The organism is Stutzerimonas sp. FeSN7 (assembly GCF_030263795.1).
Taxonomy (GTDB): Bacteria; Pseudomonadota; Gammaproteobacteria; order Pseudomonadales; family Pseudomonadaceae; genus Stutzerimonas; species Stutzerimonas stutzeri.
In genome coordinates this window covers 1,428,910-1,486,322 of the sequence record NZ_JARPMN010000001.1, presented here as the reverse complement: position 1 = coordinate 1,486,322, position 57,413 = coordinate 1,428,910, and the positions used below count along the sequence as shown (strand labels likewise).

Annotated in this window: 55 protein-coding genes (1 of these 55 running past the window's edge); 15 read left to right on the top strand and 40 right to left on the bottom strand. The window is 63.7% G+C overall.

Annotated elements, in window-relative coordinates; all coding sequences use genetic code 11:
* The 14 genes from P5703_RS06920 to P5703_RS06855 form a co-directional block, all read right to left on the bottom strand.
* On the bottom strand, nt 1-1,383 hold the 5' portion of the coding sequence (locus P5703_RS06920; protein ID WP_048329513.1) for an amino acid permease. Its footprint begins 12 nt before the window's first position; the window shows 1,383 of its 1,395 coding nt (coding positions 1-1,383); it begins with the start codon at nt 1,381-1,383; the stop codon falls past the left edge of the window.
* A gap of 80 nt (nt 1,384-1,463) precedes the next feature.
* Nucleotides 1,464-2,249: a TatD family hydrolase gene (locus P5703_RS06915; RefSeq protein WP_053527987.1), complete on the bottom strand. Its 786-nt coding sequence runs from the start codon at nt 2,247-2,249 to the stop codon at nt 1,464-1,466.
* A gap of 113 nt (nt 2,250-2,362) precedes the next feature.
* Entirely contained in the window at nt 2,363-2,719 is a 357-nt protein-coding gene (locus tag P5703_RS06910; protein ID WP_011913725.1) for a PilZ domain-containing protein, read from the bottom strand.
* Nucleotides 2,720-2,750: 31 nt separating this feature from the next.
* Nucleotides 2,751-3,737 carry a DNA polymerase III subunit delta' gene (locus P5703_RS06905; protein ID WP_011913726.1) on the bottom strand — a complete coding sequence of 329 codons (987 nt, stop codon included), beginning with the start codon at nt 3,735-3,737 and terminating at the stop codon, nt 2,751-2,753.
* Entirely contained in the window at nt 3,730-4,362 is a 633-nt protein-coding gene (gene tmk / locus P5703_RS06900; protein ID WP_011913727.1) for a dTMP kinase, read from the bottom strand. The genes P5703_RS06905 and tmk overlap by 8 nt, the downstream gene beginning before the upstream one ends.
* A complete protein-coding gene (gene mltG, locus P5703_RS06895; protein ID WP_020307171.1) occupies nt 4,359-5,429 on the bottom strand; it encodes an endolytic transglycosylase MltG in 1,071 nt (356 codons plus the stop codon). The genes tmk and mltG overlap by 4 nt, the downstream gene beginning before the upstream one ends.
* Complete coding sequence (gene pabC, locus P5703_RS06890; protein WP_020307169.1) at nt 5,426-6,241, bottom strand: aminodeoxychorismate lyase; 816 nt, start codon at nt 6,239-6,241, stop codon at nt 5,426-5,428. The genes mltG and pabC overlap by 4 nt, the downstream gene beginning before the upstream one ends.
* 2 nt (nt 6,242-6,243) lie before the next feature.
* Nucleotides 6,244-7,488, bottom strand: a complete 1,245-nt coding sequence (gene fabF, locus P5703_RS06885; protein ID WP_011913730.1) for a beta-ketoacyl-ACP synthase II — start codon at nt 7,486-7,488, stop codon at nt 6,244-6,246.
* A 164-nt stretch (nt 7,489-7,652) separates the two neighbouring features.
* Nucleotides 7,653-7,889, bottom strand: a complete 237-nt coding sequence (gene acpP / locus P5703_RS06880) for an acyl carrier protein (protein ID WP_003283670.1) — start codon at nt 7,887-7,889, stop codon at nt 7,653-7,655.
* A gap of 193 nt (nt 7,890-8,082) precedes the next feature.
* Nucleotides 8,083-8,826, bottom strand: a complete 744-nt coding sequence (gene fabG, locus P5703_RS06875; RefSeq protein ID WP_011913731.1) for a 3-oxoacyl-ACP reductase FabG — start codon at nt 8,824-8,826, stop codon at nt 8,083-8,085.
* A gap of 14 nt (nt 8,827-8,840) precedes the next feature.
* Complete coding sequence (gene fabD, locus P5703_RS06870) at nt 8,841-9,779, bottom strand: ACP S-malonyltransferase (protein ID WP_020307168.1); 939 nt, start codon at nt 9,777-9,779, stop codon at nt 8,841-8,843.
* 61 nt (nt 9,780-9,840) lie between these two features.
* Nucleotides 9,841-10,911, bottom strand: coding sequence for a phosphate acyltransferase PlsX (gene plsX / locus P5703_RS06865; protein WP_013983249.1), 1,071 nt, complete (start codon nt 10,909-10,911; stop codon nt 9,841-9,843).
* 3 nt (nt 10,912-10,914) lie between these two features.
* Nucleotides 10,915-11,097, bottom strand: a complete 183-nt coding sequence (rpmF, locus tag P5703_RS06860) for a 50S ribosomal protein L32 (protein WP_003293518.1) — start codon at nt 11,095-11,097, stop codon at nt 10,915-10,917.
* Nucleotides 11,098-11,109: 12 nt separating this feature from the next.
* Nucleotides 11,110-11,637, bottom strand: a complete 528-nt coding sequence (locus P5703_RS06855) for a YceD family protein (RefSeq protein WP_011913734.1) — start codon at nt 11,635-11,637, stop codon at nt 11,110-11,112.
* A 104-nt stretch (nt 11,638-11,741) separates the two neighbouring features.
* Between P5703_RS06855 and P5703_RS06850 the strand changes: the two genes are divergently transcribed.
* Nucleotides 11,742-12,320 (top strand): Maf family protein, encoded by a 579-nt coding sequence (locus P5703_RS06850; protein WP_011913735.1) that lies wholly within the window; start codon nt 11,742-11,744, stop codon nt 12,318-12,320.
* 16 nt (nt 12,321-12,336) lie between these two features.
* Here P5703_RS06850 and sppA read toward each other — a convergent pair whose 3' ends face one another.
* Genes sppA through rluC form a run of 3 tightly spaced genes read right to left on the bottom strand, consistent with a single transcriptional unit; the run spans nt 12,337 to nt 14,942 of the window.
* On the bottom strand, nt 12,337-13,320 hold the full coding sequence (sppA, locus tag P5703_RS06845) for a signal peptide peptidase SppA (protein ID WP_011913736.1): 984 nt from the start codon (nt 13,318-13,320) through the stop codon (nt 12,337-12,339).
* Nucleotides 13,310-13,996: an HAD-IA family hydrolase gene (locus P5703_RS06840; RefSeq protein WP_095460424.1), complete on the bottom strand. Its 687-nt coding sequence runs from the start codon at nt 13,994-13,996 to the stop codon at nt 13,310-13,312. Before P5703_RS06840 ends, sppA begins: the two co-directional genes overlap by 11 nt.
* Nucleotides 13,989-14,942, bottom strand: coding sequence for a 23S rRNA pseudouridine(955/2504/2580) synthase RluC (gene rluC / locus P5703_RS06835; protein WP_013983253.1), 954 nt, complete (start codon nt 14,940-14,942; stop codon nt 13,989-13,991). Before rluC ends, P5703_RS06840 begins: the two co-directional genes overlap by 8 nt.
* Nucleotides 14,943-15,493: 551 nt before the next feature.
* Between rluC and rne the strand changes: the two genes are divergently transcribed.
* Nucleotides 15,494-18,661: a ribonuclease E gene (gene rne / locus P5703_RS06830; protein WP_186348379.1), complete on the top strand. Its 3,168-nt coding sequence runs from the start codon at nt 15,494-15,496 to the stop codon at nt 18,659-18,661.
* 220 nt (nt 18,662-18,881) lie between these two features.
* Here the strand turns inward: rne and murB are convergent, their stop codons facing one another.
* From murB to P5703_RS06790, 8 genes are all read right to left on the bottom strand, one after another.
* On the bottom strand, nt 18,882-19,901 hold the full coding sequence (murB, locus tag P5703_RS06825; protein ID WP_285585930.1) for a UDP-N-acetylmuramate dehydrogenase: 1,020 nt from the start codon (nt 19,899-19,901) through the stop codon (nt 18,882-18,884).
* Entirely contained in the window at nt 19,898-20,365 is a 468-nt protein-coding gene (locus tag P5703_RS06820) for a low molecular weight protein-tyrosine-phosphatase (RefSeq protein ID WP_234493482.1), read from the bottom strand. Before P5703_RS06820 ends, murB begins: the two co-directional genes overlap by 4 nt.
* Before the next feature lies 1 nt (nt 20,366).
* Entirely contained in the window at nt 20,367-21,131 is a 765-nt protein-coding gene (gene kdsB / locus P5703_RS06815; protein ID WP_234493481.1) for a 3-deoxy-manno-octulosonate cytidylyltransferase, read from the bottom strand.
* Nucleotides 21,128-21,313: a Trm112 family protein gene (locus tag P5703_RS06810; protein WP_234493480.1), complete on the bottom strand. Its 186-nt coding sequence runs from the start codon at nt 21,311-21,313 to the stop codon at nt 21,128-21,130. Before P5703_RS06810 ends, kdsB begins: the two co-directional genes overlap by 4 nt.
* A gap of 45 nt (nt 21,314-21,358) precedes the next feature.
* Complete coding sequence (lpxK, locus tag P5703_RS06805) at nt 21,359-22,363, bottom strand: tetraacyldisaccharide 4'-kinase (protein WP_285585928.1); 1,005 nt, start codon at nt 22,361-22,363, stop codon at nt 21,359-21,361.
* On the bottom strand, nt 22,363-22,791 hold the full coding sequence (gene pocB, locus P5703_RS06800; protein ID WP_013983259.1) for a flagellar polar localization protein PocB: 429 nt from the start codon (nt 22,789-22,791) through the stop codon (nt 22,363-22,365). Before pocB ends, lpxK begins: the two co-directional genes overlap by 1 nt.
* The gene (pocA, locus tag P5703_RS06795) at nt 22,788-23,420 is read right to left on the bottom strand and encodes a flagellar polar localization protein PocA (protein WP_013983260.1); all 633 of its coding nucleotides are present in this window, start codon (nt 23,418-23,420) and stop codon (nt 22,788-22,790) included. Before pocA ends, pocB begins: the two co-directional genes overlap by 4 nt.
* Nucleotides 23,421-23,491: 71 nt before the next feature.
* Nucleotides 23,492-25,717 carry a DNA internalization-related competence protein ComEC/Rec2 gene (locus P5703_RS06790; RefSeq protein ID WP_285585927.1) on the bottom strand — a complete coding sequence of 742 codons (2,226 nt, stop codon included), beginning with the start codon at nt 25,715-25,717 and terminating at the stop codon, nt 23,492-23,494.
* Nucleotides 25,718-25,861: 144 nt separating this feature from the next.
* Between P5703_RS06790 and P5703_RS06785 the strand changes: the two genes are divergently transcribed.
* On the top strand, nt 25,862-26,377 hold the full coding sequence (locus tag P5703_RS06785) for a DUF2062 domain-containing protein (RefSeq protein WP_011913748.1): 516 nt from the start codon (nt 25,862-25,864) through the stop codon (nt 26,375-26,377).
* Between the two features lie 12 nt (nt 26,378-26,389).
* Here the strand turns inward: P5703_RS06785 and P5703_RS06780 are convergent, their stop codons facing one another.
* Genes P5703_RS06780 through P5703_RS06770 form a run of 3 tightly spaced genes read right to left on the bottom strand, consistent with a single transcriptional unit; the run spans nt 26,390 to nt 29,587 of the window.
* Nucleotides 26,390-27,634, bottom strand: a complete 1,245-nt coding sequence (locus P5703_RS06780; protein WP_026012454.1) for a lipoprotein-releasing ABC transporter permease subunit — start codon at nt 27,632-27,634, stop codon at nt 26,390-26,392.
* A complete protein-coding gene (gene lolD, locus P5703_RS06775; protein WP_285590105.1) occupies nt 27,634-28,332 on the bottom strand; it encodes a lipoprotein-releasing ABC transporter ATP-binding protein LolD in 699 nt (232 codons plus the stop codon). The genes P5703_RS06780 and lolD overlap by 1 nt, the downstream gene beginning before the upstream one ends.
* 7 nt (nt 28,333-28,339) lie before the next feature.
* Nucleotides 28,340-29,587, bottom strand: a complete 1,248-nt coding sequence (locus P5703_RS06770) for a lipoprotein-releasing ABC transporter permease subunit (protein ID WP_020307157.1) — start codon at nt 29,585-29,587, stop codon at nt 28,340-28,342.
* A 32-nt stretch (nt 29,588-29,619) separates the two neighbouring features.
* On the opposite strand from P5703_RS06770, the gene P5703_RS06765 reads away from it, so the two are divergent.
* The 3 genes from P5703_RS06765 to P5703_RS06755 are packed head-to-tail and all read left to right on the top strand — an operon-like array spanning nt 29,620 to nt 31,286.
* Complete coding sequence (locus P5703_RS06765; protein ID WP_221292211.1) at nt 29,620-30,255, top strand: PilZ domain-containing protein; 636 nt, start codon at nt 29,620-29,622, stop codon at nt 30,253-30,255.
* Between the two features lie 3 nt (nt 30,256-30,258).
* Entirely contained in the window at nt 30,259-30,567 is a 309-nt protein-coding gene (locus P5703_RS06760; RefSeq protein ID WP_279641015.1) for a phosphodiesterase, read from the top strand.
* Nucleotides 30,564-31,286, top strand: a complete 723-nt coding sequence (locus tag P5703_RS06755; protein WP_013983266.1) for a glycerophosphodiester phosphodiesterase — start codon at nt 30,564-30,566, stop codon at nt 31,284-31,286. Before P5703_RS06760 ends, P5703_RS06755 begins: the two co-directional genes overlap by 4 nt.
* A gap of 144 nt (nt 31,287-31,430) precedes the next feature.
* Here P5703_RS06755 and sthA read toward each other — a convergent pair whose 3' ends face one another.
* From sthA to P5703_RS06705, 10 genes are all read right to left on the bottom strand, one after another.
* Nucleotides 31,431-32,825: a Si-specific NAD(P)(+) transhydrogenase gene (gene sthA, locus P5703_RS06750; RefSeq protein WP_011913755.1), complete on the bottom strand. Its 1,395-nt coding sequence runs from the start codon at nt 32,823-32,825 to the stop codon at nt 31,431-31,433.
* A gap of 142 nt (nt 32,826-32,967) precedes the next feature.
* Nucleotides 32,968-33,195: a (Na+)-NQR maturation NqrM gene (nqrM, locus tag P5703_RS06745; protein ID WP_011913756.1), complete on the bottom strand. Its 228-nt coding sequence runs from the start codon at nt 33,193-33,195 to the stop codon at nt 32,968-32,970.
* Nucleotides 33,192-34,115: an FAD:protein FMN transferase gene (locus tag P5703_RS06740; RefSeq protein ID WP_014597112.1), complete on the bottom strand. Its 924-nt coding sequence runs from the start codon at nt 34,113-34,115 to the stop codon at nt 33,192-33,194. The genes nqrM and P5703_RS06740 overlap by 4 nt, the downstream gene beginning before the upstream one ends.
* A gap of 127 nt (nt 34,116-34,242) precedes the next feature.
* Nucleotides 34,243-35,469: an NADH:ubiquinone reductase (Na(+)-transporting) subunit F gene (gene nqrF / locus P5703_RS06735; protein ID WP_169917675.1), complete on the bottom strand. Its 1,227-nt coding sequence runs from the start codon at nt 35,467-35,469 to the stop codon at nt 34,243-34,245.
* 12 nt (nt 35,470-35,481) lie between these two features.
* A complete protein-coding gene (nqrE, locus tag P5703_RS06730) occupies nt 35,482-36,090 on the bottom strand; it encodes an NADH:ubiquinone reductase (Na(+)-transporting) subunit E (protein ID WP_003283709.1) in 609 nt (202 codons plus the stop codon).
* Nucleotides 36,090-36,764 carry an NADH:ubiquinone reductase (Na(+)-transporting) subunit D gene (locus P5703_RS06725; protein ID WP_169917669.1) on the bottom strand — a complete coding sequence of 225 codons (675 nt, stop codon included), beginning with the start codon at nt 36,762-36,764 and terminating at the stop codon, nt 36,090-36,092. The genes nqrE and P5703_RS06725 overlap by 1 nt, the downstream gene beginning before the upstream one ends.
* On the bottom strand, nt 36,761-37,555 hold the full coding sequence (locus tag P5703_RS06720) for a Na(+)-translocating NADH-quinone reductase subunit C (protein WP_011913760.1): 795 nt from the start codon (nt 37,553-37,555) through the stop codon (nt 36,761-36,763). Before P5703_RS06720 ends, P5703_RS06725 begins: the two co-directional genes overlap by 4 nt.
* Nucleotides 37,548-38,759: an NADH:ubiquinone reductase (Na(+)-transporting) subunit B gene (locus tag P5703_RS06715; RefSeq protein WP_019405797.1), complete on the bottom strand. Its 1,212-nt coding sequence runs from the start codon at nt 38,757-38,759 to the stop codon at nt 37,548-37,550. Before P5703_RS06715 ends, P5703_RS06720 begins: the two co-directional genes overlap by 8 nt.
* Before the next feature lie 3 nt (nt 38,760-38,762).
* Nucleotides 38,763-40,100: a Na(+)-translocating NADH-quinone reductase subunit A gene (locus tag P5703_RS06710; protein WP_017245700.1), complete on the bottom strand. Its 1,338-nt coding sequence runs from the start codon at nt 40,098-40,100 to the stop codon at nt 38,763-38,765.
* A gap of 335 nt (nt 40,101-40,435) precedes the next feature.
* Complete coding sequence (locus P5703_RS06705; RefSeq protein ID WP_011913763.1) at nt 40,436-41,887, bottom strand: glyceraldehyde-3-phosphate dehydrogenase; 1,452 nt, start codon at nt 41,885-41,887, stop codon at nt 40,436-40,438.
* A gap of 158 nt (nt 41,888-42,045) precedes the next feature.
* On the opposite strand from P5703_RS06705, the gene mfd reads away from it, so the two are divergent.
* The 8 genes from mfd (at nt 42,046) to pdeM (ending at nt 55,353) form a co-directional block, all read left to right on the top strand.
* Complete coding sequence (mfd, locus tag P5703_RS06700; protein ID WP_285585919.1) at nt 42,046-45,492, top strand: transcription-repair coupling factor; 3,447 nt, start codon at nt 42,046-42,048, stop codon at nt 45,490-45,492.
* On the top strand, nt 45,493-46,011 hold the full coding sequence (locus P5703_RS06695; protein WP_014597117.1) for a peptidoglycan binding protein CsiV: 519 nt from the start codon (nt 45,493-45,495) through the stop codon (nt 46,009-46,011).
* Nucleotides 46,012-46,070: 59 nt separating this feature from the next.
* Entirely contained in the window at nt 46,071-48,392 is a 2,322-nt protein-coding gene (locus P5703_RS06690) for a DEAD/DEAH box helicase (protein WP_014597118.1), read from the top strand.
* A gap of 133 nt (nt 48,393-48,525) precedes the next feature.
* Complete coding sequence (locus P5703_RS06685; RefSeq protein ID WP_279643927.1) at nt 48,526-49,095, top strand: hypothetical protein; 570 nt, start codon at nt 48,526-48,528, stop codon at nt 49,093-49,095.
* 140 nt (nt 49,096-49,235) lie between these two features.
* Complete coding sequence (locus tag P5703_RS06680; RefSeq protein ID WP_234493476.1) at nt 49,236-50,252, top strand: ligase-associated DNA damage response exonuclease; 1,017 nt, start codon at nt 49,236-49,238, stop codon at nt 50,250-50,252.
* 55 nt (nt 50,253-50,307) lie between these two features.
* Nucleotides 50,308-52,014: an ATP-dependent DNA ligase gene (locus P5703_RS06675; RefSeq protein ID WP_061374375.1), complete on the top strand. Its 1,707-nt coding sequence runs from the start codon at nt 50,308-50,310 to the stop codon at nt 52,012-52,014.
* The gene (locus tag P5703_RS06670) at nt 52,011-54,632 is read left to right on the top strand and encodes a ligase-associated DNA damage response DEXH box helicase (RefSeq protein WP_279644896.1); all 2,622 of its coding nucleotides are present in this window, start codon (nt 52,011-52,013) and stop codon (nt 54,630-54,632) included. The genes P5703_RS06675 and P5703_RS06670 overlap by 4 nt, the downstream gene beginning before the upstream one ends.
* A 31-nt stretch (nt 54,633-54,663) precedes the next feature.
* Nucleotides 54,664-55,353, top strand: coding sequence for a ligase-associated DNA damage response endonuclease PdeM (gene pdeM, locus P5703_RS06665; RefSeq protein WP_279641011.1), 690 nt, complete (start codon nt 54,664-54,666; stop codon nt 55,351-55,353).
* Here the strand turns inward: pdeM and P5703_RS06660 are convergent.
* Nucleotides 55,331-55,564, bottom strand: coding sequence for a hypothetical protein (locus P5703_RS06660; RefSeq protein ID WP_011913772.1), 234 nt, complete (start codon nt 55,562-55,564; stop codon nt 55,331-55,333). The two genes, pdeM and P5703_RS06660, sit on opposite strands and share 23 nt — an antisense overlap.
* A gap of 202 nt (nt 55,565-55,766) precedes the next feature.
* Between P5703_RS06660 and P5703_RS06655 the strand changes: the two genes are divergently transcribed.
* On the top strand, nt 55,767-57,101 hold the full coding sequence (locus P5703_RS06655; RefSeq protein ID WP_285585913.1) for an erythromycin esterase family protein: 1,335 nt from the start codon (nt 55,767-55,769) through the stop codon (nt 57,099-57,101).
* 61 nt (nt 57,102-57,162) lie between these two features.
* Here P5703_RS06655 and P5703_RS06650 read toward each other — a convergent pair whose 3' ends face one another.
* Complete coding sequence (locus P5703_RS06650) at nt 57,163-57,324, bottom strand: hypothetical protein (RefSeq protein WP_162470205.1); 162 nt, start codon at nt 57,322-57,324, stop codon at nt 57,163-57,165.
* Nucleotides 57,325-57,413 lie beyond the last annotated feature (89 nt).

Sequence of the window (57,413 nt, the reverse complement as noted above, 5' to 3'; positions counted from 1 at the left end):
AGCACCGACGCGCGCCCGCAACAGGAAACACAGCCAGAGGAAGCCGACCCAGAACGGAATGGCGAACACCGACAGACGAATGCCGGGAATCCACAGCATGATCACCAGGATACCGCTGACGAAGGCCAGGCACAGGTAATTGCTGAGCGGGAACCAGAACGCCTTGAAGCTCGGTACCACACCCTGGCGCTGCATTGCCCGTCGGAATTTCAGGTGGGCCAGGCTGATCATCGCCCAATTGATCACCAGCGCGGCAACCACCAGCGACATCAATAACTCCAGCGCGCCCCGCGGCAGCAGATAGTTCACCAGCACGCAGAGCAGCGTCACCACCGCCGAGACGCCGATGGCGAGCACTGGCACACCACGGGCGTTGATCTTCATCAGACTGCGCGGCGCATCGCCCTGTTCGGCCAGGCCGTAGAGCATGCGGCTGTTGCAATACACGCCACTGTTGTAGACCGACAGCGCGGCGGTGAGCACCACGAAATTGAGCAGATGCGCGGCCGTATCGCTGCCGATCAGCGAGAAGATCTGGACGAAGGGACTGCCGCTGTAGGGATCACCCGCCGCCCCCAACGTCTGCAGCAGCGCATCCCACGGATAGAGCGCCAGCAGCACGGTCAGAGCACCGATATAGAAGATCAGGATGCGGTAGACGACCTGATTGATCGCCTTCGGTATCACCGTCTTCGGATCGGCCGCCTCTGCCGCCGTGATGCCGACCAGCTCCAGACCGCCGAAGGAAAACATGATGATCGCCAGCGCCAGCACCATGCCGCTGAAACCGTTGGGAAAGAACCCGCCGTGGCTCCAGAGATTGCTGATGCTCGCTTGCTCGCCGCCCTGCCCGCTCACCAGCAGGAACAATCCGAGCAGGATCATGCCGATGATGGCGGCAACCTTGATGATGGCGAACCAGAACTCGGTTTCACCAAACGCCTTCACGTTGCTCAGGTTGATCAGATTGATCAGCACGAAGAACGCCGCGGCAGTCGCCCAGGTGGGCACGTCCGGCCACCAGAACTGCACGTACTTACCCACCGCGGTCAGCTCTGCCATGCCCACCAGCACATAAAGTACCCAGTAATTCCAGCCGGACAGAAAGCCTGCGTAGCCTCCCCAGTACTTGTGCGCGAAATGACTGAAGGAACCGGCTACCGGTTCTTCGACGATCATTTCCCCCAGCTGACGCATGATCAGAAAGGCGATGAAGCCGCCGATGGCGTAGCCCAGGATCATGGACGGGCCGGCGCTCTTCAGCACCCCGGCGGAACCCAGGAACAAGCCGGTGCCGATCGCCCCGCCGAGGGCAATCAGCTGGATATGGCGGTTTTTCAGGCCTCGTTGCAACGGCCCGGTGTGCAGCGTCTCAGCGGTCATTACGCCACCTTGCGGATAAAGTACGAAGTGCGCAGCGCGCGGCAGATCAGGCAGGTTGCAAGCACGGAAACCGCGACCTTTCAGCCGCGAACCCGGGCAAGCGGAAAAAGCGACCTGAAGTTGGCGGTGGTCTGCTCCGCCAGCTGTTCGAAGGAAACACCCCGCAGCTGCGCCAGGAACTCGGCCACCTCGCGCACGTACTGCGGCAGATTGGCCTTGCCACGGTGGGGAATCGGTGCGAGATAGGGCGAATCGGTCTCCACCAGCAGGCGATCGGCAGGGACCTGCCGGGCGACGTCACGCAGCGCGTCGGCATTACGGAAGGTGACGATGCCCGAAAGCGAGATGTAGAAACCAAGGTCCAGAGCGGCCCTGGCCATCTCCCAATCCTCAGTGAAGCAATGCAGCACCCCGGCCTGGGGCAAGCTGGCTTCACGCAGCAGCGCCAGGGTGTCTGCGCGTGCCTCGCGGGTGTGCACGATGACCGGCTTGCCGGTCAGTCGGGCGGCCTCCAGATGCAGGCGGAACGACTGCTGCTGGAGTTCGGCCGCCTCGGGCTCGTAGTGGTAGTCCAGCCCTGTCTCGCCGATGGCAACGGCATGCGGATGCTGCAGCTCGCCCAGCAGCCAGTCCAATGCCGGCTGACTGGTCGGCTCCAGATCGAGCGGGTGTACACCGATGGAACAGTCGACATCGGCGTAACGCTCGGTCAGCGATTTGACCGCCGACGCGTTGTCGGCGCTGACCCCGATGCACAGGAAGTGTCCGACCCCTCGCGCTCGGGCAGCATCGAGCGCTGCATCGAGCGACCCGTCATGGGCGGTCAGGTCGAGTCGGTCAAGGTGACAGTGGGAATCTACCAGCATGGAGGGCGCAACTTGCTATCGCGGAAAGGGGGCGATTGTAGAGCAAATGGCGGGGAATCAGAAAAGGTAGGCGGTACAACGACGCCTGACGTACGGCACCGGGACGCCGACCCTCACATGGTATGGGTAGGACGATCGGACTTCAGCGCGCCGGCCAGATAGGTTTCGATCTTGTTGCGCGCGGTGTTGTCACCCTCGTTGAACTGCACGCCGATGCCTGCGGCACGACTGCCCTGGGCGCCCTTGGGGGTGATCCAGACCACCTTGCCAGCCACCGGAATCTTCTCCGGCTCGTCCATCAGGTTCAGCAGCATGAACACTTCGTCGCCGAGCTTGTAGCTCTTGTTGGTCGGAATGAACAACCCACCATTCTTGATGAAGGGCATGAACGCGGCATAGAGCACCGACTTGTCCTTGATGGTCAGGGACAGGATGCCGTTACGCGGACCAAGATTTGCTGGCAGGCTCATGCGGTGTTCCTAACGAAAGTTCCGGTCGATTCTAGCCCGCGCCGGGCAGCGTTGCCCACTGCACCAGCAGCGCTTCGAGAAGCAACACACGGTTGAGGTTGGCTTTGCCCAGCACTTTCTGCCGATGCTCGAGCAACCAGTCCTGCAGGGCGATCACTTTTTGCTGCGAGGATTTCTGCGCGAGATACTGCAGCACCTTCTGCATATCGGCAGCGCCCAGCTCGGCTTCATCGCCGGCCATCTGGTAACGCAGGATCAGATGCGCCCATTCGCAGAACCAGTCGAAGAGCAGGATCAGTGGTAACGCGTTCCAGCCCTCGGCGAGCTGACTGGCCGATTGCTGTTGCTTGAGCAGTTTCTTCACCCCGTCGACCACCTGGGCGCGCAACTCCAGCACCTTCTGCTCGTGCAACTTCAGCGCCGCCAGCGGCGACCCGGCGGCGAGCGTCAGCAACTGTTCGCGAAGCTCCGGGCCAAGCTCGGGTAGGCGCGCGGCGAGCCAGTCGAGGCTTTGCTGGCGGCCTGGCAACGGGCAGGCCTGTTGGACGCAGCGGCTCTTGATCGTCGGCAGCAGACGGCTGGGCTGATGACTGATCAACAGCAGCACCGTGTCACCGGACGGTTCCTCCAGGCTTTTCAGCAAAGCATTGGCCGCATTCAGGTTCATTGCCTCGGCGGGCTCCAGGAGGATCACCTTGCGCCCACCCAGCTGCGCCGTCTGGGTAACGAAACCGACCAGATCGCGGACCTGATCGACCCGGATGGCCTTGTCGACTTCCTCGGGCTCGAGGACGTAGTGATCCGGATGGGTCTGTGCGGCAAGCAGCTGGCAGGCCTTGCATTCGCCGCAGGCGCGGGCCTCGACCGGACGCTGGCAGAGCAGCAGCGCCATCAGCTGCTCAGCCAGCAGCCGTTTGCCGATGCCGGCGGGCCCATGCAGCAGGTAGGCATGCGCATGCTGCGCGCGCCCCGCCAGCTGCCGCCAGAGATCGACCTGCCAGGGAAGCACGTCAGTCATCGAGACGCACCAACAGCTCAGGGATCAGCGCCTCGACATCGCACTGAACCGCATTGAGCGCTTGGCCCGCATCGATCACCCGATAGCGCGAAGGTGCCGCTTCCGCGCGCTGAAGATAGGCGCTGCGCACCGCTTCGAAGAAGCGCATGCCTTCCTGCTCGAAACGATCCAGACGTCCTCGCGCAGCGGCTCGGGCCAACCCCACGTCCACCGGAAGATCGAAGATCAGCGTCAGATCAGGGCGCAGATCGCCCTGCACGAAGGTCTCCAGCTGAGCGATCCGCTCGAGCGACAGCCCGCGACCGCCACCCTGATAGGCATAGGTGGCATCAGTGAAGCGATCGCACAACACCACCGCCCCTCGTGCCAGCGCAGGACGGATGACCTGCGCCAAGTGTTGCGCACGCGCGGCGAACACCAGCAACAGCTCGGTATCCACTGCCATCGGCTCGTCCGCCGGCGTCAGCAACAGTTCACGAATGCGCTCGGCCAGTGGCGTGCCCCCGGGCTCTCGGGTCAGCACCACATCCAGCCCCCGTGCCCGCAGGCGTTCGGCGAGGTACTCGCGATTGGTACTCTTGCCAGCGCCTTCGGGGCCTTCGAGGGTGACGAAGAGTCCTTTCATTGAGCGTTCTCGCTATTGACCGGGGCCTGCCGGGGCGGCGGACTGGAGCGGTAGTCGGCGCGGCGCTTGAGCTGATACTCGCGCACCGCACGGTTATGTTGCTCGAGGGTGTCGCTGAAGACGTGGCTGCCATCGCCCCGGGCGACGAAATACAGGCTGGAGCCGTCGACCGGGTTCAGCGCGGCGCGAATCGCCTCGCGTCCGACCATGGCGATCGGCGTCGGCGGCAGCCCTGCGTTGGTATAGGTGTTGTATGGGGTTGGCGTGCGCAGGTCGGTGCGGGTGATACGTCCCTTGTAGGCTTCACCCATTCCATAGATCACCGTCGGGTCTGTCTGCAGAAGCATGCCACGCGCCAGTCGACGGACGAAGACGCCGGAGATCTCGCCCCGCTCCTCCGGCACTCCCGTTTCCTTCTCGATGATCGAGGCCATGATCAGGGCCTGATAGGCATCCTTGTATGGCAACCCTTGCGCACGTTGCTGCCATTCTTCCTCGAGCACCTGCTCAAGGCGCGTGAAGGCACGGCGCAGCAGGTCCAGGTCGGACGTTCCGCGGGTAAATCGGTAGGTATCGGGAAAGAAGCGCCCTTCCGGATGCAGCTCCGGCGCACCGAGCTTCGCCATGATGTCAGCATCGGACAGGCCATCCAGCGTCTGTTCCAGCTTGGTCTGGTTCTGCAACGCGCTGCGCAGCTGGCGGAAGTTCCATCCTTCAACCAGGGTCAGGCTGTACTGCACGACTTCGCCCCGCTGCCAGAGCCCGATCATGTCCCGCGCGGTCATGCCCGGCGCGAGACGATACTCACCGCTGTGCAAGCTCTGCCCGGACAGGTTCAGGCGCCAGTAGAGGCGCAGCCAGAATGCGTCATCCAGCACGCCCTCCGCTTCCAGCCGTTGAAACACACCGCTGGGCGTATCGCCGGGCCTCACCTCGAGCAGAAGAGCCTCATCGGTGACAGCCAAGGGCTGTTCCAGCGCAGCATGCTGTTTCCAGGCGAACAGCCCGAGCGCAATCGCTGCCAACACGAACAGCGTCAGCAGCAAGGCAAGAAGTTTACGGATCACGAATCACTCAACAGGTCGGCAACAACGGTCTGCAGTTTACGGGTCAGCGGACCGACCGACCAGACGCGCTCGGCCAAACCTGTTACCGGCCAGATGCCGTAGAGGCTATTGCAGACAAAAACCTCATCGGCCTGCAGCAGTTCCGAGTAGCTGATATCGCACTCGTTGACTGGCAGCGCAAGGCCGGCGGCACGCGCCATGATCTCGGCGCGCATTACGCCGGAGACACCACAGCGAGAAAGCGAGGCCGTTCGCAAGTGGCCCTCGGTAATCAGGAACAGGTTGCTGAAGACGCCCTCGATCACGCGCCCGGACATATCCCGCATCAGCCCTTCGGCAAAAGCCGGATCCTGCCACTCGGCACGCGCCAGCACTTGCTCGAGACGATTCAGATGCTTGATCCCCGCAAGCCGCGGTTGCTCGGCCAGCCGTGTGTCACAAGGGAAGAGCCGAATGCCGCATTCGGCATGCTGCGCTGGGTAGGCCGGAAGCGGCGAGCCGAGCAGCAGACGCTGCGGCCGACACGGCTGTGGCAGTGCATAGCCGCGTTGGCCGGTGCCACGGGTGACGATCAGCTTGGCGACGCCCTGGCCGAGCGCCTGGCAGAACTGCAGCAGCTCAGTGCGCAACTCATCGATGTCGAGGGGAATGGCGAGGCGCTGCGCGCCTTCGGCCAGGCGCTGGACATGCCGCTCCAGCAGACGCGCCCGGCCGCCCGTCACGCGGATCGTTTCGAACAACCCGTCGCCATAGGCCAGTCCGCGATCGTGAACGGGCAGTCCATCGGCGGGCTGCCCGTTCAACCAGCTCAACGTCACTCGGCGAACCGGCGGAACACCAGCGAACCGTTGGTTCCGCCGAACCCGAACGAGTTGGAGACGACCACATCGATCGGCCGCGGCTTGGCCTGGTTCGGCACGAAGTCCAGGTCACAGCCCTCGTCCGGCTCCTCCAGGTTGATGGTCGGCGGCGCCACCTGGTCCTGAATGGCCAGTACGCTGAAGATCGCTTCCACGGCACCGGCTGCACCGAGCAGGTGACCGACCATCGATTTGGTCGAGCTCACCGACAGCTCGTAGGCGTGGTCACCGAACACACTGCGAATGGCCGCCGCCTCGGCCTTGTCGCCGGCTGGCGTCGAGGTACCGTGGGCATTGATGTACTGCACCTGTTCGACGTTCAGCTGAGCGTCGTTCAGCGCATTGCGGATGCAACGGGCAGCACCGGCGCCGTCATCGGGCGGCGAGGTCATGTGAAACGCGTCGGCGCTCATGCCGAAGCCGATCAACTCGGCATAGATGCGGGCGCCACGCGCCTTGGCATGCTCGAGCTCCTCGAGCACCAGCGCACCGGCACCATCGGACAGCACAAATCCGTCGCGCCCCTTGTCCCAGGGACGGCTCGCGGCGGCCGGGTCATCGTTGCGAGTGGACAACGCACGCGCCGCGGCGAAGCCACCGATACCGAGCCCGCAGGCAGCCATCTCGGAACCACCGGCAACCATCACGTCGGCTTCACCGTAGGCAATGTTGCGTGCCGCCATGCCGATGCAATGGGTGCCCGTGGTACAGGCGGTGGCGATCGCATAGTTGGGGCCTTGCAAACCCAGGTGAATCGACAGGAAACCGGACACCATATTGATGATGGAGCCAGGCACGAAGAACGGCGAAATGCGCCGCGGTCCTTGCTCGATCAGCGCCTTGCAGCTGTTCTCGATATTGGTCAGGCCGCCGATGCCGGAGCCCATCGCTACGCCGATGCGCTCACGATTGGCGTCAGTGATCTCCAGGCCCGAGTCACGCACGGCCTGGAAGCTGGCAGCGAGGCCGTATTGAATGAAGAGGTCGAGCTTGCGAGCTTCCTTCGCGGGCAGATACTGCTCGACATCGAAACCTTTGATCGACCCGCCAAAACGAGTGGAGTAGGCAGAAAGATCCATGTGCTCGATCAGGCCGATGCCACTGCGACCAGCAAGAATACCCTGCCAGCTGCTTGGCACATCGTTACCCAGAGGCGAAAGCATGCCCATCCCGGTGACTACGACGCGTCTACGCGACACAGCGATTACTCCTATACCTAAACGTACTTGGCTCAGTCCTGCCGCGACAGGAACGGTTCGAGCGCAAGGCAAGCGCCCGCAGCCTCGATAAAATCCCTCTCAAAGAAAAGCCGCACTACCCGATCAAGGCAGTGCGGCTTTCTTGATTCCGAGCGGATTACAACTTACTGCGCGTGCGCGTTGATGTAATCGATGGCTTCCTGAACGGTGGTGATCTTCTCAGCCTGCTCGTCCGGGATCTCGGTCTCGAATTCCTCTTCCAGAGCCATCACCAGCTCAACGGTGTCAAGAGAGTCGGCACCCAGGTCTTCGACGAAGGAAGCGCTGTTGGTTACTTCCTCTTCTTTAACGCCAAGTTGCTCGGCAACGATTTTCTTGACGCGTTCTTCGATGGTGCTCATACCTTGTTTTCACTCCTATGGAAAAATCAGGCAGCTGGTCTGCGCGGTAGTGTATAGAAAGCGTTTTCCGCATTTCAAGTTGGAAGCAGGCAAGCATGGCCTGCCCTTCAACCATCTGTCTATAAACCAGCTGCAGTTTTATAGCTAATTTAAAGACAGCCGTTTGACTGTCCTCCTGCGTTTGGCGTCACACTCAGCTCATGTACATGCCGCCGTTCACCGGCACGGTTGCACCAGTGACATAGGCAGCACCGTCCGATGCAAGAAACGCGACGACCTTGGCAATTTCTTCGGCCTGACCGAGACGTCCCAGGGGAATCTGCCCCAGGAGCGCATCACGCTGGGCTTCCGGCAACTCGCGAGTCATGTCGGTATCGATGAAACCAGGCGCCACGGAGTTCACCGTGATACCACGCGAACCGACCTCACGAGCCAATGCACGGCTGAAACCCTCCAGACCGGCCTTGGCTGCGGCGTAGTTTACCTGCCCGGCGTTACCCATGGCACCAACCACCGAACCGATATTGATGATCCGCCCCCAACGCGCCTTGGTCATGCCACGCAGCACGGCCTTGGAAAGGCGATACAGACTGTTCAGATTGGTATTGATGACGTCATACCATTCATCATCTTTCATACGCAGCATCAGGTTATCGCGTGTGATCCCGGCATTGTTGACCAGGATCGCCGGCTGCCCGAGATGCTGCTGAATGTGCTCCAGGGTGCTGCTGACGGATTCGTCGTTACCGACGTCGAGCACCAGACCGGCACCTTCGATGCCGTTGTTCTTCAGCGTTTCGGCGATACGCTCAGCACCAGACGATGTGGTTGCAGTGCCGATCACGATTGCGCCCTGACGACCCAGCTCAAGGGCAATGGCCTGGCCGATCCCGCGGCTCGCGCCAGTTACCAGCGCCACCTTACCTTGCAGATTCATAGCATTCTCCTTGTTCAAGCCAATGCGTCACGAGTCGCGGCAAAGGCTTCGGGGGTATCGAGATTGTAGGTGTTGACGCCCTTGACGCAGCGCTTGTTGAGACCGGACAGAACCTTGCCGGGGCCGCACTCGACCAGCGAAGTCACTCCGCGGTCACCCAGGGCCACCATGGATTCGACCCAGCGCACCGGGCTGTACAGCTGCGCAAGCAGATCGCGCTTGAGCGTATCCAGATCGGCCACCACGGCCGCGCTGACGTTCTGCACCAGCGGAATCTGCGGCGCCTGCCAGGCGATTGCCTCGACCGACGCAGCGAAGCGCTCGGCCGCGGGGCGCATGAGATCACAATGCGACGGTACGCTGACCGGCAGTGCCATTGCGCGCTTGGCCCCCTTGGCCTTGCACGCCTCGATGGCACGCTCCACGGCCGCAGCACTACCAGCGATCACTACCTGACCCGGCGCGTTGAAGTTGACCGCACTGACCACCTCACCCTGTGCGGCTTCGGCGCATGCGGCCAATACATCGGCGTCTTCGAGGCCAAGGATCGCTGCCATACCGCCCTGGCCGGCCGGCACCGCCTGCTGCATCAGCTGCCCGCGCAGCTCGACCAGCTTGACTGCATCGGCGAACGGCAGGCTACCGGCAGCTACCAGCGCCGAATACTCGCCAAGGCTATGCCCGGCAACGAAGGCAGGTCGCGGACCACCCTCTGCCTGCCACAGGCGCCAGAGCGCGACAGAGGCTGCAAGAATAGCCGGCTGGGTCTTGTCGGTCTGATTGAGCTGCTCTTCCGGCCCCTGCTGAGTCAGCGCCCAGAGGTCATAACCCAGCGCAGCGGACGCTTCGGCGAAGGTGTCGATGATGACGTGCTGCTGAGCACCAAGCTCGGCCAGCATGCCGAGCGATTGCGAACCCTGACCGGGAAAGACGAAAGCGAGTGATGCGGACATGAAACGGCTCTCTTATGGTTCTGTTCGTCTGAAGAACACGCCCATGCAGGCGTACCGAATTTCAGTTGGATGGCCAGCCATCTCGAGCGGTCACATCATCCGTCCCACCGGATGACCCATCGACTCTGAAAAACTGCCCGAGACGGTCTCGTAGCTGCGCGGGAAGATCATGCTCGACATCCTGCGCTGCGCGGCGAATGGCCGCCTTGAATCCATCAGCGCCAGCACTGCCGTGACTCTTGACCACGATTCCCTGCAGCCCTAGAAAACTAGCACCGTTGTACTGCGCCGGATTGAGCTCCGCGCGCAATCGACGCAACAGCGGCAACGCAACAGCACCAACGATACGTGCTGCAATCGAGCGCCTGAACAGCGCCTCGACCTTGGCGACCAGCATGCCAGCCAGACCCTCGCTGGATTTGAGCAAGATGTTACCGACGAAACCATCGCATACCACGACGTCTGCTTCGCCGCGATACAGCCCATCGCCCTCGATGAAACCACGATAGTTGAGGCCAGCCGCCTGCTGCAGCAACGCAGCCGCGAGCTTGACCTGCTGATTGCCCTTGATTTCTTCGGTGCCGACATTCAACAGCGCGACCCGAGGCTGCTGCCTGCCCAGGGATTCCGCCGCCACGGCCCCCATCACCGCGAACTGATAGAGCTGCTCGGCCGGACAGTCGACATTTGCACCGAGGTCCAGCAACAGGCACGGAGCACCCCGCGTCGGAAGTGCGGTCACCATGGCCGGACGGTCGATACCTGGAAGGGTTTTCAGCACTTGGCGCGCCAACGCCATCAACGCGCCGGTATTGCCGGCACTCACGCAGGCTTGCGCACCACCGTCACGCACCTGCTCGAGCGCTACACGCATCGAGGAACGTGGCTTGCCGCGCAAGGCCTGAGCGGGCCGCTCGTCCATCGTGACCATTTCGGGCGCATCGACGATTTTCAGGCGCGCACGATCGACACCGGGATGCTTGGCGACCAGCTGTTCGAGTAGAGAGGATTGGCCGACGAGGACCAGATGCAGCGAGGGGTTTTCAGCCAGGCAGGAAAGGCTGGCCGGAACAATGCAGTGGGGACCGAAGTCCCCACCCATTGCGTCGATCGCGATGACCGGAGCGGACAAGGATTACTCGTCAGCGCCCTTGTCGATCACCTTGCGACCACGGTAGAAACCGTCCGGGGAAACGTGGTGACGCAGGTGAACTTCACCGGTGCTCTTTTCCACGGACAGAGCGTTCGGCTCGAGCGCGTCGTGCGAACGACGCATGTCACGGGCGGAACGGGATTTTTTGTTCTGCTGAACAGCCATTTGGATCAACTCCTAAACGTTTGGGTCACGCTTTAACTGCGCCAGTACGCTGAACGGGTTGGACCGCGTTACCTCGTCCTCACTCGGCTCAGGCTCATCTGGCCCAACCGGCGGCTGGCAAATTTCAGGGTCATGGAGTGGAACAATCGGCAGAGCAAGCAACAGCTCGTCTTCGACCAGCGCCAGCAGATCCAGAGGATCCTCTCCCACTTCCAGCACGTCGTAGCCCTTAGGCAGGTGCAGGCTGCTCGCGCCTTCATTCACAACGGCATAATCGCACTCGCTGTGAATTGGCAGAACAACCGGCTCCAGACAACGCTGGCAGATCATCTTGACCTCAACGTCGAGCTGACTGTGGATAACCACAGTACGCTGCTCGTCGCGCCCGAAGGCAAAACTGGCGCGCACCACACCCTGATCATCTTCGAGAGGATCGGTGAGCCGCTTGAGCTGCGACAACTGCAGCGCACCCTCAAGAGTGGCCGCTCGGTCTGCGAGCTTGCGCGGATCTACGTGCGGAGGTATCGGTCCTTTCAACATAAGCGCGGCATTCTAGGGACGTGCCTGTCACCTGTCAAAGGAATTCCGCCCAGCTTCACGACGCAGCGCATACAATGCCAGCCGCTATATATAAAGGAGGAAACATGCGCCCCCTGCTTCTCGCATCTAGCTCTCGTTATCGCCGGGAACTGCTGTCCCGCCTGCAACTGCCCTTCACCAGCTGCGCACCGGACATCGACGAATCTCCGTTACCAGACGAGACAGCCGAGCAATTGGTGCGCCGACTTGCCGAGCACAAGGCCAGAGCACTGGCCGAGCACTACCCCGGCCATCTCATCATTGGCTCCGATCAGGCTGCGGTATTGGGCAGGGACATTCTCGGCAAACCGCACACATTCGAACGCGCGAAGCTGCAATTACAGGCCGCCAGTGGCAGCAAGGTAACCTTTCTCACCGGACTGGCATTGCTCAACAGCGAAACCGGAACCATCCAGACCGACTGCGTGCCTTTTACCGTGCACTTCCGGACGCTCGACGAGGCACGCATCGAACGCTACCTGAAAGCAGAACAACCCTTCGACTGCGCCGGCAGCTTCAAGGCCGAAGGACTGGGCATCAGCCTTTTCCGCTCGACCGAAGGCGAGGACGTCACCAGCCTGGTGGGACTGCCGCTGATTCGCCTGGTAGACATGCTACTGAACGAAGGCATCGACATTCCCTGACGACGCCCATCCACAGCTAGCGCAGCGCCGGCCCCTGCAGCCCAGCAAGAATCGCCAGACGCTCGGCGACGCTGGTTCCCAGTTTCTTGGTGAAACGATCGAATGGCGACTCCTTCACCGTGAAATCAACGATCTCCGGCTCGCCGACGACCTCGCGTGCGACGTAGGCGGTACTGCCCAGACCGTCGACCAACCCCAACTCCAGTGCCTGCTCGCCGGACCAGATCAACCCTGAGAACAACTCCGGATGCTGCGCGTCCTGGAGACGCTCACCGCGCCCACGCTTGACGCTATCGATGAACTGCTGATGAGTGGTCGCCAGAACACTTCGCCAGAACCGGGTCTCCTCCGGCTTTTCTGGCTGAAACGGGTCCAGAAACGCCTTGTGCTCGCCCGCGGTATACACACGACGCTCAACACCGAGCTTCTCCATGGTATCGACAAAACCGAAGGTGGCCGCGGTCACTCCGATCGAGCCGACCAGACTGGACTTGTCCGCGTAGATCTCATCGGCCGCACTGGCGATGTAATAGGCGCCCGAAGCACCCAGATCGGTGATCACCGCATAGACCTTGATGGCCGGATACTCGCCGCGCAAGCGACGAATCTCGTCATAGATGTAGCCCGACTGAACCGGACTACCGCCAGGGCTGTTGATGCGCAGGATCACACCCTTCGTATTGGCATCCTCGAAGGCCGCACGCAAGGCGCCCACGATGTTATCCGCACTCGCGGATTCCTCATCGGCAATCATTCCGCGCACGTTGATCACCGCGGTATGACTCTCCCGCGCAGCCTTGCCTTTCCCTAGCTGCAGCGCCGGCGAAAACAGCGCCAGCGCTCCGAACAAATAGATGAAAGTCAAAAGCTTGAAGAATATTCCCCAGCGCCGAGCACGCCGCTGCTCCTGAACGCCCGCAAGCAGGGTCTTTTCCAGCAACTTCCAGCTGCTGCGATCGTCCTTGGACTCATCCACCGGAGCTTTCCATTCATCCGACATATGCATTCACCTCAGAACCAGCCATGGAGCGCAGCCAACTGCCGAGCTCCGAAAAACGATCGATCCCCAGGCGCGGCTCGAACTGCTGCAGGACATGCAGCGGCTGCGCACCGTAGCCAACCGCAACGCCGTCCACCCCAGCGCGATGAGCCATCTGCAGATCGAACACCGAATCCCCGATCATCAGCGCCCGCTCCGGGCGGACACCGCAGTACGCGAGGATCTCGTGAATCATCAGAGGATCAGGCTTGCTTGCCGTTTCATCCGCGCAACGCGTGATATCGAACAAGTCTTCCCACCCCTGCCCCGCCAGGACGCGATCGAGCCCACGACGCCCTTTGCCGGTCGCCACCGCGAGCAGATAACCGGCCTCGCGGAACTCCGAGAGTGCTTCGGTGACACCTGGGTACGGCATGGAAGGCTGAGCTTCCAACCCCAGGTAATGTTCACCGTAATGGTGGCGAAACGCCTCGACCCGCGCCGCATCGACCTGTCCCGGGTACAGCACCTCGACGGCCTCAGGTAGCGCCAGCCCGATGATGCCCTTGACCGCCGTGTCGTCGACTTGCGGCAGGCCACAGGACCGAGCTGCAACATGGATCGATTCGACGATACGCCCGATCGAATCGACCAAGGTGCCATCCCAATCGAATATCAGAACCTTGTAGTTACTCACCGAGACGCTCCAGCGTGCGGGCCCACACCTCGTCGACCGGTGCCTCCAGCGACAGCTCCCCGCCATCCGGCAGGGGCACCTTCAGCGCATAGGCATGCAGAAACAGACGTTTGCCACCCAACTCGCGAACCTCGCGAGTGAAGTCCTCGTCACCATACTTGCTGTCCCCGGCGATACTGTGCCCCGCATGGCGTGCATGCACACGAATCTGGTGTGTACGCCCGGTCACCGGCTTGGCCTCGACCAGCGTCGCGAAATCACCGAAACGACGCAGCACACGAAACAGCGTCAGCGCCTCTTTGCCGTCCTCGGTCACTTCGACCATGCGCTCTCCGGAACGCAGGGTATTCTTCAGAAGCGGCGCACTGACCTGCTTCTTCGAGGTATCCCAGCGGCCGCGCACCAGCGCCATGTAACGCTTGTCCACACCGTCGCCACGAAGCGCCTGATGCAAATGGCGCAGCATGCTGCGCTTCTTGGCGACCATCAGCAGGCCGGACGTATCCCGATCGAGGCGATGGACCAGTTCAAGCTCCTTGGCGTCCGGGCGGAGCTGGCGCAACGCCTCGATCACGCCATAGGACAGCCCGCTGCCGCCGTGCACGGCGATGCCGGCCGGCTTGTTCAGCACGATGAGCGCCTTGTCCTCGTAGACGATGGCACTCTCCAGCCGCTCCAGCAGCCCCTGGGCCAGCGGCTCGGGCTCGTCTCGCTCGGCCAGACGCAACGGCGGCACGCGCACGAGATCGCCGGCCTGTAGCTTGTACTCAGGTTTGATCCGCCCCTTGTTCACCCGCACCTCGCCTTTGCGCAGGATGCGGTAGATTAGCGTCTTGGGAACGCCTCTGAGCTGGGTACGAAGGAAGTTGTCGATGCGCTGGCCGGCAAGTTCCGGCGCGACCTCGAGTATTTGCACACCGGAGGTCTGGGAGGGGGTATTGGTCATCGCGGCATCATACCAATTTTCATGGAATTGAAGCACTTAAACATTGCTGTTATAGTCGCGAACGCCGCCAAAAGCGGCCAGGTCACGGGAGGCCAATGATACGCCCGCCCTGACTGGCAAAAATGTTCGAGGACGTGAGGCCGTCCGACGGAGCTTCCCTCAAGTAGCGGTGAAGTTGCGAAACAAGCCTTGAAGACATGATGCGTGCCCCCACTGGGGAATCGCGATAACAACCCGCTCCCCGGATTCTGCGAGCGGCACCCGATTTTCAAAGTATGCGTGTTGGGTGGAGATGCACAGCATCGGATTGCGTAGCAAAGGCTTTCACAGACGCTCCATTCCGTCCGCTACCGATGCCTGATTCCTCCTCCCGAACCATTGCTTCTGTTCCGACAGCAAGCAGGAGACGTCGTCGCGACGCCGGCCCATTTGGCCGCACATCGCTGGACACTGGAGTGCCTTACAACCATTCCTGACTCACCTGACACCGACCGCGAGAGTCGTGTGTGCCGAACGCCGTTTCCGGATGCCACGGAAACCGACGGTACTACATGAAAAGAATGCTAATTAACGCAACTCAGCCCGAAGAGTTGCGTGTCGCACTGGTCGACGGCCAACGCCTGTTTGATCTGGACATCGAATCCGGTGCCCGCGAACAGAAAAAAGCCAACATCTACAAGGGCAAGATCACCCGCGTCGAGCCCAGTCTCGAAGCCGCCTTCGTTGACTTCGGTGCCGAACGGCACGGCTTCCTCCCCCTCAAGGAAATCTCCCGCGAGTACTTCAGCAAATCGCCTGAAGGCCGCGTGAACATCAAAGACGTCCTGCGCGAAGGCCAGGAAGTCATCGTCCAGGTCGAAAAGGAAGAACGTGGCAACAAGGGCGCAGCCCTGACCACCTTCATCAGCCTTGCCGGCCGCTATCTGGTGCTGATGCCGAACAACCCGCGAGCCGGTGGTATCTCCCGCCGCATCGAGGGCGAAGAGCGCAATGAGCTGCGCGAGGCGCTCAATGGCCTGAATATTCCAGCCGACATGGGCCTCATCGTACGCACGGCCGGTCTGGGTCGCTCCAGCGAAGAACTGCAGTGCGATCTCGACTACCTGCTGCAGCTCTGGACCGCGGTGAAAGACGCCTCCCAGGATCGCGCCGCGCCATTCCTGATCTATCAGGAATCCAACGTCATCATTCGCGCCATCCGCGACTACCTGCGCCAGGACATCGGCGAAGTGCTGATCGACAGCGTCGAGGCGCAGGACGAGGCGCTGAGCTTCATCCAGCAGGTGATGCCGCAGTACGCCAGCAAGATCAAGCTGTACGAAGACAGCGTGCCGCTGTTCAACCGCTTCCAGATCGAAAGCCAGATCGAAACGGCCTTCCAGCGTGAAGTGAAACTGCCTTCCGGCGGCTCCATCGTCATCGACCCGACCGAAGCCCTGGTGTCCATCGACATCAACTCGGCGCGCGCCACCAAAGGCGGCGACATCGAAGAGACCGCACTGCAGACCAACCTGGAAGCGGCCGAGGAGATCGCCCGCCAGCTGCGCCTGCGCGACATCGGCGGTTTGATCGTGATCGACTTCATCGACATGACCCCGGCCAAGAACCAGCGCGCCGTCGAAGAAAAGATGCGCGAAGCGTTGGAAGCCGACCGCGCACGCATTCAGGTCGGCCGCATTTCGCGTTTCGGCCTGCTGGAAATGTCCCGCCAGCGCCTGCGCCCTTCCCTGGGCGAAACCAGCGGCATCGTCTGCCCGCGCTGTAACGGCCAGGGCATCATCCGCGACGTCGAATCGCTGTCACTGGCGATCCTGCGCCTGATCGAAGAAGAGGCCCTCAAGGATCGCACCGCCGAAGTCCGCGCCCGCGTGCCCTTCCAGGTCGCGGCGTTCCTGCTCAATGAAAAGCGCAACGCCATCACCAAGATCGAACTGCGCACCCGCGCGCGCATCTTCATCCTGCCGGACGACCACCTGGAAACGCCGCACTTCGAAGTTCAGCGCCTGCGTGACGACAGCCCGGAGATCATCGCCGGCCAGGCCAGCTACGAAATGAGCCAGAGCGAGGCCGAAGAAGTCCAGCCGGTCAGTTCGACTCGCACCCTGGTTCGCCAGGAGGCCGCGGTCAAGACCGCACCGCAGCGTAGCGCACCCGCCACCAGCGCCGCGCCGCCGCCTGCGGAAGCGCCCGTGGCTACGCCCGCGCAGGAACCAAGCCTGTTCAAGGGCCTGATCAAATCGCTGGTTGGTCTGTTCGCGGGCAAGGCCGAAGAGCCCCAGGCCGCGGCGCAAGTGGAGAAGAAGCCGGCTTCCGCCCGTCCGCAGCGCAACGACGAGCGCCGCAGCGGCCGTCAACAGAATCGCCGCCGCGATTCCCGCAATGGGCGTGACGAGGAGCGCAAACCGCGTGAAGAGCGTCAGCCGCGTGAAGAACGGCAACCCCGCGAGGAGCGCCAGGCTCGCGAAGAACGTCAGCCGCGTGAAGAGCGCCAGCCACGCCCGCCGCGCGAGGAGCGCAAGCCCCGCGAGCAGGCAGAGGCCGCTGAAGCCCAGCCACGTCGCGAGCGTGCTCCGCGAGAAGAGCGCAAGCCCCGCGAAGAGCGCAAGCGTGAACTGCGCGCTCCGATCGACGAAGCACCGACAGTAGCGCAGGAGGAGCAGGCCGAGCGCCAGCCCCGCGAGCCACGCGCCCCGCGCGAAGAGCGCAAGCCGCGCGCCGAACAGCAGGCAGCGCCTGCGGATGAACTGCTGCAGCAGGCCCTGGAAATCGGCGAGACCGAAGATGCTCAGGAAGCCAACGAAGGCGCGGAAGGCAACGACAGCGAGCGACCACGTCGTCGCTCCCGTGGTCAGCGTCGTCGCAGCAACCGTCGTGAACGCCAGCGCGATGCCAACGGCAACGAGATCGAAGACGCCGACGAGAGCAATGCCCCGGTGAAGACCGAGGAAATCGCCATCGCCGCTACTGCCGCCGCCCTGGCCGCCAACACCGCCGACACCGAAGCCGCGCCCCAGGCGACGCTGGCCGAAGACACGGTGATCCAGACCAGCAGCGAAGGCGTCGCTACGATCGTCGAACACGCGCCAGTCGCCCAGCCTGCTGCGAGCGAAGGCATCGACGAGCGCAAAGCCAGCGAAGAACCTGCACCAGCCGAGGCGCCGACCGATATTCCGGTACAGCCGGCCGAGGTAGCGCCGCAAGAGGTAGCGCAGGTCGCCCAGCCGGAAGCAGCGCCCCAGCCCGCCCCGGAGCCGATTGTCGAGAAGCCCGAAGCGGCACCGGCTGCCACCCCGACGCTGACGCCGAGCGGCCGCGCACCGAACGATCCGCGCGAGGTTCGTCGCCGTCAACGCGAAGCCGAGCGCCTGGCCAAGGAGGCAGCTGAAGCCGAAGCCAAGGCCGCAGCGGAGCAACCGCTGGCGAGCCCTGAGATCGTCGCCAGCGAGCCGGTCGTGGACACCCAGCCGGAGCAGCCCGTCGCTCAGCAGGCAGCAGACGCTCAGCCCGAGCAGACGATAGAGCCTGTGCCTGCCCAGCAGCAGCCCGCAGTGGAGCAACAGTCGACCGAACTGGTTGCCGAGCAAGTGCCTGCCGACGATGCAAGCGAGCACAAGCCGGTAGCGCCGGCATTCGACGAGGCGCCTCAGCCTGCTGCCGAGGAATCGGAGCAGCCTGCTCAAGGCACCGAGCCGGACAACCGTGAGAAGCCGCAAGGCTAAACGGCACGGGTGTTGAAAAAGGGATGCTTCGGCATCCCTTTTTTGTTTTCGTCCAATCCTGAGGATGCGTTGCATCTAGCTCTAGCGCAGAGGAGCCCCGGCGAACGTAGCGGCAGATACAAGAACGCCCGTTGCATTGCATCGGGCGTCAGGTACCGCTATCTCATTGGGACCGGCGAACGTTGCCCATCCAGGCCGGTTCCAGGCCATCGACCACCGATCAGAGCACGTTCGGCTCGATTTCCAGGCAGACATCGAAGCGTTCGAGCACGTCGGCCTGGATCCGTCGCGCCAGCTCCAGCAGCTGCTCGCCGGTAGCCTGTCCATGGTTCACCAGCACCAGCGCCTGCAGCCGATGAACGCCGGCGTCGCCATCGCGAAACCCCTTCCAGCCAGCTCTTTCGATCAGCCAGCCGGCAGCGAGCTTTACCAAGCCAGCGTCCTGCGGATAGGCGACCAGATCGGGATAAGCCGCGCGAAGTGCGTGCGCCGTCTCGGCGCTCACCAGCGGATTCTTGAAGAAACTCCCGGCATTGCCCAGCTCCCGCGGGTCCGGCAGCTTTTCACTGCGAATGGCGCAGACCGCACGGCTGACATCCACAGCCGTGGGCTCGACGACCCCCTGCTCCGCCAGCCGTTGGCGGATCGGGCCGTATTCGAGATGCAACGGGGCCTGGCGGCGCAGAGCGAAACGCACCCGCAGGATCAGATAGCGCCCCGGCATCTGCTTGAAAACGCTGTCGCGATAGGCGAATGCGCAGTCGGCCAGCGCGAAGTCCCGAAGCGCCCCGGTTTCGATATCCAGCGCCGTGAGACCGGAGAAGACATCCTTGATCTCGACCCCATAGGCACCGATGTTCTGAATCGGTGAAGCGCCAACGGTCCCGGGGATCAGGCTCAGGTTTTCCAGCCCCATCAGGCCCTGCTCCAGACTCCAGAGCACGAAGGGATGCCAGGGCTCCCCGGCCTCCACCTCGACGATCACCTGAGCGGCCGACTCGTCGATGATCCGCTTGCCTCGAATGGCCATGTGCAGCACCAGGGCCGGCACATCGCGAGTCAGTAGCAGGTTGCTTCCGCCACCGAGCGGCAGAAGCGGCACCCCAAGCTGGCGCGCACGGGCAATCGCCTCATACACATCGGCATCACTGTGCGCCTCGGCGAAATATTGGGCACGCTGGTCTACGGCAAAGGTGTTGAATGGCTTGAGGGAGCGGTTTGCTTCTATGGTGAGGCTCATAGTCGCCCCTTTATCTCGGCGAGCAGCGCATCACTGGCCTCTTCGATGAGATTCAGCACGTTGTCGAAGCCGTCTGCTTCGCCATAGTAAGGGTCGGGCACTACATCGCAGCCAAGCCCGTAGCGACGCAGCAGCAGGTCGACTTCCGCCTTGGCGCCGTGCTTCGGGCGCAGAGCCTGCAGCCGTGCCAGATTGTCGTGATCCATTGCCAGGATGAGATCGAAACGCTGGAAGTCCGCAATGGAAACCTGCCGGGCGCGCAAGGCGTCGAGCGTGTAACCACGCCGTCTCGCCGCCTCGCATGCCCGCTGGTCTGGCGCCTTGCCGACATGCCAGTCGCCGGTTCCGGCCGAATCGATCTCGACTCGCGCGCCAAGGCCGGCCCGCTCGATCCGCTGGCGAAACACACCCTCGGCCGTGGGCGAACGGCAGATATTGCCCATGCAGACGAACAGCACCTTCATGTCAGCCACCCAGCAAACGGCGAACCCGATCCAGGTCCTCAGCCGTGTCGACCCCGGCGGGGGGAGCTTCGACGGCATCGGCGACATGGATGTGCCGCCCATGCCAGAGCGCACGCAGCTGCTCCAGACACTCCGTATCCTCCAGCCAGCACGGGCCCCAGGACACGAAGTCGGCCAGGAAGCCAGCACGGTAGGCATAAATGCCGATGTGCCGCCGGTAAGGGACTTCGGCCGGTAGCTGGCTGCGGTCCACGGCAAAGCTGTCACGCGCCCAGGGCAGCGGCGCTCGGCTGAAGGTCAGCGCCAGGCCGTTGATATCCGAGAGCACCTTGACCACGTTGGGATTGAACAGCGCCTGAGCATCCGCCAAAGGCTCGGCCAGCGTAGCGATGGCGGCCTCCGGATGCCCTGCAAGGTTGGCGGCGACCTGGTCGATCACCGCTGGCGGAATCATTGGCTCGTCGCCCTGCACGTTGACCACGATGGCATCGCCAGGCAGCCCGAGCTGCTCGGCCACCTCGGCCAAACGATCGGTGCCGGAATTATGCTCGGCGCGGGTCAGCACGACCTCTGCGCCAAACGCTGTGCAGGCATCGACGATGCGCTGATCATCGGTGGCAATCACTACACGCTGGGCCGCGCTCTTGCTCGCCTGCTCCCAGACGTGCTGAATCATCGGCTTGCCGGCGATGTCCTGCAACGGCTTGCCAGGCAGCCGGGTCGATGCGTAGCGGGCCGGAATCACGACAGTGTAGGCAGTGCTCATTTGTCCAGACGCTCGTGCACATCCAGGGTGCGAGCTTCGCTCTCGAGCATCACCGGGATGCCGTCCCGCACGGGAAAGGCCAAGCCATCGGCCTTGCAGATCAGTTCCGACTTGTCCTCGGCGAGCTTCAACGGCCCCTTGCATAGTGGGCAGGCCAGAATGTCGAGCAGTTTGGTATCCATGCGCAGTCCTTGGAAGCGATCGACCGCGGCGGCAGGTCGAGCGGCTTAAGAGAGTTCGGGCAGCAATCGCGCCAGCTGATCGTCGAACCAGGTTACGAACGCCGTGGAGGGCACGGCCTGCACCTGCAGATACGACCAACCCGGGGGTGCGAACGCCCGGCATTTCACCGCGTCCTTCTCCGTCATCACCAGTGGCAGCTCGGGGCTGAACTTCAGCTGCTCCGGGCTGTAATCGGCGTGATCGGCGAAGGCGTGCGGAATCGGTCGCCAGTGTAGCGTCTCGAGCGTGTCGAAGAAACGCTGCGGGTTGCCGATACCCGCCACCGCATGCAACTGCTGGCCGGCCGGGTAGTGATCCAGCGGCCAACGTCGACCGGTACTCAGCTCGACCAGGCCAACCGGCTGAAGGCTGAACGCATACCCTTCGACGGTATCGGCGGCGGCGCCGTTGAACAGTACGGCATCCACCTCGCCAAGCCGCTCAGGCGGCTCACGCAGGGGGCCAGCCGGCAGGCAGCGGCCGTTGCCAAGCCCACGCGCGGCATCGATCAGCACCAGTTCGAGATCGCGCGCCAGACGGTAGTGCTGCAGGCCGTCGTCGGAGAGGATCAGATCGAGCGGCTCCTGCTCGAGCAGAGCACGAACGGCGCGCGCGCGATCAGGATCGATCATCAACGGAACCCCCGTACGCTGAACGATCAGCAGAGGCTCATCGCCGCAGTGCTGTGCCGGGTGCTCGGCGCGAACCCGCCACGGCAGCGTCGGGGGCTCGGCAGCATAGCCACGGCTGACGACCCCGACACGCAGCCCGCGACGTTGACAGTGCTCGATCAACCAGAGGATCAGCGGCGTCTTGCCCGTACCACCGACGGTGATGTTGCCGACGACGACAACCGGAACAGGAGCACGATAGGAGGTATTCGGATCTTCGAGGAAACGCCGGCGCCTGGCTTCGACCACTCGCCGGTACAGCAGCTCCAGGGGCGCCAGCAGACACAAAGCCGGATGCCCCTGATACCAGGAACGTTGCAGGCGCTCGGCGACGGACATCAGGGCGACGCCTGCGCCTCGACCGTGGTGATCCGCAGCTGGGCGAAGCCGAGCTTGCCTGCGGCATCCATCGCCGTGATGACCGCCTGGTGCGGCGTCTTGCCGTCGGCGCTGATGACCATCGGCAACCGGTTATCGCCACCGGACTCCTTGCTCAGCGCGGCCATCAGCGAATTCAGATCGCTCTTGAGCAGCGCCTTGCCATTGAGCGAATAATTGCCAGCCACATCGATCAGCACTTCCAGCTGGCGAACCTCGGCATCCTGAGGCGGTGTGCCGCTGGCCGCTTCTGGCAGGTCGACCTTGAGCTGCGTTTCACGGGTGAAGGTGGTGGTGACCACGAAGAACAGGAGCAGGATGAACACCACGTCGATCAGCGGTGCGAGTCCGATCTCCACGTTCTCCCGGGGTTTGCGACGGAATTTCACGCCTTCTCCTCACCGAGATCGACATCGCGGTCGCCCTGCACCACTTCCACCAGCTTGATCGCCTCCTGCTCCATGCCGACGACGAGTTCGTCGACGCGACGCTGCAGGAAACGATGGAAGAACAGCGCGGGGATACCGACCATCAAGCCCGCAGCGGTGGTGATCAGCGCCTTGGCGATGCCTCCTGCGAGAAGCGGTGCGTTGGCCATGCCCGAGCCCATGAAGGCGCTGAAGATCTCGATCATGCCCAGCACGGTCCCCAGCAGACCGAGCAAGGGTGCAATGCCGGCGATGGTGCCCAGGGCGTTGAGATAGCGCTCCAGATCGTGAACGACGCGGGCGGCGGCCTCCTCAATGCACTCCTTCATGATCTCGCGACCACGCTTGGAATTGCTCAGGCCGGCGGCGAGGATCTCACCCAGCGGGGAGTCGGCGCGCAGCTCCTTGAGTTTCTGGTTGCTGAGCTTCTTGTCCTTGATCCACTTCCAGACCTGACCCAGCAGGTGCGGAGGTGTGACGCGGCTCGGACGCAGCGTCCATAGGCGCTCGGCGATGATGCCGGCGGCTGCGATGGAACACAGGATGATTGGCAGCATTATCCAGCCGCCTGCTTTGACCAGCTCCCACACGAGATGAATCCCCCTCGAAAAAGTGGCGCCACTCTAGCATAGGGTCACCGGGTCGCCGACGGCCGCCGTTCTCATTTTTCCCGCCAGAATCGTCGCTGCGAACGTTGTAGCAGAGGAGGCGAAAAGCTTCCCAGCTCTATGCGGATTGCGCCATGCAAGGCGGTGTCGTAGGCCTGGATATCGAGGGTCTCGAGCCGCTCGATCACGCTTGGGTGTGGGTGGCCGAAGGCATTGTGCAGGCTGCGCGAGATCAGCGCGGCATGGGAAGCGACGCCGCGCAGAAACGGTTCTGACGACGAGCTGCGGCTGCCATGGTGGGGCAGCAACAGCCAGTGCGATGGGGTGCGCTGTTCGCTGGCCAGCCATGCCCGCTCCGCGGCCTGGTCGATGTCGCCGGTGAGCAGGATCCGCTCACCATTGGCCTCGATTTGCAGCACGCAGGACTGCTGATTGCTGTCGCGTGCCATCTGCCATTGCCACAGACTGAAGCGCACATCGTTCCACTGCCAGCTGCTACCGCTTTCGCAACGTTCGGCGCCCAGATCAGGCGCAAGGCGCGACGGCTCGCCACTGACCACCCGATCAACCCTCAGCAACCGCTGAACCGCGTCCGCACCGCCCGAATGATCATTATCGGCATGACTCAGCAACAGCAGGTCCAACCGAGTCACGCCAAGGGTCCGGAGCGAAGGGACCACCACCCGCTCGCCCGTATCGAAGTCGCCCTGCTTCGGCCCGGCATCGTAGAGCAGTGCATGCTCGCGGGTGCGTACAAGCACCGCCAGGCCCTGCCCCACATCCAATACCCAGACCTGCGCCCGGCCGTCTGGCACCTCGACACGAGGCGGGAACGCCAGCGGCAACAGCAGCAGCAAACCCAGCGAACGCAGCGGAATACCCGCGGGCAGCAACAGCAACAGGACGCCCAGCCCGATTATCGCCAGCGCCCAGACGGGCAGGCCGACCGCAATCCAGGCGGGTTGCCAATTGGCTATCGCCGCCAGGACGTCGAACAGCAATGCCAGCGAATAGCCCACCACCGACAGCAGCGCTTCGCCAACCCCGGCCAGGGGCAGCAGGAGCGTACCGAGCAACGCAAAGGGCACGGTCAGACTCACCCAGGGTACGGCAAGCAGATTGGCCAGCGGCCCGCTCGCACTTACCGGCAGTCCGAGCGCCAGCAACAGCGGAAGCAGACCAAGGGTGGCCGCCCACTGCGCCCGAGGCAGGGCCATCCACCAGCGCCATGAGCCGAGCCGCCCCGAGAACGCCAATGCCAGAACCGCCACCGCTCCAAACGACAGCCAGAACCCGGGCTGCAATGTCACCAGAGGATCGATCAGCAGGACGCCATCGAGCGCCAGCAGCAGCGGCAACCAGACACCCAGATGGCGAAAGCGCAATCGCCAGACAAGCACCACCGTCACCATCAGGCAGGCACGACGCACCGGTACCTCGAAACCGGCCAGCCAGCCATAGGCCAGCGCACCGCTTAACGCCAGCCCGCACGCACAGGGTAACCAGGGCAACCGCCGCGGCCACGCACCCAGGCGAGCCAGCAATGCGACCAGACCATAGAGCAGCCCCGCCAGCATGCCGATGTGCTGTCCGGAGATGACCATCAGGTGGACGGTGCCGGTGTCCTGCAAAACCTGCCAGTCGCCGCGGCTCAAACCGGAATCGTCACCCACCACCAGTGCCGCGATGGCGCCCTGCCGATCGGATGCCGGAATGGCCATGAGCCGCGCCCGAAGCTGATCGCGCCATCCGTCGCTTGACGTCGACGCCGTCAGGCGCTCGCCTGCCTTTATCGTGCCCGTGGCGCCGATGCGTCGCGCCAGCAACCAGGCTTCGTAATCGAAGGCGTGGGGATTGACCATGCCATGCGGTCGCTTCAGTCGCGCCGCCAGGCGCCAACGCTCGCCGGCTTGCAGCAGCGGACCGTCATACCAGGACAGCCGCACCTTCGATGGCAACCCGGCATGGCGCGATTGGATGTCGTCGAGCTCGAAGCGCACCACATTGCCGATACGGCTGGGCAACCCCACTACCCGTCCCTCGATCCAGAACGTACGACCGTCCATGGACGCCGGTAAGCGGTCGTCGATGGCGCTCTGGCTCTGGTAGCAGGCCCAGCTCAAGCCCAGCAGAAACAAGCCCGGCGCCACCCAGCGGTGACGCAGCAGGAGCAGCAGTCCGACAGCCGCCAGCGCCGCACAGAACCACTGCGCGGGCAAGGCAGGAAGGAAGCGTGGCAGGACCAGACCCGCGCCGAGCGCAAGCATCCATGTGCGCATTTTCAGTCTCCAGAAATCCTTTCCGGACCGTTATCGAAGCGGGGCAATCTGTCGCAGGCGTAGACGTAATGTCACAAAACTACTGTCAGCGTCGCACCGCGATTCAAGGCATAATCGCCCGGCTGCTGCCTTCAGAGAACCTTCATGCCGCGTCGTTTTTTCAAACGCTACATGCCGCACCCCGATCGCATCAAGACTAACAAGTCCCTGCGTTTTCTCGGCGCGCTGATTCACGATCCCAATCTCTGGCATCTCAATCGACATTCGGTATCCCGCGCGATGGCGATCGGCTTGTTCTGGGCCATGATCCCGATGCCGATGCAGATGCTCGCAGCGGCCGTCTGCGCCCTGCCCTCCAGAGCCAATCTGCCGATCGCAGTGGGGCTGGTCTGGCTGACCAACCCGCTGACCATGCCGCCGGTCTTCTATTGCAACTACAAGATCGGCACCTGGCTGCTGGACACTCCGGCCTCCAGCATGCCGGCAGAACTGAGCCTGGCCTGGGTACGCTACATGCTGCAGCACAACTGGCAGCCACTGTACCTGGGCTCCCTGGTCAGCGGGCTGGTGCTGGCGGTGCTCGGTTATGTATTCACCCAGGCCTACTGGCGCTGGTGGGTTGGCCGCAGCTGGCGGCGGAGGCAGAACGGCCGTCGTTGACGGCCGAGCCGGTCATTCGTAGCGCAGGGCCTCGGCAGGCTGAGTCTGCGCGGCGCGCCAGGCCGGGTAGATCGTGGCGAGAAAGCTCAGGGTAAGCGCCGCCAGCGATACCAGCACCACGTCATCCAGACGCAGTTCCGAAGGCAGCGTACTGATGAAATAGACGTCGGAGCTGAAGATGTGCTGTCCGGAGAGCCGTTCCAGCCAGGTCACCAGGTCGCTGACGTTCAGCGCGCCGAGCACACCCAGGATCACGCCGATCACGGTGCCGCTGAAGCCGATGATGCTGCCCTGGACCATGAAGATCGCCATGATCTGCCGCGGCGTCGCCCCCAGCGTCCGCAGAATGGCGATGTCGGCACGCTTGTCGGCGACCACCATGATCAGGGTGGCGATGATATTGAACGCCGCTACCGCGACGATCAGCATCAGGAGCAGGCCGATCATGGTCTTTTCCATCTTCATCGCGCTGAACAGGCTGCCCTGGGTGTAGGACCAGTCCTCCACGCGGTAGCCTTTGCCCAGCGTGGCCTGTACCTGTGCGGCCACCTCCGGCGCACGGTAGAGGTCGTCAAGCTTGAGTCGCACGCCCTGAACCTGTTGCGGCATCCAGCGATGGATCTGCGCGGCGTCGGCGCGATGGATCATCCCCAGACTGCCGTCCAGATCGGCGCCCACCTTGAACACCCCGACCACGTTCAGCCGCTGCATACGCGGCGTGACGCCACCGGGAGACGAACTGACCTCAGGGACGATCAACGTCAGCTTGTCGCCCAGCTTCAGCCCGAACCGGCGCGCGGTCATCAGACCGATGATCACACCGTACTCGCCGGGCTTGAGCGCATCCAGGCTGCCGCCGACCAGACGCTCACCAACGATGGACACCTGCGCCTCCGCCTGCGGATCGATGCCGCTGATCTGGATCGGTTGCATGCTGCCCTTGAACGACAGCATGCCTTCGAGCTGCGTCACCGGCGCCATGCCGACGATCTGCGGGTGTGCCGACAGGCGCGCGGCAACCGCCTGCCAGTCATCCAGCGGCTGCTCACCGATGACCGTCGCGTGGGGCACCATCCCGAGAATCCGCGCGCTCATTTCACGCTGGAAGCCGTTCATCACCGACAGGACCATGATCATCGCCAGCACACCCAGCGCCAGGCCGATCAACGAGGTCAGCGAGATGAACGAAATGAAATGATTGCGCCGCTTGGCACGGGTGTAGCGGCTGCCGATGAAAACGCTGATGGGCCTGAACATCATTCCGCCACCAGGCGCCCGTCTTCCAGCCGCAGCACCTGGTCCATCTGGGCGGCAAGCTGGCGGTCGTGGGTAACCACGAGAAAAGCGGTATGCAGCGAGGTGCTGAGTTCGAGCATCAGATCCTGAATGCCTTGCGCGGTGTGATGGTCCAGGTTGCCGGTTGGCTCATCGAGCAATACCAGTGCCGGCTCGTTGACCAATGCCCGAGCGATGGCCACGCGCTGCCGCTCACCACCGGACAGCTCTGCAGGCTTGTGCTCCAGGCGATGGCCGAGGCCGACCCGCTGCAGCAGAGCCGACGCTCGCTGCCGCGCTGCCGGGATCGGCGTGCGCCCGATCAGCAGCGGCATGCAAACGTTCTCCAGCGCGGTGAACTCGGCAAGCAGGTGATGGAACTGATAGACGAAGCCCAATGCGCGGTTGCGCAGCAGCCCACGATCCTTCTCGTTCAGCGCCGACAACTCCTCGCCGGCCAGCCAGACGCTGCCCTCGCTCGGCGTATCGAGCCCACCGAGCAGGTTCAGCAGCGTGCTCTTGCCCGAGCCGGAGCTGCCGACGATGGCCACGCGCTGCCCGGGGAACAGTTCAAGTTGCAGCCCGGACAGGACCTCCACCGATTCGGGGCCCTGCTCGTAGCGCTTGCCCAGGTTGCGGCAACTCAGCACCGCCTGCTTTTGCGAAGACAGCTCGTTCATAACCCGCTCACTCATAACGTAGCGCCTCTGCCGGCTGGGTGCGCGCGGCACGCCAGGCCGGATACAGGGTCGCGAGGAAACTCAGGATCAGCGCGGCGACGCAGACCTGGATCACATCGGCCGCCATCAGCTGGGACGGCAGATAGTCAATGAAATACACGTCGGCACTCAGAAACTTGTGCCCGATCAGCCGCTCCAGCGCGGCGATCCAGCTGCTGACATTGACGGCAGCGAACATGCCGAGCAGTGCGCCGACCAAGGTGCCGACCACGCCGATCACCGTACCCTGGACCATGAAGATCGCCATGATCTGCTTCGGCGTAGCGCCCAGCGTGCGCAGGATGGCGATGTCGCCGCGCTTGTCGGTCACCACCATCACCAGCGTGGAGATAATGTTGAAGGCCGCGACCGCGACGATCAGCAGCAGCAGCAGACCGATCATGGCCTTCTCCATGCGGATCGCCTGGTAGAGGTTGCCGTGGGTGCGGGTCCAGTCGCGGGAATAGAAATCGTCGCCGAGCTGACCGGCCAATTCCCAGGCGATACGCGGCGCCTGGAACAGATCGGCGAAGCGCAGGCGCAGCCCCTGCACCTGATCCGGCTGCCAGCGTTGCAAGCGAGCCATGTCGGCAATGTTGGCCAGGGCGACGTAACCGTCGATCTCGCCGGCACCGACATGGAAGATGCCGGTGACCGTGAACCGCTTCATGCGCGGAAACATGCCCGCGGGGGTCACGGTCACTTCCGGGGCGACGAAGGTGATCTTGTCGCCGACCGCAACGCCGAGCTTGGCTGCTGCCTTGTCGCCAATGACGATGCCGAACTCGCCGGGCTTGAGATCATCCAGCGCGCCTTCGCGGAAGAACTGGTCGATGATCGACACCTGTCGCTCCGCTTGGGGCTCGACCGCATTGATCAGGATCTTGGTCACCTGGCCCTGATGGGTGAGCAGCCCCTGGCTCTGAATGAAGGGCGCGGAGGCCAGCACCTGGGCATGCTGTTCGAGGCGTGCGCCCAGTGCCTGCCAATCGTTGATCGGCGTCGGGCTTTCGATGGTCGCGTGAGGCACCATGCCCAGCACGCGAGTGCGCATCTCATGGTCGAAGCCATTCATCACCGACAGCACGACGATCATCACCAGCACGCCAAGTGCGAGCCCGATCATGGATGTCAGGGAAATGAAGGAGACGAAGAGACTGCGACGTCTGGCGCGTGTATAGCGCGCCCCGATGTACACGGACAGCGGTCTGAACATAGATCGACGGGTTCGCTGGCGGGGAAAACAACATGCAGCTGACGCCACCGCGGGGCCTGATACACTCTGGCCATCAACGCTACCCGGGTATCGCCATGCCGACACAAGACACTGAAGAACGCCGCGAATACTACCGTATCGAGGATCGCGTGGCACTGGAAATCATCCCGGCGAGCCAGGACCACCCCGCCGAAAGCGAGCCGCTGCCTGCGCTGTTCAACCTGCTCGGGGAGCTTCATCAGCTGGATTTCGAAGCACAGCACTTGTTACGCCAGATTGCCGAGAGCAACCGCACGCTGGCCAATTACCTCAAGGTACAGAACAAGCGAATCGAGCTGCTGGGGCAGGCATTGGCGCAGGACCTGCTGAAGGATCAGAGCGCACCGCAGCCGGTGGTGCTTTCCGAAGGTGGCATCAGCTTCGTCAGCGAACAGCCATTGGCGGAAGGCGAGGTCGTCACGCTGAAGCTGGTCCTGCTGCCGCAAGGGCTCGGCCTACTGTTGCCGGCACGGGTGATCTACAGCACTGCGATGCAGGACGGCCGCTACGACATCGGCACCGAGTTCGAAGCGTTGACTGATGCACAGCGACAATTGCTTGCTCGGCATATCCTGCAGAAACAGGCGCTGGAGAGGCGCCTGGCCCTGGAAAGCCTGCAAGGAGATTGACCAATGCGCCGCCTGGCGACTCTGCTGTTCACACTGACATTCAGCCCGTCGCTGTTCGCCGAAGAAATTCGCATACCCGTCGGCCAGCAAGGCCAGCCCGAGATGGCGATGCCTGCGCGTGGCGACTCCAAGATCGAGGTCCTGGACCGTTTCGGGCTCGCCGACGAGGAGCACCCGGCCGTTGGCCAGCCGCCGATCACCCGCTGGGATTATCGGGAATTCTCCGTATATTTCGAACGCGACCGAGTCATCAACAGCGTCCGTCACCACCAGCGCGCTCAACCACCCGTGAAGGAAGATCAACAACCGTGACACTCATCTACGGCCACCGCGGCGCCAAGGGCGAAGCTCCGGAGAACACCCTGGCGAGCTTCGAGCAATGCCTGCAGCATGGCGTACGCCGCTGCGAGCTGGACCTGCACCTATCCCGCGATGGCGAGTTGATGGTCATCCATGATCCGACGCTCAAGCGCACCACCGGTCGCCGAGGCAAGGTTGCCCAGCACGATGCCGCAGAACTGGTGAAGTACGACGCCCGCCAGGGCGGCACGGGTTGGAAGACGCCCTGCCCCATTCCACGGCTGAGCGAGCTGTTCGAGAAGTGCGATTTCGAGCACTGGCAGCTCGAAGTCAAGAGTGCTTCGCGGGTTCGCGCCGCACGCACGGTAATGGCGATCAAAGAGCTGGCCGAGCGTTATCAGCTCAAGGAGCGAATCACGGTCACCTCCAGTTCACGGGAGGTCCTGCGGGCTCTGAATCGACTGGCACCGGAAATCTCACGAGGACTGGTCGCAGAATACAACTGGCTCGACCCGCTCAAGGTGGCCCGTCAGCATGGTTGTGATCTGTTGGCACTGAAGTGGACGCTGTGCACCCCGGAACGCCTGGAGAAGGCAAGAAAGCAGGGCTTGCATGTTTCGGTCTGGACGGTGAACGAACCGGCGCTGATGCGGCGCCTGGCGGACTTCGGCGTGGACAGCTTAATCACCGACTATCCGGGCCTGGCGGTGAGCACATTGGCGCAGGCCTGACCGTTAAACCTGCGCCTGCGGCGACTCGGCAGCACAGGCGCTGCCGGATCGTCTCACCTGATCAGAAGCTCTCCCGGTTCGGCCAGTGCCAATCCCGGGAGTCCCAGCCCTCTCCAGCCGGCTCAGGCCGCCGGCCGGAGCCGCTCAAAAAAGCCGGTTGAGCCCGTCGAACGCCGCCACCCGATAGGCTTCAGCCATGGTCGGGTAGTTGAAGGTGGTGTTGACGAAGTACTTGATGCTGTTGGCAGGGCCCTTCTGATTCATGATCGCCTGACCGATGTGGACGATCTCCGACGCCTGGTAACCGAAGCAGTGCACACCCAGCACTTCAAGGGTTTCGCGATGGAACAGGATCTTCAGCATCCCTACCGGCTCGAAGGAAATCTGCGCCCGCGCCATGCTCTTGAAGAATGCCTTGCCCACTTCGTAGGGAATCTTCGCCTGGGTCAGCTCACGCTCGTTCTTGCCGATCGAGCTGATCTCCGGAATGGTGTAGATGCCCGTCGGCACGTCATCGACGAAACGCCATGAATCGTTCTCGACAATGCTGCCCGCGGCCGAGCGACCCTGGTCGTAGGCGGCGCTTGCCAGCGATGGCCAGCCGATCACGTCACCGGCCGCATAGATGTTGCCGATCTCGGTGCGGTAGTGCTCGTCGACCTGCACCTGGCCGCGGCTGTTGGCCTTCAGACCGATGTTCTCCAGGCCGAGCTTGTCGGTATTGCCGGTACGCCCGTTGCTCCAGAGGAAGGCGTCTGCCTTGATCTTCTTGCCAGACTTGAGGTGCAGGATCACGCCGTTCTCCAGCCCCTCGACCCGCTCGTACTCTTCGTTGTGGCGAATCAGCACGTTGTTGTTACGCAAGTGGTAGCTCAGCGCATCGGAAATCTCGTCGTCGAGGAAGCTGAGCAGCTGCTCGCGGTTGTCGATCAGATCGACCAGTACACCCAGGCCGCTGAAGATCGATGCGTACTCGCAACCGATGACACCGGCACCGTAGATGATCATCCGACGCGGCGTGTGGCTCAGAGTCAGGATGGTGTCGCTGTCGTAGATGCGCGGATGGTTGAAATCGATATCGGCCGGCCGGTAGGGGCGCGAGCCGGTGGCGATGACGAACTGGTTGGCGACCAGTTTTTCCACCATGCCGTTGAGGCAGACCACTTCCACGCTCTGCTCGTCGGAGAAGCTGGCAGTACCGAAGAAGGTGTCGATGCGATTGCGCGCGTAATAGCTGGTACGGGAGGTGACCTGCTTGCTGATGACCTTTTCGGCGCTTTTCAGAACATCCGGAAAGGAAAACCAGCGCGGCTCGCCGATCTGGCGAAACAACGGGTTGGTGTTGTACTGCATGATCTGCCGCACCGAATGGCGCAACGCCTTGGACGGGATGGTGCCCAGGTGCGTGCAGTTGCCCCCGACCAGCGGACGGTTGTCTACCACGGCGACCTTGCGTCCCGCCTTGACGGCGTTCATCGCCGCGCCCTCCCCGGCTGGACCAGAACCCAGTACCACCACATCGTAGTTATAGACCGCCATATACACTCCTGAAAACGCAGCGAGGTACGCCGCTGCTGTCAACAAATTCGCCGAAGCCGAAACGCAAAGGTTCTGCGCGCTGTCAGTCGTCTCGCCGCGGCCACCGCCCCGCCTGGGCGGTCAGCTCGCGGCGACACAGAGTTCAGCGCTTGGTGGCGTCGTAGGCGAGGTCGGTGGTGGCCGAGCGCTTCGCTTCGTTCACCTCCTCGCATTTCTCGCGGCTCCCGCCGCAAATCGAACATTCCTTCTCGATGCCCAGATTGGCGATACCACCGCATGACCCCGCGATGGGCTTGCGCCCCATGATCACGCCGATGGCCATGCCGGCCACGACAAGTACCATCACCAGGAAAACCAGTAACCAGGTCATTGCTCTACTCCCGCACCGAACAGCTCATCGAAAGCCTTGGTGCTAGTTGTTGCGAAACCCTGTCCTTCACGGACGACGAAAAACGCGGCGATGGCGTTACGCTCAGCCAGCGCCAGGCCCTGCTCGGGGCCTAATACCATCAGCGCGGTAGACAACCCATCCGCGCGCAAGGTCGACCTGTCGATCACCGTGACCGCAGCCAGGTGATGCTCGATCGGCCGGCCGCTCAGCGGGTTCAGCGTATGCGAATAGCGCCGCCCTTCCAGCTCGAAATAGTTGCGATAGTCGCCGGAAGTCGAGACGCCCATTCCGTCGAGCTCGATGATCTTCTGCGCTACGCGCTGATCGTCCCGGGGGGCCTCGATGGCGACGCGCCAGGGCGATCCGTCGGGTTTGCGGCCTTCGGCCTTGAGCTCTCCGGTGATCTCCACCAGATAGCTCCGCACGCCCAGTTCTTTCAGGCGATCGATCACACGGTCCACCGCATATCCCGCGGCAATGCTGTTGAAGTCCAGTTGCAGCGCGACCGACTTGCACAGCTGATCGCCTTCGATACGCAGATGCCGATGGCCCGTCAGCGCTCGCGCCTCGGCAATCTCTTCCTCCGACGGAACACGCTCGCTGCGCCCCTGCGGGCCAAAGCCCCAAAGGTTGAGCAAGGGCTCGAGTGTAAGGTCGAATGCGCCGTCGCTGTCCGCCGACAGCTGGTCGCCCGCTGCGACCAATTCGCGCACCGCCTGCGGCATCGGCTCACAGGCCCCACCCGGCAGAGCATTGAAACGCTCGACGTCGGAATCGCTGCGATAGGTCGACAGCTGCTTGTCGAGGTCGGCAAGGATGGCCTCGACCTCGCCATGCAGGACTTCCTTGGCCGGAACATCGCCGCTGCGCACGTACTTGATCGTATAGGTACTGCCCATGGTCGGCCCGGTGAAGGCTTCGACCTTGTCCTGAAACAGACAGCCCGTCAGGGCTGTCGCGAGAGCGACAGCGATGACGGGCTGGAGAGACGCGACAGCAATGGATCTGAGTGAAGCTCGGATCATGCTAGCCGCCGAAGTCGTCGAGCAGTATGTTCTCCGGCTCCACACCCAGGTCAGTGAGCATCTTGATGACCGAGGCGTTCATCATGGGCGGGCCGCACATGTAGAACTCGCAATCCTCCGGGGCCGGATGGTCCTTCAGATAGTTCTCGTACAGCACGTTGTGGATGAAGCCGGTCGGGCCGTCCCAGTTGTCTTCCGGCAGCGGATCGGACAGCGCCAGATGCCACTCGAAGTTCGGGTTCTCGGCCTGCAGCTGATCGTACTCTTCGACGTAGAAGGCCTCGCGCAGGGAGCGTGCACCGTACCAGAAAGTCATCTTGCGCTTGGACTTCAGGCGCTTGAGCTGATCGAAGATGTGCGAACGCATCGGCGCCATACCCGCACCACCACCGATGAATACCATCTCGGCATCGGTATCCTTGGCGAAGAATTCACCGAACGGACCGTATACGGTGACCTTGTCGCCCGGCTTCAGACTGAACACCCAGGAAGACATCTTGCCCGGCGGCAGGTCGTCACGGCCCGGCGGCGGCGACGCGATACGGATGTTGAATTTGACGATGCCCTTCTCTTCCGGGTAGTTCGCCATGGAGTAGGCACGAATGGTGGTCTCGTCGACCTTCGACACGTACTTCCAGAGGTTGAACTTGTCCCAGTCGCCACGGAATTCCGGCTGGATGTCGAAATCCTTGTAATGGACGGTATGCGGCGGGCACTCCAGCTGCACGTAGCCACCGGCGCGGAAGTCGACGTTCTCGCCCTCGGGCAGACGCAGCGTCAGCTCCTTGATGAAGGTGGCCACGTTGGGGTTCGACTCAACGGTGCACTCCCACTTCTTCACGCCGAAGACTTCTTCCGGAACCTCGATCTTCATGTCGGCCTTGACCGGCGTCTGGCAGGACAGACGCCAGCCTTCGGCCGCTTCGCGACGAGTGAAGTGCGACTCCTCGGTGGGCAGCATCTCGCCGCCACCGCTCTCGACGATGCACTTGCACTGCGCGCAGGTACCGCCGCCGCCACAGGCGGACGAAAGGAAGATGTTGTTGGCAGCCAGCGTCTGCAGCAGCTTGCCGCCGGCCGGCACGGTGATGGTTCGCTCACCGTTGATTTCGATGGACACGTCGCCGCTGGACACCAGCTTGGCGCGCGCAGCCAGGATGATCACCACCAGCGCAAGCACGATGGCGGTGAACATACCGATGGCGAGGAAAATTTCGTAACTCATCAGTTCGTCCCGTCCTTACAGCTGTACGCCAGAGAAAGACATGAAGCCCAGCGACATCAGTCCGATGGTGATGAAGGTGATGCCAAGCCCCTGCAGTCCGTCCGGTACATCGCTGTACTTCAGCTTCTCGCGGATGCCTGCCAGCAAGGCGATGGCCAGCGCCCAGGATGCGCCGGAGCCGAACCCGTAGACGACACTCTCGCCCAGGTTGTAGTCACGCTCGACCATGAACAAAGTGCCGCCCATGATGGCGCAGTTCACGGTGATCAGCGGCAGGAATACGCCCAGCGCGTTGTACAGGCTGGGTACGTACTTATCCAGCAGCATTTCCAAGATTTGCACAATGGCCGCGATCACGCCGATATAGCTGAGCAGACCGAGAAAGCTCAGGTCCACATCTGGCAATCCTGCCCAAGACAACGCACCGGCTTTCAGCAGGTAGGTGTAGATCAGGTTGTTGGCAGGCACGGTAATGGCCTGCACCACGATGACCGCGATACCCAGGCCGATTGCGGTTTCCACCTTTTTGGAAATCGCGATGAAGGTACACATGCCGAGGAAGAACGCCAGCGCCATGTTCTCGATGAACACCGCACGGACGAACAAGCTGATGTAGTGCTCCATTAGTAAGCCTCCTTGTTCGAGACTTGCGGCGCCATCTTGAAGGCAGGCTTCTCGACCTGTTCCTTCTTCCAGGTGCGAATGCCCCAGATGAACAGACCGATCAGGAAGAACGCCGAAGGTGGCAGCAGCAGCAAGCCGTTGGGCTGATACCAACCACCGTCGTTCACAACTGGAATAATGGTGTAACCCATCAGCTTGCCAGCTCCGAACAGTTCGCGAACGATGCCGAGCGCGATCAGCATGGCGCTGTAGCCCAGGCCGTTGCCGATACCGTCGAAGAACGACAGCAGCGGGGGGTTCTGCATGGCGAAGGCTTCGGCACGCCCCATCACGATGCAGTTGGTGATGATCAGGCCAACGAACACCGACAGCTGCTTGGACAGCGAGAAGGCATAGGCCTTGAGCACCTGGTCAACCAGGATAACCAGCGAGGCGATGATCACCATCTGCACGATCATGCGGATCGAGTTCGGGATCTGGCTGCGGATCATCGAGATGAACAGGTTCGAGAAGGCACAGACCAGGGTCAGCGCCACCGACATGACCAACGCGGTGTTGAGGTTGGAGGTCACCGCCAGTGCCGAACAGATCCCGAGGATCTGCAGGCCAATGGGGTTGTTGTTGAAGATCGGGTTGAGCAGTACTTCTTTCACAGTGGGTTGCGACATGATCAAGCCTCCCCAGCGCGCAGATTAGCGATAAATGGACCGAAGCCGTTCTCGCCCAGCCAGAACCGCAACAGGCTGTTGACACCGTTGCTGGTCAGGGTCGCGCCGGCCAGGCCGTCGACCTGATGATTGGCACGCGGGCTCTGCGGGTCGACCCCGCCCTTGACGATCTGTACGGCCAGCTTGCCGTTGTCATCGAACAGTTCCTTGCCCGGCCACTGGCCGCGCCACTTCGGATTGTCGACCTCACCACCTAGGCCGGGTGTTTCGCCGTGCTGATAGAAGCCGAAGCCCGCCACGGTATCCAGATCACCCTTGACGGCCATGAAGCCATAGAGGGTGGACCACAGGCCGTAACCGCGCACTGGCAGGATCAGCGTATCGATCTCGCCTTCGCCCTGGCCTTCGACGATATAGACAGTGCTGTAACGCTCACGACGCTTGATCGAGGCGATGTCCTGCTCGCCTGGCAGGGCCTTGGACAGCGCAGGGTCCTTGGCCGCGACCAGCGGATCGAAGGTCTTGGCGTCGAACTCGTCGCTGAACTTGCCGGTTTCCAGATCGACCAGACGCGCAACGATACGCTCGTTGAACAGCTGCTTGACCTTGTTCGCGGACATGCCGGCCTCACCCAGGCCGGCAATGGCCAGGATGCTGCGCTGTTTGTCCAGCAGGCGGTTTTCCTGCTGGGTCGGACGTAATGCCACGGCGGCACCGGCCACGAAGATGGAGCACACCAGGCAGACCAACAGGGCTACCGTCAGCGTGCGAACGGTGGATTCTTTCTGACTAGACATTACGTGCCAGCCTCCGCTTGATATTGGCCTGAATGACGAAATGGTCAATCAGCGGCGCACACAGGTTGGCGAACAGGATCGCCAGCATCATGCCTTCCGGGAAGGCGGGGTTGACCACGCGGATCAGCACGACCATGACGCCGATGAGGATGCCGAACACCCACTTGCCGGTATTGGTCATGGAGGCCGACACCGGGTCGGTCGCCATGAAGATCATGCCGAAGGCGAAGCCACCGACGACCATGTGCCAGTACCAGGGCATGCCGAACAGCGGGTTGGTCTCGGAGCCGATCAGGTTGAACAGCGTGCTCAGCGCAATCATGCCCAGCATCACACCGGTGACGATGCGCCAGGAGGCAATCTTGCTGCCGATCAGGACGACGCCGCCGATGAAGATGGCCAGGGTGCTGGTTTCACCGATCGAGCCGTGAATGGTGCCGACGAAGGCGTCCATCCAGGTGATGCCGCTGCTGATCACATTCTCGATGCCACCTGCGAAGCCCAGGCTCAGCGCGGTTGCACCGGCATAGCCATCGACCGCGGTCCACACTGCATCACCGGACATCTGTGCCGGATAGGCGAAGAACAGGAAGGCCCGCGCGGTCAGCGCCGGGTTGAGGAAGTTCTTGCCGGTACCGCCGAAGATTTCCTTGCCGATCACCACGCCGAAGCTGATGCCCAGCGCGACCTGCCACAGCGGGATGGTCGGCGGCAGGATCAGGGCGAACAGCACGGAGGTCACGAAGAAACCTTCGTTGACTTCATGCTTGCGGATCGAGGCGAACAGCACTTCCCAGAAGCCACCGACGATGAATGTCACCGCGTAGATGGGCAGGAAGTAGGCCGCGCCCTGGATGAAGTTGTCCCACAGGCTGTTGGGATCGAAGCCGGCAAAAGCACCGATCAGCGCAAAACGCCAGCCTTCCTGGGCAGCCAGCAGGTCGGGGCTTTGCGCATAGATCAGGTTGGCCTGGTAGCCGGTGTTCCACATGCCGAAGAACATCGCCGGGAAGGTGCACAGCCAGACGGTGATCATCATGCGCTTGAGGTCGATGCCGTCGCGCACGTGAGCGGTGGTCTTGGTGACGCTACCGGGACGATAGAGGAAGGTGTCGGCCGCTTCGTACAGTGCATACCACTTTTCGTACTTGCCGCCTTTTTCGAAGTGATGCTCGATCTTGTCGAGGAATGCGCGAATGCCCATGCCTTAACCCTCCTTCTCGATGCGGGTCAGATTGTCCCGCAGGATCGGGCCGTATTCGTACTTGCCGGCACAGACGTAGGTGCACAGCGCCAGATCTTCTTCATCCAGCTCAAGGCAGCCAAGCTTTTGCGCCACCTCGGTGTCGCCCACGATCAAGGCACGCAGCAGCTGGGTCGGCAGCACGTCCAGAGGCATGACCTCCTCGTAGTTGCCCACCGGCACCATGGCGCGCGGACTGCCGTTGGTGGATGTGGAGAACGCGAACTTCTTGCCGCCCATCAGCTTGGAGATATAGATGTTGAGGATGGAGTGCTTCTCCACGCCGGCACGCATGTAGTGCAGCATCTCGCGCTCCTTGCCCTCGCGCAGGCACGACACCTGCTGGTGGTAGCGACCGAGATAGGCGAACGCGCCATGGGCGGTACGGCCGCCCAACAACGAGCCGGATACGACGCGATTGGCGCCAGGCTGCAGTTCGCCGGCAGTCAGCTCGTCGAGGTTAGCACCGAGGCGGGTGCGAACCAGGCGAGGATTCTCGACGACCGGGCCGCCCAGAGCGACGACGCGCTCGACCCACAGGCGTCCGCTGGTGAACAGCTTGCCGACGGCGATCACGTCCTGATAACCGATGGTCCAGACGCTCTTGCTTGCACTCACCGGATCAAGGAAATGGATATGGGTACCTGCCAGACCCGCCGGATGCGGGCCGCTGAAGGCCTCGACCTGCACCTTGGCCAGGGATTCGCCGGGCAGCGACGCGTCTGGGGCCTTGCACAGGAACACCTTGGCCAGGTTGCCGAGCACCTTGAGGCCTGCCTCGAAGGCTTCTGCCTGTTCGGCGATGATCACCGCAGGATCGGCCGCCAAGGGATGCGTATCGATGGCTGTCACGAAGATGGAGTTAGGCACCGCATCGACCGCCGGCACCTTGCTGAACGGACGCGTGCGCAGTGCGGTCCACAGGCCGGACTGCTGCAGGTTCTCGCGCACCTGTTCGCTGCTCAGGCCTTCCAGCTGGTCGGACGAGTAGCTCGCGAAGGTGATTTCGTCATCGCCCTCGAGGTCGATAACCACCGACTGCAGCACGCGCTTTTCACCGCGGTGCACTGCACTGACGACGCCAGCACCGGGCGCCGTGTAGTGAACGCCTTCGGACTTCTTGTCGGAAAAAAGGATCTGCCCCAGCTTGACCCGATCACCGACCTGCACAGCCATGGTGGGCTTCATGGTCGGATAGTCGAAGCCGATGACGGCGACGCTGCGTACGGGCCTTCCGGCCTCGATACGCTGCGTCGGCGCGCCGACTATGGGCAAGTCAAGCCCTCGTTTTATATTGATCATCGGTTTGCCTAACCACTGATTTTAGAAAGCTTTTTTTGGCAGGCCCGGCGGCATGGCGCAAAGTAGGATTGCACTGCGCGCACCAATACGTTATTGGCGCGACACCATGTCGCGGACCCAGGTAAAAAATCCGCCCGATTATAGAGGTCGTATGCCTTGACTGACCACCCAGGCATTGCGGATTTTTGACTCGAGACAAGAGAAGCAAAATTATCCCGACCGCACCCGGCCCCTGATCACCGACCGCTCAACCTCGCAGGATTTACGCTCGAACCGGTGCGCCAGAAACGCGAAACGGGAGCCAGGGCTCCCGTTTCTGCTTGCCGCCGCGACGCTTAGCGCGGGAAGGCCGGCGGGTTGACCCCTGCCATGTCTTCCATCACACGTACCACCTGGCAGCTGTAACCGAATTCGTTGTCGTACCAGACGTACAGCACGACGCGATTGTCATTGCAGATGGTCGCCTCGGCGTCCACCACGCCGGCATGGCGAGAACCAACGAAATCAGTGGATACAACTTCCTGCGAGTTGACGAAATCGATCTGCTTCTGCAGGTCAGAGTGCATGGCCATCTGGCGCAGGTACTCGTTGATCTCGTCGCGGCTGGTGGCCTTCTCCAGGTTCAGGTTGAGGATGGCCATCGAAACGTTCGGCGTCGGCACGCGGATCGCGTTGCCGGTCAGCTTGCCCTTGAGCACCGGCAGCGCCTTGGCAGCTGCAGTGGCGGCGCCGGTCTCGGTGATGACCATGTTCAGCGCAGCGCTACGGCCACGGCGGCTGCCCTTGTGGAAGTTGTCGATCAGGTTCTGGTCGTTGGTGTAGGAATGCACGGTTTCGACGTGGCCGTTGACGATGCCGTACTGATCGTTCACCGCCTTGAGCACCGGCACGATGGCATTGGTGGTGCAGGAAGCCGCGGAGATGATCTTGTCATCGGCAGTGATGTCGCCATGATTGATGCCATGCACGATGTTCTTCAGCTCGCCCTTGCCCGGCGCAGTGAGCACCACACGAGCGACGCCCGGACACTTGAGGTGCTGCCCCAGACCTTCGGCGTCACGCCACTTGCCGGTGTTGTCCACCAGCAGAGCGTTCTCGATGCCGTACTGGGTGTAGTCCACCGAGGCCGGATCGTTGGAGTAGATCACCTGGATCAGGTTGCCATTGGCGGTGATGGTGTTGTTCGCCTCATCGATGGTGATGGTGCCATCGAAGGGACCATGCACCGAGTCGCGACGCAGCAGGCTGGCGCGCTTGACCAGATCGTTGTCGGAACCCTTGCGCACGACGATGGCGCGCAGGCGCAGGCCGTCGCCACCACCGGTCTTCTCGATCAGGATGCGCGCCAGCAGGCGGCCGATGCGGCCGAAACCGTACAGCACGACGTCAGTACCCTTGTGCCCGGTAGCAGCGTGACGCTTGTCGGCGACCTCGGCCAGCTCTTCGCGCACGAACTGCTCGAGGCTGCGGCCGTTGCCGGCATCCTTGTACTTGGCGACCAGCTTGCCGAGATCGACCGAGGCGGCGCCGAGGTTCATCTCGCTCATGGTCTTGAGGATCTGGAAGGTGTCATGCACCGACAGCTCGGTTTCGTCGGCGATGCGGTGACGGGCGAAACGGTGCGCCTTGAGGATGGCGATCACCGAACGGTTGATCAGGCCACGACCGTAGATCGAAGTCACCACGTTGTTGTTGCGATACAGCTGACCAATCAGCGGAATCATCGCTTCGGCGAGGGCTTCGCGGTCAATCCATTCACCAAGACACTGGTCGGGCTTCTGAGTCACGGGCAGTTCCTTCCAACATGTAGGGGCTGAGAAAAGGGGCTACATTATGACGGCGCACCCTAGCGCCGGCAATCTGCAGCGGACGAAACACTGACAGCCGAGCACCTCGATAGTTACAATCCCGGCGGCCTATTTTTTGATCGGAGCCACGCCCACTCGTGTCCGTCTTGCGCCTTCCCCCTCTGCCTGCCGCCAGCGGCAAGCAACACTGGGGCAATCTTCCAGGAGCCGCGCTGAGCCTGGCGATTGCCGAAGCAGCCAACAACGCCGAACGCTTCACGCTCCTCCTCACCGCCGACAGCCAGAGCGCCGAGCGCCTGCAGGAAGAACTCGCCTTCTTCGCTCCGGAGCTGCCGGTTCTGCATTTTCCGGATTGGGAAACGCTGCCCTACGACCTGTTCTCGCCGCATCAGGACATCGTTTCCCAGCGTATCGCCACGCTCTACCAGCTGCCTGAACTGAGCCATGGCGTGCTGGTAGTGCCGATCACCACCGCCCTACACAGGCTGGCGCCCAAGCGCTTTCTGCTCGGTTCGAGCCTGGTGTTGGATGTTGGGCAGAAGCTGGATGTCGAGCAGATGCGCCTGCGTCTGGAAGCGGCCGGCTATCGCTGCGTGGACACGGTCTACGAACATGGCGAGTTCGCCGTGCGTGGCGCGTTGATCGATCTGTTCCCCATGGGCAGCGCCCTGCCCTACCGTATCGACCTGTTCGATGACGAGATCGAAACCCTGCGTACCTTCGATCCGGAGAATCAGCGCTCCATCGACATGGTGGAGTCGATCCGTCTGCTGCCAGCCCGGGAATTTCCGCTGAAAAAGGAAGCGGTCACCGGCTTCCGGGCACGTTTCCGCGAGCGTTTCGACGTCGACTTCCGTCGCTGCCCGATCTACCAGGACCTGTCCACCGGCATCACGCCCGCCGGTATCGAATACTACCTGCCGCTTTTCTATGAGGAGACGGCAACCCTCTTCGACTATCTGCCCGAAGACAGCCAGGTGTTTTCCCTGCCCGGCATCGAGCAGGCCGCCGAGCAGTTCTGGAATGACGTGCGCAATCGCTACGAGGAGCGCCGCGTCGACCCCGAGCGCCCGCTGCTGCCGCCGGCCGAGCTGTTCATGCCGGTGGAAGACTGCTTCGCCCGGCTCAAGCTGTGGCCGCGCGTGGTTGCCAGCCAGCAGGACGTGGAACCCGGCATCGGCCGCGAGCGCTTCCCTGCGCAGCCCCTGCCGGAACTGGCGATCGAATCCAAGGCCAGCGAGCCATTGGGCAAGCTGCGCCAGTTCCTCGACGGTTTCCCGGGGCGCGTGCTGTTCACCGCCGAATCCGCGGGGCGCCGCGAAGTGCTGCTGGAGCTGCTGGCGCGCCTGAAGCTGCGCCCGCAGGAAGTCGAAGGCTGGGGCGGGTTCCTCGCCAGCGAGGAGCGCCTGGCGATCGCCATCGCCCCGCTCGACGAAGGCTTGCTGCTGGACGAAGTCGCCCTGGTCGCGGAAAGCCCGCTGTTCGGCCAGCGCGTCATGCAACGCCGGCGGCGCGAGAAGAGTCGCGACGGCGGCGACAACGTCATCAAGAACCTCACCGAGCTGCGCGAAGGCGCGCCGGTGGTGCATATCGATCATGGGGTCGGCCGCTATCAGGGGCTGGTCACCCTCGAAATCGAAGGCCAGGCGCAGGAATTCCTCCTGCTGCAGTACGCTGACGAGGCCAAACTCTACGTGCCGGTCGCCAGCCTGCATCTGATCGCCCGCTATACCGGCAGCGACGACGCCCTGGCGCCACTGCACAAGCTCGGCTCGGAAACCTGGCAGAAAGCCAAGCGCAAGGCCGCCGAGCAGGTGCGCGACGTGGCTGCAGAACTGCTCGACATCTACGCCCGCCGCGCCGCGCGCCAGGGCTATGCCTTCAAGGACCCGCAGGTCGACTACGAAACCTTCGCCGCCGGGTTCCCCTTCGAGGAAACGCCGGACCAGCAGGCCGCCATCGACGCGGTGCGCGAGGACCTGTTGTCGGCCAAGCCGATGGACCGTCTCGTGTGTGGCGATGTCGGCTTCGGCAAGACCGAAGTCGCCATGCGCGCCGCCTTTATTGCCGTGCACGGCGGCAAGCAGGTGGCGGTGCTGGTGCCCACCACCCTGCTCGCCCAGCAGCACTACAACAGCTTCCGCGACCGCTTCGCCGACTGGCCGGTGCGGGTCGAGGTGATGAGCCGTTTCAAGTCCGCCAAGGAAGTGCAGAACGCCATCACCGAGTTGGCCGAAGGCAAGATCGACATCCTCATCGGCACCCACAAGCTGCTGCAGGACGATGTCAAGTTCAGCAACCTGGGCCTGGTCATCATCGACGAGGAACACCGCTTCGGTGTGCGCCAGAAGGAGCAGCTCAAGGCGCTGCGCAGCGAGGTGGACATCCTCACCCTGACCGCCACGCCGATTCCGCGCACGTTGAACATGTCCATCGCCGGCATGCGCGACCTGTCGATCATCGCCACGCCACCGGCGCGCCGGCTGTCGGTGCGCACCTTCGTCATGGAGGCCAACAACCCGACCATCAAGGAAGCGCTGCTGCGCGAGCTGCTGCGTGGCGGCCAGGTCTATTACCTGCACAACGACGTCAAGACCATCGAGAAGTGCGCCGCCGACCTGCAGGCACTGGTACCCGAGGCACGCATCGCCATCGGCCACGGACAGATGCGCGAACGCGACCTCGAGCAGGTGATGAGCGATTTCTACCACAAGCGCTTCAACGTGCTGGTGGCCTCGACCATCATCGAAACCGGCATCGACGTGCCCAGCGCCAACACCATCATCATCGAGCGCGCCGACAAGTTCGGCCTGGCCCAGCTGCACCAGCTGCGCGGCCGCGTCGGCCGTAGCCATCACCAGGCCTATGCCTATCTGCTCACCCCGCCGCGCAAGGCCATGACCGATGATGCGCAGAAGCGTCTGGAAGCCATCGCCAACGCCCAGGACCTCGGTGCCGGCTTTGTCCTGGCCACCCACGACCTGGAAATCCGCGGTGCCGGCGAGCTGCTCGGCGAAGGCCAGAGCGGGCAGATCCAGGCCGTCGGCTTCACCCTGTACATGGAAATGCTCGAGCGTGCGGTCAAGGCCATCCGCAAGGGCGAACAACCAAACCTGGAGCAGCCGCTCGGTGGCGGCCCGGAGATCAACCTGCGCCTGCCGGCATTGATCCCCGAGGACTATCTGCCGGACGTGCACGCGCGCCTGATTCTCTACAAGCGCATCGCCAACGCCGCCGACGAGGACGGTCTGAAGGAACTGCAGGTTGAGATGATCGACCGCTTCGGCCTGTTGCCCGAACCGACCAAGAACCTGGTGCGCCTGACCCTGCTCAAGCTGCAGGCCGAAAAGCTGGGCATCACCAAGATCGACGCCGGCCCGCAGGGCGGACGCATCGAGTTCTCGGCCGACACTTCGGTTGACCCGATGGTGCTGATCAAGCTGATCCAGAGCCAGCCGAACCGCTACAAGTTCGAAGGCGCCACGCTGTTCAAGTTCCAGGTGCCCATGGAGCGTCCCGAGGAGCGCTTCAACACCCTGGAAGCGCTGCTTGAGCGGCTGGCGCCCAACGAGCAAGGTTCCTAGATGCCGCGTCGCTATCTGGCCCTGTTGTTATTGTGGCTGGCGCCGCAGGTGCACGCCGAGGCGCTGTATCGCGTCGAGCTAATCCTGTTCCGCCACGCCACGCCGCTGGAGGCCAGCCAGCACGCGCCCTACGACTGGGCGCGGCAAGCCCGGCCGCTGGAGCGCCGCGCCGAGCGGCAGCCGGCGCTGGAGCACATCGCCGCCCGACTGACCCCGGAGCAGGGTTATCAGGTGCTGCTGCACCGCGCCTGGCAGCAGCCGGTCAGCGACGACGGCCCGGCCATCGCCATTCACCAGGGCCAGCGCCACTTCGAACACTATCCGATCCAGGGCACGCTGAAGCTGCGACCGGGCCGCTACATGCAGACGGACATGACGTTCTGGGTCAACCGCTTCGGCGAGTACGGCCAGCTGCTCGCCAGCGAACGCCTGACGCAGCGGGTCCGCCTGGTACCCGGCCGGCTGACCTACATCGATCACGACAGCCTTGGGCTGCTGATCGAGCTCAGACGGCTATGAGCCTGTTGCCTTTGCGCCCCCGGCGGCGGCATCGCATCCCTGCAGCGGGGGCCTGAACCGTGGCCCCAGCACTGCCTTCGCGCCCAGAGCGGCGGATCGACGATCTCGCGCCGGTGCCGCTGCTCAGCCTGGGCAGCCATCTGGCGACCAACTACCAGCCCAGCAACCGGCGCATGGTCAGCGAATACCAGCACCGGGCGGGCCTGGCGTTTCTCTATGGCTCAGCGCGCGTGCATGGCAAGCGCGACGGCGAGCGCATTCGCCATCCGGCGGACGACGAGCTCCAGCTCATCGCCCGCCAGCCGCAGGCCGAGCAGGCATTGCGCAAGCAACTGGAGCAGCTGGGCTTCCGTCCGGCGTTGCGCCAGAGCCTGGCCTTGCCGAAGGAGTCGGCGGAGATGTTCCAGCTGCCCGGCGAGGAGGCCTGGATCAGATTCGTCCAGCAGCAGCTGCCGGAACTGCGTCGCCAGGGCTGGCAGATCGACATTCACCCGGGCTTCGCCTACGACCTCACCGCCATCGACGCCTGGTACGCCGAGATCGACGAGTCCGCGGCGGACGACTGGTTCGACCTCGACCTCGGTATCGTCGTCGATGGCCAGCGCATCGGCATACTGCCCGTGCTCCTGCGCCTGATCCGCCAGAGCCCTCAGCTGCTCACGCCGCGAGCACTGGCACAGCGGGGCGATGACGAGCAGCTGCGCGTGCAGCTGGAGCGACGCGACGGGCAACCGCTGCAGGTGGCTCTGCCCTTCTCCCGCATCAAGCCGATCCTGGCGACGCTGGGCGAACTCTATATGCGCGAGCCGATGGATGGCCCCGCGCTGCGTCTGAGCAAGGCCGACGGCGCGCGCCTGACCGGCCTGGAAGGCCTGTCGCCGCACTGGCGCGGGGGCGAGCAGCTGCGTGCATTCGCTCGACGCCTGCACAGCCCTGGCGCCCAGCCCGGCCAGCCACCCGCCTCGCTGAACGCCACCCTGCGGCCCTACCAGCTGCAGGGCCTGGCCTGGATGCAGACCCTGCGCGAACTGGGCGCCGGCGGCATCCTCGGTGATGACATGGGCCTCGGCAAGACACTGCAGAGCCTGGCGCACATCCTCGCCGAAAAGCAGGCCGGACGCCTGGACCGCCCCGCGCTGGTGGTGATGCCTACCAGCCTGATCCCCAACTGGCAGGACGAAGCCAGCCGTTTCGCCCCGCACCTGCGCGTGCTGACACTCACCGGCAGTGGTCGACAGAAGCACTTCGCCGGGATCGCCGATCACGACCTGCTGCTGACCAGCTACGCCTTGCTGACACGCGACATCGCCGTGCTGCGCGAGCAACCGCTGCATCTGCTCATCCTCGACGAGGCGCAGCACATCAAGAACCCCTCCAGCAAGGCCGCCCAGGCGGTGCGCGAACTGCAGACCCGGCAACGGCTGTGCCTGACCGGCACGCCATTGGAAAACCACCTGGGCGAGCTATGGTCGCTGCTCCACTTCCTCATGCCCGGCTGGCTCGGCGATGCGCGGCGCTTCACCCAGGATTACCGCAACCCCATCGAGAAGCATGGCGACGAGGCCCGTCTGGCACATCTGCGCGCGCGCCTGCGGCCGTTCCTGCTGCGCCGCACCAAGGAACAGGTGGCCACCGAGCTGCCGGCCAAGAACGAGTTCGTCCACTGGGTCGAGCTGTCGCCCGCCCAGCGCGAACGCTACGAGACGCTACGCCTGGCCATGGACCGCAAGGTCCGCGATGAAATCGAGCGCAAGGGCCTGGCGCGCAGCCAGATGGTCATCCTCGAGGCGCTGCTCAAGCTGCGTCAGGTCTGCTGCGATCTGCGCCTGCTCAAGGGCGATGCCGTTGCGACGTCTCGCGGCAGCAGCTCGGGCAAGCTGGACAGCCTGCTGGACATGCTCGACGAGCTGATGAGCGAAGGACGCCGCGTGCTGCTGTTTTCCCAGTTCACCTCGATGCTGGCTCTGATCGAACAGGCGCTGCTCAAGCGCGGCATCACCTACGTCAAGCTGACCGGCGAGACCGATGATCGACGCACGCCGGTCGAACGCTTCCAGGCCGGCGAAGTGCCGCTGTTTCTCATCAGCCTGAAGGCCGGCGGCACCGGACTGAACCTGACGGCCGCCGACACGGTGATCCATTACGATCCCTGGTGGAACCCCGCTGCCGAGAACCAGGCTACCGACCGCGCCTATCGCATCGGGCAGGACAAGCCGGTGTTCGTCTATCGTCTGATCACCCGCGGCACCGTCGAGGAGCGTATCCGCGAGCTGCAGGCGCGCAAGGCCGAGCTGGCCGCCGGCGTGCTGGAGGGCAGCGGTGAAGGCGGCTGGCAGCTGGCCGAGCAGGACATCGAAGCGCTCTTCGCGCCGCTGCCTTGAGCCATGCCTGGCGAAGTTGTGACGCCGACAAGCGCAGCATTTCGCGCTTTGCCAGATCATCGCCACCTCGTTTAACTTCTCACCAGACGACGGCATGGCCGTCCCCACCCGCCAGCGCTACAAGGAGCAACCCATGAGCCTCTACGAGATTGCCTTTTCCGGCCAGCTGCTCCCCGGCGCGAAGCTCGAACAGGTCGAAGCCAACCTGACCAGGCTGTTCCAGGCCGATGCCCAGCGCATCGCGCTGCTGTTCTCCGGGCGCCGCATCGTGATCAAGCAGAACCTGGACTTCGCTGCGGTGGAAAAATACCGCCAGGCCATGGAGCGCGCCGGTGCCCAGGTCGAGGTCAAACCGATGCCGGTGGATGTCGAGGAAATCGAGCTGGCGCCGCCACCACCCGCCACGCCTGTCGCTACCCCTGCGAGCACCGCACCTGCAACGGCTCGGCCCGGCGAGACACCTGGCGCACTGAAGGTAACGCCGCGGGATGAATACATGGCCGCCTTCAGCGACGTCGAGGCGCCGGACTTCGGTATCGCACCGGTTGGCGTCGACCTGCAGGACGCCCGTCCCGAACCCGAGGCCCCGCGCGTGGACCTCACGCAATTCAGCCTGGCTCCGGTGGGCAGCGACATGAGCGAGATGCCGCGCGCCGTCGACGGGCCCACGCCGGACATATCGCACCTCAAGCTGGCGGACTGACGCAGCCCACCGCAACAAACAGCCGCCCGGTCATTTTCAGCAACCGGTAGGGTGGGCTTCGGCCCACCTCGCGCTGATCGGGCGAACTCGCAGCGCTGCGCCATGCTCCAAACCTACAAGCCCGCAAAGCGCCTGTACTCATGGATCTTGTCGTTGCCCGCCCCGAAGGGCTGTATTGCCCGCCCGGTGATTTCTATATCGACCCCTGGCGGCCGGTCGATCGCGCCGTCATAACCCACGCCCATGGCGACCACGCACGCTGGGGGATGGGCCATTACCTGGCCTCCCGCGACAGCGAAGGCATCCTGCGTTCGCGCATCGCCGCGGATATGCCGCTGCAGACACTGGCCTATGGCGAATCCATCGAGCATCACGGCGTAAAGCTCAGCTTTCATCCCGCTGGTCATGTACTCGGCTCGGCCCAGGTGCGCCTGGAATACAAGGGCGAAGTCTGGGTCGCTTCGGGCGACTACAAGGTCGAGCCGGACGGCACCTGCGCGCCGTTCGAGCCGGTGCGCTGCCATACCTTCATCACCGAATCGACCTTCGGCCTGCCGATCTACAAGTGGCCGGCGCAAACCGAGGTCTTCCGCGAGATCAACGACTGGTGGCGCGCCAACGCCGCGGCCGGACGGGCCTCGGTGCTGTTCTGCTATGCCTTCGGCAAGGCGCAGCGCATCCTGCACGGCCTGGATGAAAGCATCGGCACCATCGTCGTGCATGGCGCGGTAGAGCCGCTGAACAAGGTCTATCGCGAGGGCGGCATCCACCTGCCGCCGACCGTGTATGCCGGTGACCTGAAGAAGGGTGATCCGCGCCTGAAGCAGGCCATCATCCTCGCCCCGCCCTCGGCTGGCGGCAGCACATGGATGCGCCGCTTCGGTGACTATGCCGACGCCTTCGCCAGCGGCTGGATGATGCTGCGCGGCACCCGCCGTCGGCGCGGCGTCGACCGCGGCTTCGTGCTTTCCGACCATGCCGACTGGCCAGGCCTGCTCTGGGCCATCGAGCAGACCGGCGCCGAACGGGTAATGGTCACCCACGGCTCCGTTGCGGTGCTGGTGCGCTACCTGCGCGAAATGCGCGGCCTTGATGCCCAGGCCTTCGCCACCGAATACGGCGAAGAGGACGATGCCGCGACGGAGGGCACCGCATGATCGAAGGCCACGCCGCTTTCCCGTGGCGCGGCGACCGCCGAAGCGGAGGCGCCGCATGAAAGCCTTCGCCACGCTCTACAGTCGCCTGGACGCCACCACGTCGAGCAATGCCAAACTGGCCGCGATGCGCGACTACTTTCGCGAGGCCGATCCGTCCGACGCTGCCTGGGCGGTCTACTTCCTGGCCGGCGGTCGCCCGCGTCAACTGGTCCCGACCCGCGCCCTGCGCGAAACCGCCATGCAGGCGGCGGGCCTGCCCGAATGGCTGTTCGAGGAAAGCTACCAGGCCGTTGGCGACATGGCCGAGACCATCTCGCTGCTGATGTCCGAGGCCGAACACAGCTCCGAGGACGGGCTGGCCGTGTGGATGCAGGACCGACTGCTACCGCTGCGCGGCCTGCCGCCGGAGGAGCTGGCCGAACGCTTGCCGGCGCTCTGGGCACAGCTGGATCGGCTCAGCCTGATGGTCTGCATCAAGCTGATCACCGGCGCCTTTCGCGTCGGCGTGTCGAAGCTGCTAGTCACTCGCGCGCTGGCCTCGCTGGCCGACCTCGACCCCAAGCGCGTCGCGCAGCGCCTGGTCGGCTACACCGACCTGTCCCATCGGCCCAGCGCCGAGGGCTATCGCGCGCTGATCGCCGAAGAATCCGAGCATGAGCATGCCCAGCGTGGTGGCCAGCCCTACCCGTTCTTTCTCGCTCATGCGCTGCAGGCCCCGGTGGACACGTTCGACACGCTGCTTGGCGCGCCGGACAACTGGTTCATCGAATGGAAGTGGGATGGCATCCGCGCCCAGCTGGTCAAGCGCGACGGGCAGATCTGGGTCTGGTCGCGCGGTGAGGAGCTGGTCAGCGAGCGTTTTCCCGAGCTGTGCGAACTGGCCCGCTGCCTGCCCGACGGCACGGTGATCGATGGCGAGATCCTGGTCTGGAAGCATGCCCCGGAGACCCCGGCCGGCGAGCTGTTCGACGCCGCCAGCACCGGCGAGCCCAGCGCCGATGGCTTCGGCGTACAGCCCTTCGCCCTGCTGCAACAGCGCATCGGCCGCAAGAACCTGACCGCCAAGGTGCTGCAGGATGCGCCGGTGGCGGTGCTCGCCTACGACCTGCTGGAATGGCAGGGCGACGACTGGCGGCAGCGCGAGCACCGCGAACGCCGCCAGCAGCTCGAGGCGGTCGTGGGCCAATGCCCCAGCCCGCAGCTGATGCTTTCACCACTCGTAAGCGGAGCGGATTGGCAGGATCTGGCCCGCCAGCGCGAAGCCTCACGCGCGCTGGGCGTGGAAGGCATGATGATCAAGGCGCGCGCGGCCCAGTATGGCGTCGGTCGGACCAAGGACGTCGGCGTCTGGTGGAAATGGAAGATCGACCCCTACTCCGTCGATGCGGTGCTGATCTATGCCCAGCGCGGTCATGGCCGCCGCGCCAGCCTCTACACCGACTACACCTTTGCCGTCTGGGACGGCGAGCCGGGCGACCCTGAGCGCAAGCTCGTGCCCTTCGCCAAGGCCTATTCCGGCCTCACCGACGAGGAAATGCGCAAGGTGGACGCCATCGTGCGCAAGACCACCGTGGAGAAGTTCGGCCCGGTGCGCAGCGTCACCCCGACCCTGGTGTTCGAACTCGGCTTCGAAGGCATCGCCGCCAGCAGCCGCCACAAGAGCGGCATCGCCGTGCGCTTCCCGCGCATGCTGCGCTGGCGCCTCGACAAGCCGGTGGAGGAAGCCGATACCCTGGCCACCCTACGGGAATTGCTGGGATGAAACCAAGGCTCCCGGCACCCGCTCGGCCCTCATTCCAACCCTCTCCCAAGAGCCTCGCTGCCGGCTGGTTTGCCAGCCGTGCCTGGCAACCCTTCCCGTTCCAGCAGGAGGTCTGGCAAGCGATAGGCGATGGCGAATCGGGCCTGCTGCACGCCACCACCGGCTCCGGCAAGACCTACGCCGTCTGGCTCGGAGCCCTGAATCGCTTTGCGACCAAGGCACCCTCTCCCACCGCGACGGACAAGCCCGCGCCTTTGACGGTGCTCTGGATCACCCCGATGCGCGCCCTGGCCGCCGACACCGCCCGCGCCCTGCAGGCGCCGCTGGACGACCTCGGCATCGGCTGGAGCATCGGCCTGCGCACCGGCGATACCAGCGGTGCCGAGCGTGCGCGGCAGGGACGGCGTCTGCCCAGCGCGCTGGTCACCACGCCGGAAAGCCTGACCCTGCTGCTGACCCGCGCCGATGCACGCCAGGCCTTCGCCGGTTTGCGCATGCTGGTGGTGGACGAATGGCACGAGCTCTTGGGCAACAAGCGCGGCGTGCAACTGCAACTGGCGCTGGCGCGCCTGCGCCAGTGGATGCCGGAGCTGATCGTCTGGGGCCTTTCCGCCACCCTCGGCAACCAGCCCCACGCGCTGGACGTGCTGCTGCACCCCGGCAGCGGCAGGCTGGTGCAGGGCAAGGTGGACAAGGACCTGCGCGTCGACACCCTGCTGCCGCCGAGCATCGAGCGCTTCCCCTGGGCCGGTCATCTCGGCCTGCGCATGCTGCCGCAGGTGGTCGAAGAGATCGACTCCGCCGCGACCACCCTGGTGTTCACCAATACCCGTTCGCAGTCGGAAATCTGGTATCAGGCGCTGCTGGATGCGCGGCCGGACTGGGCCGGGTTGATCGCCCTGCACCACGGCTCGCTGGCGCGCGAGGTGCGCGACTGGGTCGAACTGGGCCTCAAGCAGGGCGCGCTCAAGGCTGTGGTCTGCACCTCCAGCCTGGATCTTGGCGTGGACTTCCTGCCGGTCGAGCGGGTGTTGCAGATCGGCTCGCCCAAGGGCGTGGCGCGGCTGATGCAGCGCGCCGGCCGCTCCGGACACGCGCCGGGGCGAACCTCGCGGGTCACCCTGGTGCCCACCCACAGCGTAGAGGTAGTGGAAGCCGCCGCCGCCCAGGTGGCCATCGCCGAGCGTCGCATCGAGGCCCGCAGCGCACCGCATCGCCCGCTCGACGTGCTGGTGCAGCATCTGGTGAGCATGGCCCTGGGCGGCGGCTTCCGCCCGGATGAACTTTATGCCGAGGTGCGCCAGGCCTGGTCCTACCGGGAGCTGACCGACGAGCACTGGCAATGGGCGCTGGCCTTCGTCCGCCATGGCGGGCATTCGCTGACCGCCTACCCCGACTATCAGCGGGTCGAGCCGGACGAAACCGGCCTCTGGAAAGTACCCTGTCGCCGCGTGGCGCTGCGCCATCGCATGAGTATCGGCACCATCGTCAGCGACGCCAGCCTGACGGTGAAGTTCTGGGCCAAGGGCGGCAGCGGGCGTTCGCTGGGCAGCATCGAGGAAGGTTTCATCGCGCGCCTGCGCCCCGGCGACAACTTCCTCTTCGGCGGTCGCCTGCTGGAGCTGGTGCGGGTCGAGAACATGACCGCCTACGTCAGCCGCGCGACGGGCAAGAAGGCTGCCGTGCCGCGCTGGAACGGCGGGCGCATGCCGCTATCCAGCGAGCTGGCCGATGCCGTGGTCGAGCAGCTCGGTGCTGCCTCGCGCGAGCAGTTCACCACCCCCGAAATGCGCCTGGTCGAACCGCTGCTTCGCGTCCAGATGGACTGGTCGGCGCTGCCCACCAAGACCACCTTGCTGGCCGAGGTGATGAAGTCCCGCGAAGGCTGGCACCTGTTCCTCTACCCCTTCGCCGGGCGCCATGTGCACCTGGGCCTGGCCAGTCTGCTGGCCTGGCGCATGGGCCAGCGTCAACCGCTGACCTTCTCAATCGCGGTCAACGACTATGGCTTCGAACTGCTTTCGGCCACCGAGGTGGACTGGCTGCACTGGCTGACGCCGGAGCTTTTCAGCGAAAACGACCTGCTGCACGACGTGCTCGCCAGCCTCAATGCCAGTGAGCTGGCGCGCCGCCGTTTTCGCGAGATCGCGCGCATCGCCGGGCTGGTGTTCTCCGGCTACCCGGGTGCGCAGAAGAGCGCGCGTCAGCTGCAGGCTTCCAGTGGCCTGTTCTTCGATGTGTTCCGCCAGTACGATCCAGGCAATCTGCTGCTGACCCAGGCCGAGGAAGAGGTGCTGCGCCAGGAGCTGGAAGTCGAGCGCTTGCAGCAGACGTTGCAACGCCTGCAACAGCGCCGTCTGGACGTCCACCAGGTGCGGCGCGCGACCCCGCTGGCCTTTCCTCTGATGGTCGAGCGCTTTCGCGAAAGCATGACTTCGGAGAAGCTCGCCGACCGCATCCGCCGCATGGTGGCGGAGCTGGACAAGGCTGCCGGTCCCGGCGGCTACCAGCCCGAGCCACAATCGACGATCACCGTCGAGCGCGACGCCCCGCGACCACGCAAGCCGCGCGCACGCAAGGACGGCACGCCGCGCACGAGAAAGGCCAAACCCGCCTGATGAACCGAACCACAGGACGAACCGACGGATCATGAACGCCTACCAGCCCATCGAACTGGCCGGCGCCACACTCTGGCTGCTGGCGGAAAAGGCGATCTACTGGCCCGCACAGCAGGCTCTGTTGGTGGCCGACATCCATTTCGGCAAGGCCGCAGCCTATCGTCGCCTCGGCCAGCCGGTGCCCCATGGCACCACCGATGCCAACCTGCGCCAGCTGGACGGCCTGCTGGCCCGATACTGCTGCCGCCAGCTGATCTTTCTCGGCGACTTCCTGCACGCACCCGAATCCCATGCGCCGGCCACGCTTGCGCGCCTGGCCGAATGGCGCTCGCGTCACCCCCAGCTGGCCATCACCCTGGTGCGCGGCAACCACGACCGCCGTGCAGGAGACCCGCCGGCGCAGCTCGACATCGAGGTGGTGAACGAGCCGCTGCTGCTCGGGCCGTACGCGCTGCAGCACGAACCGCAGCCGCACCCCAGCCACCACGTGCTGGCGGGCCACGCTCACCCTGCCTTCCCGCTACAGGGTCGCGGGCGCCAGCGCCTGCGTCTGCCCTGCTTTTGCATCGGCGAACGACTCAGCCTGCTGCCAGCCTTCGGCAGCTTCACCGGCACGATGACGGTGGCAACCGAAGACAGCTGGCGAATCTATGTGGTGGGGGATGGAGAGGTGTGGCCGGTGGCGCACTCGGCGCCGGTCAGGCCTGGGATATACCGGTGATGGTGATGCCGTAGCGTTCGGCAAGGCGTGTGGCGGGAGTGTCCTCGAGATCGGGATCGTGCTCGTGCTCGCTTTCCTGATCCGGATAGAGCTCTTCCGCCTTGCGCGTCACCAGTTCGACCGCATCGTCGATGTCCGGCTGGTGTTCGGAGTCGATCTTCAGCATCGAAGTGTTGCCGTCTTTGTTGTACGCAATGATCCAGGTCGTCATGGTATGCCCCTCGCCTTAAAGAAACCCGTGTGAACGTAATAACGCCCATTTTGGTTTTTGTAAGTTTTTAGACCCATCCGGCGTCGGCGGTTCGGTCCCTCACCTCAAAGTTAGCAGCTTTAATTGCAGGACGAGGAACAACACTCCGGATGGCCAGTCATCCGTGGTGTCCTTGTTCGACGAGAAGAATGAGTCCGACCCCATGAGCGCCTCCCGTGCACTTTCATCCGAGCCATCCGAGGATCAGCTGGTCGCCCTGCTGCGCCAGCATGCCGAGCCCCTACCCGCCCTCGACGAGCCGCGCTTCGCCGACGCCTTCGAGCGCTACGCCGACGCCCGGGTCGTGCTGATCGGTGAGGCCAGCCATGGCAGTTCCGAGTTCTATCGGGCCCGCGCCGCGATCACCCGGCGGCTGATCGAACAGCACGGGTTTTCCATCGTCGCGGTCGAGGCGGACTGGCCCGATGCCGCGCGCATCGACTGCCATTGTCGGCAGCGCGAGCCCGTCGCCTGGGCCGAAAATGCCTTCAAGCGCTTCCCGAGCTGGATGTGGCGCAATCGCGAGGTCGACGGCTTCGTGCGCTGGCTGCGTGAACACAATGCCGCGCTGACCGCCGAGCAGCGCGTCGAGTTTCGCGGCCTGGACGTCTACAGCCTCGGCAGCTCGATGCGCGAAGTGCTGGATTATCTGGATCGCACCGATCCGGCGGCCGCCGCCGCTGCCCGGCGGCGCTATGGTTGCCTGAGCCCCTGGCAGGAAGATCCGGCCGACTATGGCCGCAACGTCATGCTCGGCCAGCCTTCCTGCGAAAACGCCGTCATTGAACAACTGCAGGCTCTGCTCATCCAGCGCCTGGCGTACATCGACCAGGACGGCGAGCGCTTCTTCAATGCCGAACGCAACGCGCGGGTGGTGCTTGCCGCGGAGCACTACTATCGGGCGATGTACCGCGGCTCGACGGAGTCCTGGAATCTGCGCGACCGGCACATGTTCGATACGCTGCGTGCCGTGCTCGATCATCGCGGCGCGGATGCCAAGGCAGTGGTCTGGGCGCACAACTCGCACATCGGCAATGCCGCGGCGACCTCGATGGGCTGGGGGGGCGAATTCAATATCGGCGAACTCTGCCGCACGGCCTTCGGCCGCGACGCGGTGTTGATCGGCATGGCGACCGACCGCGGCGAGGTGGCCGCGGCGGACAACTGGGACGAGCCGATGCGGCGCAAGCAGGTCATCCCGTCGCGGCCCGACAGTTGGGAGCAGCTGTTCCTAAGGGCCGGCGTGCCGGCATCACTGACCGATTGGCGGGATGATCGGGGCAAGCTGCGCGAGGCACTCAGCCATCCACGACTGGAGCGTGCGATCGGCGTCATCTACCGGCCTCTGACGGAGCGGCAGAGTCATTACTTTCGCGCCATCCTGGCCGAGCAGTTCGACGCGCTGATCTGGCTGGAGCAGACGCAGGCGGTGACGCCCATCGGCTCGCAGGACATCGACGCGAGCGTCGTGCCGGATACCTACCCGTTCGGGGAGTAAGCCTGCGTCGCGGCACCGGAGCGCTGCGACGCAGTCATGCATGAAGAGACCGACAGCCGGCTTATGCCACCGGCGCAGGTGGTGGTTGATCCGGCACGGTGGGCTCACCAGGCTCAGATGGCTGGGTCGGCACTCCCGGCTCCTCCGGATCGCCCGGCACGCCGGCGGCGCGCCAGTACTGGCTGTCAGCATTGGGGATATAACGAAGCGATTGAGCGGGCATGATGTCCTCCACTGCATGCACCCGCGGCAGCGGGCAGGTCTGTAGTAGAGGGCCGGGCGAGGCGTTTCTATCCCACCTTCCGTCGGAGG

Excerpts from the sequence above, each read along its gene's own strand:
- kdsB (WP_234493481.1), bottom strand. The coding sequence starts at position 21,131 with ATGAGCACTGCCTACACTGTCGTGATTCCGGCCCGCTACGCATCGACC.
- P5703_RS06855 (WP_011913734.1), bottom strand. The coding sequence starts at position 11,637 with ATGTTGAAAGGACCGATACCTCCGCACGTAGATCCGCGCAAGCTCGCA.
- P5703_RS06660 (WP_011913772.1), bottom strand. The coding sequence starts at position 55,564 with ATGACGACCTGGATCATTGCGTACAACAAAGACGGCAACACTTCGATG.
- nqrM (WP_011913756.1), bottom strand. The coding sequence starts at position 33,195 with ATGACCTGGTTACTGGTTTTCCTGGTGATGGTACTTGTCGTGGCCGGC.
- P5703_RS06915 (WP_053527987.1), bottom strand. The coding sequence starts at position 2,249 with ATGCTGGTAGATTCCCACTGTCACCTTGACCGACTCGACCTGACCGCC.
- P5703_RS06765 (WP_221292211.1), top strand. The coding sequence starts at position 29,620 with ATGCAGCTGACGCCACCGCGGGGCCTGATACACTCTGGCCATCAACGC.
- murB (WP_285585930.1), bottom strand. The coding sequence starts at position 19,901 with ATGAGCCTCACCATAGAAGCAAACCGCTCCCTCAAGCCATTCAACACC.
- sthA (WP_011913755.1), bottom strand. The coding sequence starts at position 32,825 with ATGGCGGTCTATAACTACGATGTGGTGGTACTGGGTTCTGGTCCAGCC.
- lolD (WP_285590105.1), bottom strand. The coding sequence starts at position 28,332 with ATGAACGAGCTGTCTTCGCAAAAGCAGGCGGTGCTGAGTTGCCGCAAC.
- P5703_RS06650 (WP_162470205.1), bottom strand. The coding sequence starts at position 57,324 with ATGCCCGCTCAATCGCTTCGTTATATCCCCAATGCTGACAGCCAGTAC.
- lpxK (WP_285585928.1), bottom strand. The coding sequence starts at position 22,363 with ATGTCCGTCGCCGAGCGCCTGCAACGTTCCTGGTATCAGGGGCATCCG.
- tmk (WP_011913727.1), bottom strand. The coding sequence starts at position 4,362 with ATGAAAGGACTCTTCGTCACCCTCGAAGGCCCCGAAGGCGCTGGCAAG.
- P5703_RS06780 (WP_026012454.1), bottom strand. The coding sequence starts at position 27,634 with ATGTTCAGGCCCATCAGCGTTTTCATCGGCAGCCGCTACACCCGTGCC.
- P5703_RS06785 (WP_011913748.1), top strand. The coding sequence starts at position 25,862 with ATGCCGCGTCGTTTTTTCAAACGCTACATGCCGCACCCCGATCGCATC.
- P5703_RS06760 (WP_279641015.1), top strand. The coding sequence starts at position 30,259 with ATGCGCCGCCTGGCGACTCTGCTGTTCACACTGACATTCAGCCCGTCG.
- P5703_RS06695 (WP_014597117.1), top strand. The coding sequence starts at position 45,493 with ATGCCGCGTCGCTATCTGGCCCTGTTGTTATTGTGGCTGGCGCCGCAG.
- P5703_RS06670 (WP_279644896.1), top strand. The coding sequence starts at position 52,011 with ATGAAACCAAGGCTCCCGGCACCCGCTCGGCCCTCATTCCAACCCTCT.
- rpmF (WP_003293518.1), bottom strand. The coding sequence starts at position 11,097 with ATGGCTGTTCAGCAGAACAAAAAATCCCGTTCCGCCCGTGACATGCGT.
- P5703_RS06820 (WP_234493482.1), bottom strand. The coding sequence starts at position 20,365 with ATGAAGGTGCTGTTCGTCTGCATGGGCAATATCTGCCGTTCGCCCACG.
- P5703_RS06810 (WP_234493480.1), bottom strand. The coding sequence starts at position 21,313 with ATGGATACCAAACTGCTCGACATTCTGGCCTGCCCACTATGCAAGGGG.
- P5703_RS06680 (WP_234493476.1), top strand. The coding sequence starts at position 49,236 with ATGGATCTTGTCGTTGCCCGCCCCGAAGGGCTGTATTGCCCGCCCGGT.
- rluC (WP_013983253.1), bottom strand. The coding sequence starts at position 14,942 with ATGACCAATACCCCCTCCCAGACCTCCGGTGTGCAAATACTCGAGGTC.
- pdeM (WP_279641011.1), top strand. The coding sequence starts at position 54,664 with ATGAACGCCTACCAGCCCATCGAACTGGCCGGCGCCACACTCTGGCTG.
- acpP (WP_003283670.1), bottom strand. The coding sequence starts at position 7,889 with ATGAGCACCATCGAAGAACGCGTCAAGAAAATCGTTGCCGAGCAACTT.
- sppA (WP_011913736.1), bottom strand. The coding sequence starts at position 13,320 with ATGTCGGATGAATGGAAAGCTCCGGTGGATGAGTCCAAGGACGATCGC.
- P5703_RS06715 (WP_019405797.1), bottom strand. The coding sequence starts at position 38,759 with ATGGGCATTCGCGCATTCCTCGACAAGATCGAGCATCACTTCGAAAAA.
- P5703_RS06850 (WP_011913735.1), top strand. The coding sequence starts at position 11,742 with ATGCGCCCCCTGCTTCTCGCATCTAGCTCTCGTTATCGCCGGGAACTG.
- fabG (WP_011913731.1), bottom strand. The coding sequence starts at position 8,826 with ATGAATCTGCAAGGTAAGGTGGCGCTGGTAACTGGCGCGAGCCGCGGG.
- P5703_RS06720 (WP_011913760.1), bottom strand. The coding sequence starts at position 37,555 with ATGTCTAGTCAGAAAGAATCCACCGTTCGCACGCTGACGGTAGCCCTG.
- nqrE (WP_003283709.1), bottom strand. The coding sequence starts at position 36,090 with ATGGAGCACTACATCAGCTTGTTCGTCCGTGCGGTGTTCATCGAGAAC.
- P5703_RS06740 (WP_014597112.1), bottom strand. The coding sequence starts at position 34,115 with ATGGGCAGTACCTATACGATCAAGTACGTGCGCAGCGGCGATGTTCCG.
- P5703_RS06685 (WP_279643927.1), top strand. The coding sequence starts at position 48,526 with ATGAGCCTCTACGAGATTGCCTTTTCCGGCCAGCTGCTCCCCGGCGCG.
- rne (WP_186348379.1), top strand. The coding sequence starts at position 15,494 with ATGAAAAGAATGCTAATTAACGCAACTCAGCCCGAAGAGTTGCGTGTC.
- P5703_RS06910 (WP_011913725.1), bottom strand. The coding sequence starts at position 2,719 with ATGAGCCTGCCAGCAAATCTTGGTCCGCGTAACGGCATCCTGTCCCTG.
- P5703_RS06675 (WP_061374375.1), top strand. The coding sequence starts at position 50,308 with ATGAAAGCCTTCGCCACGCTCTACAGTCGCCTGGACGCCACCACGTCG.
- P5703_RS06655 (WP_285585913.1), top strand. The coding sequence starts at position 55,767 with ATGAGCGCCTCCCGTGCACTTTCATCCGAGCCATCCGAGGATCAGCTG.
- fabD (WP_020307168.1), bottom strand. The coding sequence starts at position 9,779 with ATGTCCGCATCACTCGCTTTCGTCTTTCCCGGTCAGGGTTCGCAATCG.
- P5703_RS06790 (WP_285585927.1), bottom strand. The coding sequence starts at position 25,717 with ATGCGCACATGGATGCTTGCGCTCGGCGCGGGTCTGGTCCTGCCACGC.
- P5703_RS06710 (WP_017245700.1), bottom strand. The coding sequence starts at position 40,100 with ATGATCAATATAAAACGAGGGCTTGACTTGCCCATAGTCGGCGCGCCG.
- P5703_RS06770 (WP_020307157.1), bottom strand. The coding sequence starts at position 29,587 with ATGTTCAGACCGCTGTCCGTGTACATCGGGGCGCGCTATACACGCGCC.
- P5703_RS06905 (WP_011913726.1), bottom strand. The coding sequence starts at position 3,737 with ATGACTGACGTGCTTCCCTGGCAGGTCGATCTCTGGCGGCAGCTGGCG.